Genomic DNA, 57240 nt, shown 5'->3' on the forward strand with positions numbered 1-57240 from the left:
TCTGATGATATTGATTTATATGTTGAGATGATTTCTGTCTTCTTAACAGAAAGTAAGAAGAAGATTACCACTCTAAAAAAAGCTAGTGATGAAGAAGATTTTACTTTAATTAAAGAAGTCGCTCATTTTTTAAAGTCCTCCTTTACCATTATGGGGCTAAAATCAAAAAAATTACTCATTGAAATTGAAGAATTAAGCTCCCAATCAAAAAACATTAAAAGAGTCAAATCACTCATAAATTCAGTTATAGATAATTACAACGAAAGTATTATTGAATACGAAAGAATGCTCTCTTGCTTTTCAAAAAACAATAATTAACCTACTTACAGAGTCCCTCACTACATGAAATCACAAAAACTTAAATACATAAGTTACTTGTTTACTTATTTAGTATTGTTCTTTAGCATTTTTACTATGCTTGAATGGATTTTTCACAAACAAATCATATTTACAATTAATGAAAATGGAGCTACAACCAAATTTAATACTGCCCTATTGTTTTTTCTATCTACAATAAGCTTAATAATTAGTAGAAAAAAGCAAAGAAAATATAGAAAACCTTTCTTTATCTTCACTTACACAGTACTACTTATCAGTACTCTAACCCTTATAGAATATATCTTTAGAGTAAACCTATATATAGATAACCTATTTATAAAAGATACCTTAACAATAGTTAACCCAGGTAGAATGTCTGAAGCCACAGCAGTGTGTTTTATCTTTTTTGCTATTGGGCTCACAGGTTTAAAATCAACTAATAGAGCTTATATAGCCACTACTCAACACGTTGCTCTTGTAACCTCAGTAATTTCATTAATTACTATTCTTTATTTTATTTTAAGATTTCCTATAGACTCTAAGATTGTTTTTTTCAAAACTATGTCTGTTCAAACAGCAATATCTTTTGTTTTCATTTCATCTTTATTAATATTCAAATCTTATAACATAGGTTTTAAAGAAACCATTTTAGGAAATAGTGACGGTAGTAAATCTCTTCAAAGACTATTACCTTTTATCATCCTTATTCCATTTTTTTTAAGCTTTTTCATGTTAACTCTAATAAATGAAAAAATTATTGGTGCTCAATCAGGTATTATTGTCTATACTTTAGTTTTAATTCTCTCTGGTTTTTTATACACTTACATCGTTTCTATTGGGTTAAATAAGTCTGATTATCTTAGAAAAGCCCTAGAAAAAAACTTAATTAATAAAAATTCAGAGTTATTACAGTTTAAAGAAGCTTTAGATAAAATAGCTATTGTTGCTATTACTGATGAGAACACTTTTATTAAATATGTAAACGATAAGTTTTGTGAAATTTCTAAATATTCAAGAGAAGAAATTATAGGAAGTACAAACGAGATTGTTCGTTCTGATTATCATCCGGATTCTTTTTTTACGGAAGCCTGGTTAACTGTATCTTCTGGTCAACCTTGGTTTGGCGAAGTAAAAAACAGAGCTAAAGATGGTTCTTTATACTGGACAGAAACCGCTATTGTACCTCTAAAGAAAAAAACCAATTATATTAGAGAATATATGGCTATTCAGCTAGACATTACAAAGCGTAAAGAGGCAGAAGAGTTACTTGCTTCTAAATATGTAAAAACCTTAGAGCAAAAAAACCAAGAGTTAGAGCAGTTTAGTTACATTACTTCTCACGATTTACAGGAACCTTTAAGAACTATTTCATCCTTTTCTGAAATACTTTATGATGAATATCATGATCAATTAGATAGCAATGCGAAACAACTTTTTCTTTTTATAAAAAAAGCTACCCATAGAATGAGTAGTTTGATTAAAAACTTATTAGATTATTCTCGATTAGGTCGCCAAAGAGAAATATCAAAGGTAAACTGCAATCTCTTAGTTAACGATATTATAGATGATTTAAACAGTACTATTAAACAAAGTAAAGCAACCATTAAACAAAGTAATTTACCTATTATAAATGCCTATCCTATTGAACTTAGGTTGTTGTTTCAAAACCTTATTAGTAATGCTATAAAATTCTCTAAAAAAGACGTTTCTCCTCAAATTTCTATTAAAGCAAAAAAGAAAGATCATGCTTGGAAGTTTTATGTAAAAGACAATGGCATTGGAATACCTGAGCAATTTCAGAAAAAGATTTTTTCAATCTTTCAACGTCTACATACAGAAAATGAATATGAAGGTACTGGAATTGGTCTTGCACATTGCCAAAAAATTGTAGGAATGCATGGAGGAGAAATTGGAGTTAAATCAAAACCTGGAAAAGGAAGTACCTTTTTCTTTACAATACCAAACCAATAATTATGAAAAAACTACACACTATTTTATTAATCGATGACGATCCCGCAACCAACTTTCTTCATAAATTAATTATAGAAAAAGAAAATTGTTCCGAGCACGTCGTATGCAAACAAAGTGCTGAAGAAGCTCTTGTGTATTTAAAATCTAAAATTGAAAACAATTCTCCTCATCCAGAACTTATCTTTTTGGATATTAATATGCCTAAAATGAATGGATGGGATTTCTTGGAAGAATATAAAAAGTTCGATAAAAATAGACAAGCTAAAAAGATTGTTATTATGCTTACTACATCATTAGATCCTAACGATAAAGAAAAAGCTAAATCTATTGGTCAAATAAATGAGTTTCAATCAAAACCTTTAACTTCAGAAAAACTAAAAAGCATATTAGTGTCTAATTTCCCTAATATTTTTAATCATTCCTAAAAGAAAAAATCCCAGAAAACTTAATGTTTACTGGGATTCTATAAAATTATTTCTAAAAACTATTGGTCAATCGAACCTAAAACACGTTTCATAAAGTTATTTAACGCTTCTTTTTTAGGTGTTCCGTCTTTAATCATTTTATCAACTTCAATTGCTCCGTACATATTAGAGATTAACTCTCCTATCACGTCTAATTCTTCGTCTTTTAACGATGGAACTTCCGTTAAGGCTTCAAGAGTTTCAATAGTTTCTAGTACGTAATCTCGATCGTTTTCTTCAATAAATGAAGTTAAGTGTTTAATTACAGGTAGTTTCATAATTAAGCTACTTCGTTTACTAAATCTTTCAACACATCAAACTTGTTAGTTTGAGTTTGATTTACAAATTTACCATCAATAAAAGTAGCAAAAGTAGGTAAGTTACTTACATCAGCAAGTTTTCTACTCTCTGGAAACTTCTCTGCATCTGCAATTACAAAAACCATATCTTCATTTTCAGAAGATAATTTTTTAAATTTAGGTTTCATTATACGACAGTTACCACACCATGTAGCTGAAAACTGTACCACTACTTTTTTATTACCTGCAACAACCTCTGATAAATTGTCTTGACTCAATTCTTGTACCATAGTCTTTTATATTATCTATTTCGAAAGGAGCTCGTGCTCGACCCCTTCACTTATCTCACACGAACTTGTTTCCTTTCTTAAATTATATTTTAGATTGCAGCTAAGTACTCTGCAGTAGCTTTAGCGTTTGCTTGCATTGCTTCTTTACCTTCTTCCCAGTTTGCTGGACAAACCTCACCTTTTTCTTGTACGTGAGTGTAAGCATCAACTAAACGTAAATATTCGTTTACGTTACGACCTACTGGCATGTGGTTGATTCCTTCATGGAATACAGTTCCTTCTTCATCAATTAAATATGTAGCTCTATACGTTACATTATCTCCTTCAACTTGTACAGTTCCTGTAGCTTCATCATAAGTTTCGTTAGAGATGTCTAAGATACCTAAAATAGATGACAAATTACGATTACTATCAGCTAATAATGGGTAAGTAATACCTTCAATACCTCCGTTGTCTTTTGATTGGCTTAACCAAGCAAAGTGTACTTCTGGAGTATCACAAGAAGCTCCGATTACAATAGTATTTCTTTTTTCAAATTCTGGTAATGCAGCTTGAAAAGCGTGTAATTCAGTTGGACAAACGAAAGTAAAGTCTTTCGGATACCAAAATAACAACACTTTTTTCTTGTTTTTAACTGCCTCTTCTAATACATTTAATTTAAACGTATCACCCATTTCATTCATTGCATCTACGTTTAAACTTGGGAATTTTTTTCCTACTGCTGTAGCCATTTTATAATTTTTTATTGATTAATAATTTTTTACGAGCACAAATGTATTTCGTTTCCTACCATTTAAAGAGTGAAACTAAAAATATTTTTTTATTACATTATAAGAATTATCAATACTACCAAAACAACAAAATCAATAAACAAAATACCATTTTAAAAACCAACAACTTACAAAACAAAAAAAACATACAATAAGAAAATATTATATCAAAATAAAAAATATAGATAAAAATTATCCGTAGTTTTATTGTAAATTTGAACGTATTCTAACCTAAAAAAAATATAAATATGAAAGATTTACACTCACACTCTTCTAGTAAAAATGGAAAGTGTCCTTTTTCTCAAGGTGCTAATACTGAAATACATGATAATGTTATGGAATGGTGGCCTAAATCATTGAATTTAGACATTCTACACCAACATGACACCAAAACCAATCCTTTAGGAGAAAATTTTAATTATGCTGAAGAATTTAAAAAATTAGATTTAGAAGCTGTTAAAAACGACCTTAAAGACTTAATGACGGATAGCCAAGATTGGTGGCCTGCCGACTGGGGACATTATGGAGGTTTAATGATTCGTATGGCGTGGCACGCTGCAGGTACTTATAGAGTTGCTGATGGTAGAGGTGGTAGTAATACAGGTAATCAACGGTTTGCTCCTTTAAATAGTTGGCCTGATAATGGTAATTTAGATAAAGCTAGACGTTTGTTATGGCCTATCAAGAAAAAATATGGTAACAAACTGTCTTGGGCAGACCTTATTATTTTAGCAGGAAACATGGCTTATGAATCTATGGGATTCAAAACATTTGGTTTTGCTGGAGGACGTGAAGATATTTGGCATCCTGAAAAAGATATTTATTGGGGTACTGAAAAAGAATGGTTAGCTCCTACCGAAAATCGATATGGTAGTGACCAAGATCGTGAATCACTTGAAAACCCACTTGCTGCCGTTCAAATGGGATTAATATATGTAAACCCTGAAGGTGTAGACGGAAAACCTGATCCGCTAAGAACTGCACAAGATGTAAGAGAGACCTTCAAGCGAATGGCAATGAACGATGAAGAAACCGTTGCTTTGACAGCTGGTGGGCACACCGTAGGAAAAGCTCATGGTAATGGTGATGCAGATGCTTTAGGTCAAAGTCCTGAAGGAGCTGAAATTCACAATCAAGGTTTTGGTTGGATGAACCCTAAAGGAAACGGGAATGCAGCAGATACTGTTACCAGTGGTTTGGAAGGTGCTTGGACAACTACCCCTGACAGATGGAATCATACCTATTTTCATTTATTATTAAATCATGAGTGGGAATTAAAAAAGAGTCCTGCTGGTGCTTGGCAATGGGAACCTGTTAACATGGATGATGCTGACAAACCTACCGACGCCCACAACCCGAATATCAAAAGAAATCCTATCATGACTGATGCGGATATGGCGATGAAAATGGATCCTGAATACAGAAAAATATCTGAAAAATTCTACAAAGATCCAGCCTATTTCGCTGACACTTTTGCTCGTGCTTGGTTTAAGTTAACACACCGTGATTTAGGACCTAACACGCGTTATTTAGGTACTGATGCTCCAACAGAAACTCTTATCTGGCAAGATCCTGTTCCTACTGTTGACTATACTTTAAGCGAAACTGAAATTGAAGAACTAAAAGAAAAACTATTAAATAGCGGACTTACTCGTACTGAATTAATCAATACTGCTTGGGATAGTGCTAGAACTTTTAGACATTCTGACTTTAGAGGTGGTGCTAATGGGGCACGTATTCGTTTAGCTCCTCAAAAAGACTGGGAAGGAAACGAACCTACAAGATTGAAGAAAGTATTAGATAAACTCGCTGAAATTCAATCAGGATTAAGCAAGAAAGTAAGTATGGCTGATTTGATTGTTTTAGGAGGTAGTGCTGCTATTGAAAAAGCCGCTCAAGAAGGTGGTGTCAACATTAAAGTTCCTTTTACTCCTGGAAGAGGTGATGCAACCGCTGAAATGACAGATGCTGAATCTTTTGATGTTTTAGAGCCTTTACATGACGGATATAGAAACTGGCAAAAGAAAGATTATGTGGTAAAACCTGAAGAATTATTATTAGACAGAACACAACTTATGGGCTTAACCGCTCCTGAAATGACTGTTTTAGTTGGAGGAATGCGTGTATTAGGAACCAACCACGGAGGAACTAAACATGGTGTATTTACAGAAAACGAAGGGGTATTAAGTAACGACTTCTTTGTAAACCTTACTGATATGAAATACTCTTGGAAACCTGCAGGAGAAAATCTATACAACATTATTGATCGTAAGACTGGAAATACTAAATGGACAGCAACTAGAGCTGATTTAATTTTTGGTTCAAATTCAATTTTACGTTCCTATTCTGAAGTGTACGCACAAGACGACAACAAAGAAAAGTTTGTTAAAGATTTCGTAGCTGCTTGGACTAAAGTAATGAATGCTGATAGATACGATTTAAATTAAAACAAGTATAATCAAAAAAAAGAAGAGCAAATTGCTCTTCTTTTTTTTATAAAGTATTTATACTATTTACTAGCAAATAGTTTTACATCATTTTTAGAGACTTCTTTTTCTCCTAAAATAAGTAATCGTTCAACTACATTTCGTAACTCTCTAATATTTCCTGTCCAATCATATTCTTGCAGTAACTTAATAGCATCATTAGAAAATCCTTTTTTAGGCATACCTTGCTCTTCAGAAATTTTCTTTGCAAAGAAATCTACTAATAACGGTATATCTTCTCTTCTTTCATTAAGCGCAGGAACTTTAATTAAAATCACTGCTAAACGATGATATAAATCTTCGCGGAAGCGTCCTTCTTCAATTTCCTTCTTTAAGTCTTTATTTGTTGCAGCAACTACACGTACATTTACTTTTATGTCTTTATCAGAACCTACTCGTTGAATACGATTTTCTTGTAAAGCACGTAATACTTTTGCTTGTGCCGACAAACTCATATCACCAATTTCATCCAAGAAAATAGTTCCTCCATTAGCCGCTTCAAACTTTCCTGCTCTATCTTTGTTAGCTCCTGTAAAACTTCCTTTTACATGCCCAAAAAGCTCACTTTCTATTAGTTCTGATGGAATAGCTGCACAATTTACCTCAACCATTGAAGCCTTAGAGCGCTCAGATTTTTCATGCAACCAATGCGCTACTAATTCTTTTCCTGTACCATTAGGCCCGGTAATTAAAACTCTAGCATCTGTAGCTGATACTTTTTCAATAATATCTTTAATACGAGTAATAGCATCACTTTCACCAATCATTTCATAATTCTTACTCACCTTCTTTTTTAAACGCTTGTTTTCTACCACTAACTCCTTTTTATCTAGAGCGTTTCTTACGGTATTCAATAAACGATTTAAATCTGGTGGTTTTGAAATATAATCAAAAGCTCCTAAACGCATAGTGTTTACTGCGGTATCTAAATCACCATGACCAGAAATCATCACCATTGGTATTTCAGGTTTTAACTTTCTGGCTTTTTCCAGCACCTCAACACCATCCATTTTAGGCATTTTAATATCACATAAAACTAAATCGTAATCTGTTTTCTTTATCATTTCAATTCCTTGCAAACCATCTTCAGCTTCTTCTACTTCATAGGAATCGTTTTCTTCAGAAATAATTTTTTTTAATACTCTGCGAATTGCAGCTTCATCTTCTATTATTAATATTTTACTCATATTTTTTTTAGACTTTTAGATGTTAGATCAAAAGAAAAAAGACTAGTTTAATGAATTCTTGAAATCAGAAATCATTTTTTGGAGCTCACCTACTTCGTTTTCTAAATCTATTAACGTTACTTTATTAACACACTCTTTACAACAAGAAAGAACCATTGGTGGTTACAACTCAAAAAGCAAGCCAAACGTTTTTCATCTTAATTATTTAATTCTTCTTTAGAATTTCCTTCCTCTTTACTTTTAATTTCTTTCTGATTGTTTTGAAGTACTTCTTTTTTAGGAGGTTCAAAACGTAACCCTTTGGCATCTACAATGTGTATATCTCTTTGAGGGAACGGAATACTGATATTATGCTCTCTAAACAGTTCGTCTATTCTAAATCGTATATCACTTTTTGGTATCGCTGCCTGAAAACTATCATTTAATGTAAAAATCAACTTAAAGTTTAAAGAGCTATCTCCAAAATTTTCAAAAAGCACTAACGGCGCTGGATGTTGATACACTTTCGGATGTTCATTAGCCGCTTGCGTCAATAGTTTTTTAACCAAAGCCACATCACTACCATATGCCACACCCACTGTTACACTTTCTCTAGTTGTAGTACCATTCTGTGTCCAGTTATATAAACTATTTGACAAATATTTATGATTTGGTATTACTAACACCTTATTATCAATAGTTACTGCTCTAGTAGTTCTTAATTTTATCTCTTCCACCCTACCTACTTTGCCATCTAACTCAATGATATCACCTACGTGAACACTTTTGTCTACAATAATAAAAACACCAGATATTATATCTTGAAAAAAAGTTTGCAACGCCAAACCAATACCAATTAATAAGGCTGAAGAAGCTACTAATATTGCACTTAAATTAACTCCTGCTGAACTTAAAGCTATTGAAAAAACGACTACATAAGCTAACCAACTTGTAAAAGAGAAAATAGTATCAAACTTATTCTTGTCTTCTTGTTCTAACTTGCTTTTTGCTAACTTCTTTAAGTACTTCAGTAAAATTTTAACAAGAATTAAACCTATTATTAAGAACAGAACTGTCTTTATTGTAAAGTCTACTTCTTTTCCTCCTACAGGAATTCTAAGATTTAGAAAATCGGTTATTTCTTTTATAATTTCTTTCATCTGTTAATTCTTATTGTTTTTTATTGATCAGATGTAATTCACTATCAAACACTTTTCAGATCATATATACGTTAATTACTGTAATTTATTTCATAAACGATAATTATCCATTATAACGAATCCACTTCCATAAATCTTTGTAAGTTGCCTTTTTACCGTACATTAAGATACCTACTCGATAAATTTTTGCTGCAATCCATACAATCACTATAAAAGTAAGAATTAATAGCAACATAGAAAGCGCTATTTCCCACCAAGCAACTCCAAACGGGATTCTCATTAACATCACTATTGGAGATGTAAAAGGTATATAAGAGAATATTACCGATACTGGTCCGTGAGGATCATTAATTACTGTTGCAAAACCTACATACACTGCCAAAATTAATGGTAACATAATAGGCATCATAAATTGTTGTGTGTCCGTTTCATTATCTACCGCTGCACCAACTGCTGCAAACAACGAACTATACAACATATACCCTCCTAAGAAATAGAAAATAAATAAGAAGAACATTTTTACTAAAGGCAACCTAAAAATTTCTTGCGCAATCATTTCACCTTTATTAGTTGCTGTTTGTTGAATAGCCTCCATTTGTTCTGGAGATATTTTTGCTGACTGCGCTTCCATCATATCAACACCAAAGAATGAAGAAGCTACTAGGCTAAACACTAAAAACAAAATTCCCCAGATAAAGAATTGCAACAAACCTGCTGATGCATTTCCTATAATTTTCCCTAACATTAATTGGAAAGGTTTTACAGAAGAAACTATCACCTCAATAATTCTACTCGTTTTTTCTTCAATAACGCTACGCATTACTGATGTTCCATAGATCATAACAAACATCATTAGCAAATATCCTGCAATAGCTCCTACACCAATCTTTAATCCGTTGATTAATTTTGAAGATTTTTCACCAGAAAAATTCAACATTTTTATTTCTGAAGCTATTTTTGATTCTTCAATATGTGCAATATCAATTCCGAAGCTTGTCAATTTTTTATGACGTAACTCCTTATCTATTTTATCCTCTAAACTTTCCATGATAGACATACTTGGTGAATCTTTAGAGAAAAACTCAATCGATTTTGCCAATACCTCTAAACTATCTTGTTTCGGAATGTATAAAGCCCCGTAATAATCACCATCTTCTACCTTCTTTTTAGAATCTTCAATTCCTAAAGCGGTAAAATCTTCATACTTTACTGTTTTTGAATCTACAAACACATCTTTAGAAAACATTCCCGACTCATCAACATATACTATTTTCTTAACCTTTTCATCATTCTTTTTCATTAAGAAAAATACCAAAGCTCCCATACCAATCATTAACAACGGACTTAAGAAAGTCATGACGATAAACGATTTATTTCTAACCTTAGCTATAAATTCGCGTTCTATAATTAATCGTAATCTTTTCATTGCTTAACTGTTTTTATGGATTGCTTGAATAAAAATATCATTGGCACTTGGCACTAACTCGACAAAATGCTGCACTTGTCCCTGAGTTGTTAAATACGATAACAAATCGTTTGGAGAACTTCCATTAGTCAATTTTACATTCAGTTTTAACCCGTCATTCAGTAATTTGAAATCAGCCGGTAACACTTCAAAGTTTTGCTTTAATTTATCTTCTACTTCTCTAGAATTAGAAGTTGCTACCCCTATTTGAAAAGTATTTGTTCTAAACTCCTTTTTAATATCTTCTAGCTTACCATCTAAAATTTTATTCGACTTATTAATCAAAGCTATATAATCACACATCTCCTCAACAGATTCCATTCTATGGGTAGAAAAAATAATGGTAGCTCCTTCATCACGCAACTGTAAAATTTCTTTCGCTATTAGTTGTGCATTGATAGGATCGAACCCAGAAAACGGCTCATCAAAAATTAATAATTTAGGTTGATGTAATACAGTTACTATAAACTGTACCTTTTGAGCCATTCCTTTTGAAAGCTCTTCTATCTTTTTATTCCACCAAGCACCTATATCAAATTTATCAAACCAATATTTCAATCGCTTTTTGGCTTCCGACTTACTCAACCCTTTTAATTGAGCAAGATATAATGCCTGCTCTCCTACCTTCATACTTTTATACAATCCTCTTTCTTCTGGTAAGTAACCTATATGTTCTATATGATTTGGAGCTAACTTTTCTCCATCTAAAATAATTTCACCAGCATCAGGCATTGTTATTTGATTGATAATTCTAATAAGCGAGGTCTTTCCTGCTCCATTAGGTCCTAACAAACCAAAAACACTTCCTTTAGGAATGTGCATCGAAACATTATTTAACGCAGTATAATCGCCATAACGCTTTACTACATTATTAATTTCTAATAAATTGTTCATAGATTTTATAGTTGATTAATTGCCGTTTATTTAAAAACAGCAGTGACAAACTTACATATTTTTATACTCAATTAGTATACGCTTCTCTCTAAACGTTACAAGATTAATTTTTTGTTAATTTTATTATGCATGCATAACTTTTTCGCAAAATACTATGCATGCATAATAAAATTTTATATATTTGGCATCCATGGACAAGGATAAATCAATAGATCACCAATTAAGAGCCACGTGGCAAGCCGTTGCAAAAATGTATAACGAGCAAGCTGCAAAGCATGATAGCACAATGGCCACGGCTTTTGCTTTATTGAATATAGATTTTGAAAACGGTACTCCTTCGACTGCTTTGGGACCGTTAATGGGAATGGAACCTACAAGTCTTTCTCGTTTATTAAAAACAATGGAAGACAAAGGAGTTATATGTCGCGAGAAAAATCCTAATGATGGTAGAAGCGTTATTTTAAAGCTTACTAAATATGGTAAAGAAATGCGTGAAGTTTCAAAAGGGCATGTATACCAATTCAATAATAAAGTAAGAGAACATATTACTGAAGAAGAGTTAGAAACCTTCTTTAAAGTAACAACAACAATAAACAAACTAATTACAGATAAGTTAATATACGAAGACGATATTGACAATAAAGCTGTATAAAACAAACCAACAAACAAATGGCAAGAAGAATTAAAAAAGTAGCAATTATCGGTTCTGGTATCATGGGATCAGGTATTGCATGTCATTTTGCTAACATTGGCGTTGAAGTATTGCTTTTGGACATTGTTCCAAGAGAGCTTAACGACAAAGAAAAAGCAAAAGGATTAACCTTAGAAGACAAAGTAGTTCGTAACCGTTTGGTAAATGATGCTTTGGCTGCTTCATTAAAGTCGAAACCATCACCTATCTACAATAAAAAATTTGCAGATAGAATTACTACTGGAAACCTTGAAGACGATTTACATAAAGTAAAAGATGTAGATTGGATTATGGAGGTAGTTGTTGAGCGCTTAGACATTAAACAAAGTGTTTTTGAGCAAGTTGAAAAATATCGTACTCCTGGTACTATTATTTCTACCAACACTTCAGGTATTCCTATTAAGTTTATGAACGAAGGACGTAGTGAAGATTTCCGTAAGCACTTTGCGGTTACACACTTTTTTAACCCTCCTCGTTATTTAAAATTATTTGAAGTTGTTCCAGGACCTGACTGTAAGCAAGAAGTCACAGACTTTTTAATGGATTACGGTTCTAAATTCTTAGGAAAAACTTCAGTATTAGCAAAAGATACTCCAGCGTTTATTGGAAACCGTATAGGTATCTTCGGAATCCAATCGTTATTCCACCAAGTAAAAGAATTAGGATTAACTGTTGAAGAAGTTGATAAATTAACAGGACCAGTTATTGGACGCCCTAAATCAGCTACTTTCCGTACAGTTGATGTTGTTGGATTAGACACTTTAGTACATGTTGCTAACGGAATCTATGAAAACTGTCCTAACGATGAAGCACACGACTTATTTAAGTTACCAGATTTCATCAACACAATGATGGAAAACAAATGGTTAGGTAACAAAACCAAGCAAGGTTTTTATAAAAAAACAACCAATGCTGAAGGAAAACGTGAAATTTTAGCCTTAGATTTAGATACGATGGAATACCGTCCGTCTAAAAAAGCAAAATTTGCTACGTTAGAATTAACAAAAACAATAGATAAGCCAATTGATCGATTCAAAGTTTTAGTTGGCGGAAAAGATAAAGCGGGAGAATTCTACCGTAAAAACTTCGCAGCAATGTTTGCGTACGTTCAAAATAGAATTCCAGAAATTTCTGACGAATTATACAGAATTGACGATGCCATGAAAGCTGGTTTCGGATGGGAAAATGGTCCTTTCGAAATTTGGGATGCTGTAGGAGTTGAAAAAGGTATCGAATTAATGGAAGCTGAAGGAAAAGAGCCTGCTGCTTGGGTAACTGAAATGTTAGCTAAAGGAGAGAAATCTTTCTATACAGTTAAAGACGGTGCAACATATTACTACGATGTACCTGCAAAAGCACAAGTTAAAAAACCAGGACAAGATTCATTTATCATCTTAGATAACATTCGTAAAACTACCGAAGTATTCAAAAACTCTGGTGTTGTGATTGAAGATTTAGGAGACGGAATCTTAAACTGTGAATTCCAATCTAAAATGAACACTATTGGTGGTGATGTTTTAGCTGGATTAAACAAAGCGGTTGATTTAGCTGAAAAAGACTTCCAAGGATTAGTAATTGGTAACCAAGCTGCAAACTTCTCAGTAGGTGCAAACATCGGAATGATTTTTATGATGGCTGTTGAGCAAGAGTACGATGAATTAAACATGGCTATCAAATATTTCCAAGATACCATGATGCGTATGCGTTACTCTGCAATTCCTACGATTGCTGCTCCTCACGGAATGGCGTTAGGTGGTGGATGTGAATTATCATTACACGCTGATAAAGTAGTTGCTGCTGCTGAAACCTACATCGGATTAGTAGAGTTTGGAGTTGGAGTAATTCCTGGTGGTGGTGGATCTAAAGAAATGGCTTTAAGAGCGCAAGACTTATTCCACACTGGTGATGTTCAATTAAATGTATTACAAGAGCACTTCTTAACTATTGGTATGGCAAAAGTGGCAACTTCAGCTTATGAAGCATACGACTTAAACCTACTACAAAAAGGAAAAGATGTTGTGGTTGTAAACAAAGACCGTCAAATAGCAGAAGCTAAAAAGCACGCTGTGTTATTAGCTGAAGCAGGTTATACACAACCTGTAAAACGTAAAGATGTTTTAGTATTAGGTAAGCAAGCCTTAGGAATGTTCTTAGTAGGAACAGACTCTATGGAAGCTTCTAAATATATTTCTGAACACGATCAGAAAATTGCAAATAAACTAGCCTATGTAATGGCTGGGGGAGATTTATCAGAACCAACAAAAGTTACTGAGCAGTATTTATTAGACCTTGAGCGTGAAGCTTTCTTAAGTTTAACTACTGAAAGAAAAACGTTAGAGCGTATTCAGCATATGTTAAAAACTGGTAAACCACTTCGCAACTAGTTGCGAATAGTATTGAGATATTAGTATTAAGTAGTTAGAAATGCATAAAGTAGAAGATTTAAAAATATGGCAAAAATCAATAGAGTTAGCAAAAGCTACCTATCTACTTGTTTCAGAATTACCATCGGATGAAAAGTTCGGACTAACATCTCAAATAAAGAGAAGTGCTATTTCGATTCCTTCAAATATAGCAGAAGGAGCTGGTAGAAATTCACAAAAAGAATTCAAACACTTTTTGAGTATTGCAAATGGTTCTACATACGAACTTCAAACGCAATTACTATTAGTTATTGAATTGAACCTAATACATAAAGATAAAGTACAACCCATTATTGAGTTGTGTATTGAAATTCAGAAAATGAATTATGTTTTTCAGCAAAAATTAAACGCCCAAACATTCACTCAATACTAAAACCTCAATACTCAATACTAAAAATAAAATGAAAACAGCATATATAGTAAAAGGATATAGAACCGCCGTAGGGAAATCTAAAAAAGGTGTGTTCAGATTTAAAAGAGCTGACGAATTAGCTGCTGAAACCATCAAATATATGATGGGTAAGTTGCCAGAATTCGACGTAAAGCGTATCGACGATGTTATTGTTGGTAACGCAATGCCAGAAGGTTCTCAAGGATTAAACATGGCAAGAATCATTTCATTAATCGGATTAGATTCTGTAGATGTTCCTGGAGTTACCGTAAACCGTTTCTGTTCATCAGGATTAGAAACTATTGGTATGGCAGTAGCAAAAATTCAATCTGGAATGGCAGAATGTATTATTGCTGGTGGAGCAGAAAGCATGAGTTCTGTACCAATGACAGGTTTTAAACCAGAATTAAACTACGATATCGTAAATGCAGGTCACGAAGATTATTATTGGGGAATGGGTAATACTGCAGAAGCAGTAGCTCAACAATACAATGTATCTCGTGCAGACCAAGATCAATTTGCTTACGAATCGCATATGAAAGCTTTAAAAGCGTTAGATAGTGATCGTTTTCAAGATCAAATAGCTCCAATTGATGTAGAAGAAACTTACATTGATGGAAACGGAAAACGTGCAACAAGAAATTACACAGTTACTAAAGACGAAGGTCCACGTCGTGGAACTAGCGTAGAAGCCTTAGCAAGATTACGTCCAGTATTTGCTGCTAATGGTTCTGTTACTGCTGGTAACTCATCACAAACAAGTGATGGAGCTGCCTTTGTTATGGTAATGAGTGAAGATATGGTAAAAGAGTTAGGTATTCAACCAGAAGCTCGTTTGGTAAGTTATGCAGCAGCAGGAGTACCACCTCGTATTATGGGAATTGGTCCTGTAGCAGCTATTCCAAAAGCATTAAAACAAGCAGGTTTACAACAAAGTGATATTGAATTAATTGAGCTAAACGAAGCGTTTGCTTCACAATCGTTAGCAGTTATTCGCGAATTAGGATTAAATCCGGATATCGTTAACGTAAATGGTGGAGCAATTGCTTTAGGTCACCCGTTAGGATGTACTGGTGGTAAATTATCTGTTCAGTTATTTGATGAAATGCGTAAGCGTAACATGAATAACAAATACGGAATGGTAACCATGTGTGTAGGTACTGGTCAAGGTGCTGCTGGTATTTTTGAATTCTTAAATTAGAATTAAGATATAAGTATTGAGTATTGAGAATTTTCTCATCTCTTTTAAAAAATAAGTAACAAAATTATAAAAGTAGTTAGTATCTCAATACTCACTACTAAATACTAAAATCTAAGATTATGTCAGAATTAACAAAAGATCTTTTACGCGGAGGGCAGTTCCTAGTAAAAGAAACAAAATGTGAAGATATATTTACTCCTGAAGATTTTTCAGAAGAGCAAACAATGATGCGTGATGCGGTTAAAGAATTTAACGACCGTGAAATCATTCCTCATAAAGAACGTTTCGAAAAGAAAGATTATGCACTTACCGAAGAAACTATGCGTAAAGCTGGTGAATTAGGATTCTTAGGTGTGGCTGTTCCTGAAGCTTATGGCGGATTAGGAATGGGATTCGTTTCTACCATGTTAACTTGTGATTACATTTCAAGTGGAACAGGATCTTTTAGTACAGCTTTTGGTGCGCATACAGGTATTGGTACGATGCCAATTACTTTATACGGTACTGAAGAGCAAAAGCAAAAATATGTTCCTGCATTAGCAATGGGTGAAAAATTCGGAGCTTACTGTTTAACAGAACCAGGAGCAGGATCTGACGCTAACTCTGGTAAAACTACTGCTGAGTTAACTGAAGACGGAAAGCACTATAAAATTAACGGACAAAAAATGTGGATTTCGAATGCAGGTTTTGCTGAAATCTTCATCGTTTTTGCTCGTATCGAAGATGATAAAAACATTACTGGTTTTATCTTAGAATATGATAAAAACAACCCTAATGGAGTAACTTTAGGAGAAGAAGAACACAAATTAGGTATTCGCGCATCTTCTACTCGTCAGGTATTTTTCAACGATACATTAATTCCTGTTGAAAATATGTTATCTGTTCGTGGTGGTGGATTCAAAATTGCAATGAACGCCTTAAACGTTGGTCGTATTAAATTAGCAGGAGCTTGTTTAGATTCTCAAAGAAGAATTGTAACACATGCTGTAAACTATGCTAACGAGCGTAAGCAATTTAAAACTCCTATTGCTGATTTTGGAGCTATTAAAATGAAATTAGCTGAAATGGCTACCAATGCATATGTTGGTGAGTCTGCATCATACAGAGCTGCTAAAAACATTGAAGACAGAATCGCGATTCGTGAATCAGAAGGAAACTCTCATCAAGAAGCAGAATTAAAAGGTGTTGAAGAATACGCTATTGAATGTTCTATCTTAAAAGTAGCGGTTTCTGAAGACGTACAAAACTGTGCTGACGAAGGAATCCAAATTTTTGGAGGTATGGGGTTCTCTGAAGAAACTCCAATGGAATCTGCTTGGAGAGATGCTCGTATTGCTCGTATTTATGAAGGAACTAACGAAATCAACCGTTTATTATCGGTAGGAATGCTAGTTAAAAAAGCCATGAAAGGTCATGTAGATTTATTAAATCCTGCAATGGCAGTTCAAAATGAATTAATGGGAATTCCTTCTTTTGATACTCCAGATTATTCTGAATTATTCTCAGAAGAAAAAGAGATTATCGCTAAATTAAAGAAAGTATTCTTAATGGTAGCTGGGGCTGCTTTACAAAAGTTTGGTCCTGAGTTAGAACAACACCAACAGTTATTAACTGCTGCTTCTAATATTTTAATTGAAATATACATGGCAGAATCTGGAATTTTAAGAACTGAAAAGAACGCAAAACGTTTTGGTGAAGATGCTCAAAAAGAACAGATTGCAATGGCTAAGTTATACTTATACAATGCTGTTGAAATTATTACTAGAAGCGCAAGAGAAGGAATTATTTCTTTCGCTGAAGGTGATGAGCAACGCATGATGTTAATGGGACTTAAGCGTTTTACAAAATACGCAAACTACCCTAACGTAGTTGAGTTACGTGATACTATCGCAGAAAAATTAAAAGCAGAAAATAAATACTGCTTCTAAAAAAATAGAAAAAATTTCTTCAACTTTTATAGGTTTTAGAATTTAGTTGTTTGTTTAAAAGATCGTCAAATTAATTTTTGGCGGTCTTTTTTTTATACCCTCAAAAAACGTTGTTCAGCCTATATTCTACAGTAGCAACCTACTAGAAAATCAAGGTTCTTAAGGTTTTCTTAAAACGTTTTTTCATATCTTTAATGGTATATTTATTGTTCTTGAGGAGCAAAACATAAAAATAGCATGATAAAACTTACTACCACAGCACTACTAGGAATGGCTTTCTTAGCCATAGTTAGCTGTAAAAAAGAAGCAAAAAAAGCAGACACACAAGAAACCACAAAACAAGAAACTGTAGCTACAACTACTGATGTTACAGGAAACTACGTTTCTTCAGAATACGAAAAGAGGAACGAAGGGTACGATTGGGTTTCAGTTGCTGTAAGACCAGCCGCAAATGACAATATAAAAATTGCTGTTCGCTCACGTGCTGACAAGAAAAAACCTACTTGTACTTTTGACACTCTTGCTAAAAAAACAAATGACAGCACGTATACAGCTGACGTAAATGGTAAAACTGTAGTTTTTTCTTTTAAAAACAAACAAATTTCTATTGCAACGGCAAACAAAGAAAATAACAGTTTATTAAACTTTTACTGTTCAGGTGGAGGAAGTCTCGCAGGTTCTTATCATAAAATTGAAGGAAATCTTGACCAAACACAGATAGACAAAACCATTTTTAGAAAAAATGTAACCTTACAAGGAGTTAGTTTTAGCATTGCTACTCAAAAAAATGGAATGGAAACTGAATTAACGGTTACTCCTTACGGATTAGAAATTGACAATTCTGCCGTTACTCAAACAATTGATGGTAATGTTGTTGATGCTGAAATTGAAGATTTAAACTCTGATGGTTCTCCTGAAGTATTAATTTATACAAAATCTGACGGAAGTGGAAGCTACGGAAATGTAATAGGTTTTTCAGTAAACAACAAAAAGTCAATGAATCAAATATACTTCCCTCCTATTACCGATAATAAAGAATTAAGTAAGGGATATATGGGGCACGATGAATTTACCATTATTGAAACAACCTTAGCACAACGTTTTCCTATTTATAAAGAAGACGATACTAATGCTAACCCTACTGGTGGTACCAGACAAATTACTTACAAATTGGTAGATGGAGAAGCATCAAGAAAATTTGTAGTAAAAAATTCTACTGAATTGAACACTAATAACTAAACTTAAATATTATGAAAAAACTATCATTCGTATTCGCAGCAATTCTATTGATCACAGTGTCTTGTGCTAAAAAAGATACTGCTGAACAATTATACGGAACTACTTGGGAACTAGAATACATTTCTGGACCTAAAATTGCCTTTGACGCATTATTTCACATGAAAAAACCACTACTTATGTTTGATAAAGAAACCATGAAAGTGATGGGTAATAATGGTTGTAACGGATATACTGCTGAATTTACTTTAGATAAAGAAAATGCTATTTCTTTTGGGGAAGCAGGACCAACTACAATGATGTACTGCGGACAAGGAGAACAAGAGTTTTTAAAAACCATTAAAAAAATAAACAAGTATAGTATTGACATAGAAGGAAAACTAAACTTATTAATGGACGATGTAACCATGATGCGCTTTAAAAAAGTAACTACTGAAGAATAATTCACGATAGTTGTTACTTTAAACGAATTAATAACTTAGGGGAAACCTCATACTATATAGCCTTTTTTGGGTTTGTTAGTATGAGGTTTATTTTTTACTACCAAAGGCAACGTCCGCTCATAAGTATACAGAGAATATTGGTTTGAATCTACACTGATGTAAAAGCAGAGAACATGCCGTGGTATCAGCGACCCTTGCCGCGGTGTCTGCGGAGCACGCCGTGATATCAGCGACCCGTGCCGTGGTATCTTCGGAGCATGCCGTGATATCAGCGACCTGTGCCGTAGTGTCTTCGGAGCATGCCGTAATATCAGCGACCCGTGCCGCGGTGTCTGCGGAGCATGCCGTGATATCAGCGACCCGTGCCGTGGTATCTGCGGAGCACGCCGTGATATCAGCGACCGCGCTACCTTTAATGACACTTAAAACACCTTTTATTCCCTAAATAGCTAAGCTTATGGGATTCCGTAAGAAGATTAAATTATTATTAGTAAGTTCGTTAAAGTATAAATAAACATAAAATACAATCATAAACCTACCAAAATGGTTGTATAACGATGTATTTTACATTTATATAGATAAGTTGGCAGTAAGCTTAAAATGCAACACCTTAACAAAAATTAAACAAAAAAACCTAAGTAAATTAAGTTTTTTATTGTTAATTTGTAAACAACTTACAAAATAGATATAAAAAATGATAATCAACTTTAGTTTGCAAAACTTCGGCTCTGTAAAAGATAAGCAGACATTAACTTTTGAAGCAGACAAATCTAAACACCTTAATGATTATTACATTGTAAATACAAATGGATTTAGATTACTTAAGTTAGCTCTTATATACGGAGCCAATGCATCAGGTAAAACCACAATACTTAATGGTTTAGAGTTTTTACGCGATTTAGTCCTAGAGCCCGAAGAAAAGAAAACTGATGAATTGGAATTCAACCCTTTTCTTTTTGACGAACAGACACCTAATCAGACTTCAATACTATCTATTAATTTTTTACAAAATGGAATACGATATGACTATGAAGTGGAATTTACTGAACAAGCAATCGTAAGTGAAAAATTAGATAATTATAATCCCAAAAAGGCAAATGTTTTCACAAGAAAAACAGATTTAAAACATCAATTTTCTGAAATAAAATTTGGCAGTAAAATAAAACAAGACAAAACGTTTAAAAAAACACTTGAATCCAATACTCTTTGGAACAATACTGTTTTAGGAGGTTACCTAAAAACTAACATTGATTTTATTGAACTCAATGAAACTGTTGACTGGTTTAGTAATTACCTTAAACCTTTAGTATATACCAAAACCAAATTAGAAGGTTTTGTTACATCAATTATTGAAAATAAAGAAATACAAAAAAAAGATGTAATAAGCATACTCAAAAAAGCTGATTTTCATATATCAGACATATTAATTCAAGAAGAAGATGAAGAACTACCAGAAGGATTTTTTGATTTCGTAGAAAAACTAGAGATCTCTAATGACAGAGTCAACAAACTTAAAGAAGAAGGAAAAATAACTTCAGTTAGCATAGATTTTGAACATACTGTAAATGGAAAGAAATATAGTTTGCCAATTGATTTAGAATCTCAAGGAACAAGGAGATACTATGGTTTTGCAGGTTTATTAGCCTTATTAATAAAAAACAATAACATAATTCCAATCGATGAACTAGAATCATCTCTACACCCAGATTTATATATACAATTCATATTGTCTTTTCTTGTTAATTCTCAAGATTCTCAAATATTGGCTACTACCCATAATAGAGAAATATTAGATAATAAGGATTTATTTAGAAATGATGCGATTTGGTTTACAAATAAATCTGAAAACTGTTCAACTCAGTTATATTCCTTAGCTGATTTTGACACTTCTGTAGTTAGAGACACTACTAATGTTTTAAATGCATACAAGAGTGGAAAACTAAAAGGTAAGCCTAATTTGGGTGATTACTATATTGACCTTGATTAATACTTATGAGAAAAAGGTCGAAATTTAAAATAACAGCTTCAAATGCATTTGCATTTGTAGTAGATGGGGATACTGAGGTTTGGTACTTGCAAATGTTAAAGCGTAACGAAAGAGAGCTAAACATAAACATAGAACCAAAACTTCCAAGTAAAAAAAGTATTCCTGAACAATTTAAAATGGTTAAGGATTTAGCTGAAGACTACACAAAAGTTTTTTGGATTGTAGATTATGATGTCATTGTAAAAGAGACACGCGAAGCCAGAAAAGGAGCTGAAACAAGCGAACAATTATTTATTAAACTAAAAGAAAAAGCTGAAAAGTTTGATAATGTTGTTGTAATTGTTAACAATCCCTGTATAGAATTTTGGTTTTTATTACATTTTGAAAAAACTAGTAAACTCTTTTCAGACTGTAATTCAGCGGAAAAACAACTAAAAAAACACTTAACTGATTACAAAAAAACAAGAAAATATTTCACAAAACAGGATAATGATATTTACTTAAAACTCAAACATAAGTTAAGTGATGCCAAAGTACATTCAAAAAACCTAAAATTTGATAAATACAATACGAGTAAAGCTATCTGTGAAATGAATTCTCTATTCGAAATTGAAGAAATTCAAAAGGTGACCGACAAAAAATAAAGCCTGCTGCCAACAATGGCTATAAATAATTGCTTGTTCTCACCTACTTCTGAAAAACAACTGTTTCCTTATTCAGTTCGTATTCATTAAATTAGAGCTTTAAAAACACAACTAATTTTATACGAATACGTCATGACATTTTCTAAACACAAAACATTAAAACACTATTTACGAGCGCTTTTTTTAATGCTAATTGTAACTTCTTGTAAAGGGCAATCGCAAACTAACACAGAAAGAAACGTAGGTGGGGCTTGCCAAGACTGTAAAGCTTTGTTGGATTATAAAATGCTCAATATAAATCCTAAGTCAGTTGGTACCTTACCTGGTTTTCATGAAAATGAACCAAAACTAAAAATAACGGGTACTGCATTTAAAAAAGACGGAAAAACACCTGCTGAAAATGTTATACTCTACATTTATCACACAGACAGAAATGGAATTTACCAACCTAGTGATAAACCTGTAGGTTCGGAAAAAAGACACGGACAGTATAGAGGCTGGCTAAAAACAGGTGAAGATGGAAAATTTACTTTTTATACATTCAGACCTGTATCTTATCCAAATACACAAGAGCCAGAGCACATCCATATTTATGTAAAAGAACCCAATACAGTACCTTATTATATTGACAGTTATCAATTTGAAAGTGACCCTGCTCTTACTGAAGAAAAAAAGCAATCAGAAAAAAACAGAGGTGGCTCTGGAATTATACAACTTAAAAAAGAAGATGGTATTTGGACTGCTCATAGGGATTTAATCTTAGGGTTGAATATTCCTGATTATGAGTAAAAGTTTTAGTTACGATTGCTACTCACCTACCCCTAAAGAACTCAGACTTCTATTCAATATGCATTTACTAAATTAGTTGTTTAAACTAGTTATATAAAAATGAAACTTTTCTTTAAAATAATAATACTCTCTTTTTTAACAATTTCAAGCTGTAAGTTGCAGCAAAATGAGAAGAATGAAATAAACACTAACCCTCCTAAAGCTGAATTTACCAAATTCGATTTAGGTGAAAGTGATTTACCCACACTAAAAAATGTAGTAAATGATTATGAATCTCTCTTCACCATTGAACAACTAGAAAAGTTAACATTGTTAATTCGAGAGTATGAGAAAAAGACTTCCAACCAAATAGCTATTGTTTCTATTAAATCAATCGGAAAATACACCGATTTTAGTCAATTCGCTATTGACTTATCAAATTATAATGGTGTAGGTCAAAAAGAAAAAAATAACGGCTTGACTATTGTTTTCAGTAAAACCTTAAGAAAAATAAGAATTTCTACAGGCATTGGAACAGAACAAATTTTAACAGACGAAATTTGTGAGGAAGTAATTGAAAAAACAATTATCCCTGAATTTAAAAAAGGAGAATATTACCTTGGTATTGAAAAAGGAATAACTGAGTTAATGACTAAGTGGGAATAGTACTATCTATCACATAACTATAAAAACAAACCATCCTACTTATTACTGATTCAAAAAGGAACTGAATGTATAAAACTATCTTTGAAATAACCAAAATGGATTGTCCTTCTGAGGAGAATTTAATTCGAATGAAGTTAGACGGAATTTCTGGTATAGCAAATTTAAAGTTTGATATTCCTAATAGAAAATTAACGGTTTTTCATAACGAAGAAGTTGATTTAATTGAAAAATCGGTAATTGAACTAAACTTAGGCGGAAAAAGGGTTTCCACAGAAAAAACCAGTCAAACTGATTTTGAAGAAAACACCAATCAGAAAAAGTTACTTTGGGCTGTTCTCGGAATTAATGCTGCTTTTTTTATTGTTGAAATGACAACGGGAATTATTTCTAAATCAATGGGACTTGTTGCTGATAGCTTAGATATGCTTGCTGATAGTTTTGTTTATGGAATTAGCCTTTTTGCCGTTGGTGGAACTTTAACAAGAAAGAAAAGAATTGCAAAACTTGCTGGATATTTTCAAATAACTCTTGCTTTACTTGGATTTATTGAAGTTTTAAGAAGGTTTTTTGGAGCTGAAAAACTTCCTAATTTTTCAACAATGATAATCGTTTCTGTTTTAGCACTTATCGCAAATGGAATTTGTCTTTATATTTTACAAAAATCAAAAAGCAAAGAAGAAGCACATATGAAAGCGAGTATGATTTTTACTTCAAATGACATCATTATTAATTTAGGAGTAATAACAGCAGGAGTTTTAGTGCATTGGTTAAATTCTAACAAACCTGATTTGATTATCGGAACTATTGTTTTTGTTTTAGTAATTCAAGGAGCTTTTCGAATTTTAAAACTAAGTAAGTAAAGACAAAGCTACATTTATAGAATTAGATAACTCTTTGTTAGTAGGATCTACTTTAGAAACAACTCGAATACCATTATAAAGTGTATAAAGAAGAGTAGCAATGGCTCTTAAATTTTCACTATTTTTTAATTGTCCTCTTTCCTTACCCTCCTTCAAATATTCATAAAATAAGTTTTCAAAATCACGCTTATTTTCTATCAAGACTTTTTGTAAACTTTCGTCATTTGGAATAAGTTCTGTTGTAGCATTTACCACAAAACATCCTTTTTTATCTTCATCAAGAATAGCTTCTTGTATTGCTTTATTAAAAAGCTCAGCAAAGCCTTCTTTTACATCTGGATGACTTTGAAAAAATTCTATTAACCCTTTTTTTGTAGTAGTTCTATAAAGTTCGAAAGATTTTTTAAAGAGCTGCTCTTTATCTCCAAAGGTATCATATAAACTTGCCCTGTTTATTCCTAATTGACTTACCAAATCTTGCACGGAAGTAGCAGAATATCCTTGCTTCCAAAACAAACACATTGCTTTGGCTAGTACTTCTTTTTCGTCAAATGATTTAACTCTTGGCATATAAAAAATGTGGAAGTTATTTACACTTCCACAAAATTACCATATTGGAACTTTCATTCCAAATATATTCAAAAAAAATTAACTCAATAATGGATTGATGTTTGTTCCTCCATCAATATTATACTCACTTCCAGTTATAAAAGTAGCATTATCAGATGCTAAAAACGAAACTAGTTTAGCTACTTCTTCTGGTCGTCCAAATCGTTTTAAAGGAATACGGTTTTCTATTGTTTGAGCAAAACCTTGTAATTGTTCTTCTTCCATTCCTATTTTTCCAAAAATTGGTGTAGATATTGGTCCTGGATTTACAGAGTTAATTCTTATTTTTCTTGGGGCTAATTCTGTAGCTGCTGTTCGTGTATAAGAATTAAGCGCTGCTTTTGATGCTGCATATACAGCTGTATTTGGCATTCCGGTATAAGCATTTATAGATGATAAATTTATAACGGATGCTCCTTCATTTAAAATTGGTAAGAATTTTTCGGTAGTAAATACAGCTCCTTTAAAGTTAATAGCCATTTGATGGTCAAACATTTCTTCGCTAATATCTCCTACTGGAGCAGGTTGAAAAATACCAGCATTTACAAACAACACATCAATTTTTTCAAAATCTTTCTTAACCTCTTCTACTAAATTCTCAATAGCAGTAATATCTTTAACATCAGCAACTATTCCTTTAACTCCTAACTTTTGTGATGCTTCTTTAACTTTTTCGGAATTTCTTCCTGTGATAATAACTGTTGCTCCTTGGTCTTTTAATTCTTTGGCAGATGCAAAGCCAATTCCACTATTTCCACCGGTTACAACAGCTATTTTACCTTTTAATGTACTCATTTTATTTGTTTTTTAGTTAATATTTAATTCTGGAACAATCATTCCATTTACAAACATACACATAATAGAACGATTGTTCCAAATAAAAATTCATCTTATTTATTGGATTAAAAAATGTTAAAACACCGAACAGACTTGTCTGTTCTTTAAAATTCATATAACTTTGACAAAAATTAAGAGTATGAGTAGTCCTAGAGAACGTATATTAGAAACTGTAGCGCATTTATTTCATCAACAAGGTTATAACAGTACGGGTATTAACCAAGTTATTAAAGAAGCTAAAGTTGCCAAAGCAAGTTTTTATCAGCACTTTAAATCAAAAGATGCTTTGTGTATTGACTTTTTAAATAACAGACACGAGCTCTGGTTTAAAGAACTATTTAAGTTTACTTCGAAAAGTAAAAATTCAAAAGATAGGATATTACTAGCATTCGATTTTATAGCTTATATGAATACAAAAGAAAATTTTAGGGGTTGTAGCTTTCTAAATATTCTATCAGAAATATCTAAAGAACAGGAAGGTATTTTAACCGTAATTCAATTACATAAAAAAGAATTGAACAACTTTTTTCAAGAGTTAATTGACAACGAATTACTTGCTACACATATTTATCTACTTTTTGAAAGCGCTATCATAGAAAGTCAACTCTTTAAATCGAATGAAATAGTATATAAATCAAAAAAAATAATACAAAACTTACTATAAATATTATGGAACAGAAACATCCACTCCCTCCTTTTAGTCTTGAAACAGCTAAACAAAAAATTCAACTAGCAGAAGATGCTTGGAATTCTCAAAATCCTGAAAAAATAGCATTAGCTTACACTATTGATAGTGAATGGAGAAATAGAGACACCTTTGTTAACGGTAGAGAAGAAATTATTAACTTCTTGAGTAAAAAGTGGCAAAATGAGCTTAATTATAAACTAAAAAAAGAGTATTGGGCACATAGTGAAAATAGAATTGCTGTACGCTTTGAATATGAATATCAGAACAAAGAAGGCAAATGGTTTAGGGCTTACGGTAATGAAAACTGGGAGTTTGATGATAACGGACAAATGAGAAAAAGATATGCGAGTATTAATGATCTTGAAATAGAAGAAGTTGATAGGTGTCTTTAAAATAATTAACTTTTTTTAGTAAAAAATAATAGCGGCTTTGATAAAACATCAAAGTCGCTTTTGTATTTTTAGTGCTTACATAAAACTTGAAAAAGTGAATTACAAAATAGATGAAATAAATAGTACCGAATATAAAGAAGTAGTTGACTTATGGGAAGCTTCCGTTAGGGCTACGCATCATTTTTTAAAAGAAGAAGACATTGCTTATTTTAAACCTCTTATTCTAAATACGTATTTAGATGCAGTAGAGTTAAAGTGTATTAAAATCAATAATAAAATAGTAGGTTTTTTAGGTGTTGCTGAACAAAGTTTAGAAATGCTTTTTATCCACCCTGAATATCGAGGTAAAAAGGTAGGTAAAACCCTATTAGAATATTCAATTGACAAATTGAATGTGGATAAGGTAGATGTAAATGAGCAGAATGAACAAGCTGTCGGTTTTTACAATCATTTTGGTTTTGAGACTATCAAACGTTCTGAACTGGACGCTACAGGAAAACCATACCCTATTTTACACATGCAGTTAAGTAAATAAGACTTAAGAGCTGCTACCAATAACTCAAGTTCTAAAAATTGGCACAAAAGGGTTAACTTTATCAAACTGTAATCTTTATGAAAAAGAATTAATCTTTTGTAGTTTTACATAATACTAACCTAAACTTTATACAACTACATATGCAAACATCTGATACTACTATATCTACAAAAAATACGTTTAATGATCGTATTAAGCTACCCTTTAATTTTGAAGTAGCTAAAATGCTTGAAGAAGCCAAAGCTTTGCAGTTAGATAACTTTGAATATTATGATGTAATTCCTTTACGTTCACCTGCACATTTAGTGGATACATCATTACCTTTCCCACCTCCTGCTGAGGATTATGCAGATGGTTCGTGGACAGATTGGTTGGATACTAATGCTTTAAAAAAGTCTCCGTATTTAACTAGTGTTATTGATTTTTTTAAAGAAAATACCACTGTAAACTTAGTTAGGTTACTTCGACTGGCTCCACACTCAACAGTAAAGGAACATACCGATCCTACTTTAGGTTTGGAGATTGAAAAATCAGTAATACGACTTACTATTCCTATTCTTAACAATGAAAATGTAACTTTTTATTTGAATAACACTCCTGTGTTGATGAAACCTGGAGAATGCTGGTATATGCGACTTACCGATCCTCATAAAGTTATTAATAATGGTGATGAAGAACGCATAAACCTTACTATTGATATGATTCCTAATGATTGGATTCGACAGGTTATTCGTGAAAGTGGACAAAATTCTAATTAAAACAAAAAGGGTACGCTAGCGTACCCTTTTTGTTTTATATAACTTTTTATTTTAATCTAACGCACCTAAGTAACGTTCAGCATCTAAAGCTGCCATACAACCTGTACCTGCTGCTGTTACTGCTTGACGATATTCTTTATCTTGAATATCTCCTGCGGCAAAAATTCCTGGTAAATTTGTTTTGGTAGATTTTCCTTTAGTAATTAAATACCCCGTATCATCCATATCTAAAACACCTTTAAACAGATCAGAGTTTGGCTTGTGTCCTATTGCAATAAATACACCTGTTACTGGAATCTCAGTTTTCTCTCCAGTTTGATTGTTTACAGCACGAACTCCTTCAACAACATTCTCTCCTAACACCTCATCAATTTCAGTGTTATACATAACAGTAATATTTTCTGTTTTGTTTACACGGTGTTGCATTGCTTTAGAAGCACGCATGTAATCTTTACGAACTAACATAGTAACTTTACTACAAATATTGGCTAAATATGTTGCTTCTTCAGCAGCAGTATCTCCTGCTCCAACTACCACAACATCTTGTCCTTTGTAAAAGAAACCATCACAAGTAGCACAAGCTGATACTCCACCACCTATTAAACGTTGTTCGCTTTCTAAACCTAAATATTTAGCAGTTGCTCCTGTAGAAATAATAACAGTTTGTGCTTCAATCTCTGTTGAATCATCTACAGTTACTTTATGAATTCCTCCTTCTTTATCAGAAAACTCTACTTTTGTAACCATTCCAAAACGTACATCTGTTCCGAAACGCTCTGCTTGACTTTTTAAATCTTCCATCATTGCTGTACCATCAGTACCTTTTGGATATCCTGGGAAATTATCTACCTCAGTTGTTGTAGTTAATTGTCCTCCCATTTGCATTCCTGTATACATAACTGGTTTCATGTCTGCTCTCGCTGCATATATAGCTGCGGTGTAACCTGCTGGACCAGACCCAATAATCAAACATTTAATTTTTTCTGCCATTATCTTGAATTTTTGAAGTTACAAATGTAATTTTTTTTTATTTCTAGTTATCCGCTTTTAAATATATTTTAACTATTGTCTTATAAAGTCAAATTATTTAATAATTATTTCATTTTTTTATTTGTCGTTTACTTTTTTTTTCTACATTTGCAGTCCCAATTATTCGGGGTGTAGCCTCTCGTTTAACTCGAGATAAACTACACTACGAATTTTACACTTTTCGGGGTGTAGCGTAGCCCGGTCATCGCGCCTGCTTTGGGAGCAGGAGGTCGCAGGTTCGAATCCTGCCACCCCGACTAAAAAGTCCTAAAATCATCTGATTTATAGGACTTTTTTATTTTTTAGAATTACTTATTATTCCTTGCTCTTTTTCTACTTAAATTTGTATTGCTTTAGTTTGATTCTAACCTCATGAAAACCATTCCTGTAAGACATTTAAAAGCTTCTATTAAAGAACCTAATTTATCTGGTAACTTTACGATTAAAAGCCTTCAGGAGCTTCTTAGTGGGAAAGATATGGTTCATGAACTTCACAGGCACGATTTCTACTTCTTTTTAGTATTAAAAAAAGGCACAGGAAATCACGAAATAGATTTTGTAGATTATAATGTAGCTAATTATACTGTTTTTATAATTCGCCCTGGTCAAGTACACAAACTAAAATTAGGAAGTAATAGCGAAGGTTTTATGATTCAGTTTAACACTGATTTTTATTACCCTATTGATAAAAGAATGAATTTTTTATTACAAAAGGTAAGTGCTTCAAATCATTATCTATTAGAAGAAGACCTTTTTTCAAGAATTAACCTTTTATTGGCATCTATTTTTTCAGAATACAAAGATAAAGCTGAAGCATATAAAGAAGTTATAAAATCTAATCTTCATATTCTTTTTATAGAGTTACTAAGGTTAAAAAGCACCAACAATAAAGACTCTAATACAAAGGATCTATATATTCAAGAATCTCTTGAGAAATTTCTACATTTATTAGAAACAAACATTACTAGGGTAAAACAAGTTTCAAAATATGCTAGTATGTTAAATCTATCTAACTACCAGTTAAATACCATAACAAAACAGACTTTAGGTAAAACAGCTTCAGAAGTTATTAATGAACAAATTATACTAGAATCTAAAAGGTATCTTTTAGCATCTTCCAATCAAATAAACCAAATAGCATATTATTTAGGATATGAAGATGTTTCATATTTTATTAGATTTTTTAAAAAACACACTGGCTACTCTCCTGAAGCTTTCAGAAAAAAACTAACATAAGTACAATACTACTTTACAATTATCCTATAGTAGAGACTTAGACTCAATATACTTTTACATCATATAAATTAAATTAAAAATATGATGATAAAAGATGATTTAAAGTATAAGGAATTTTGGAATGAAAAATATCAAAACACCAACTTTGCCTATGGCAAAGAACCCAACTTATTTTTTAAAGAAGAGCTTCAAAAAATAAAAACTGGAAAAATCTTATTACCTGCTGATGGAGAAGGTAGAAATGGTGTATATGCTTCCAAATTAGGATGGGATGTTACTTCTACCGATTTAAGTATTGAGGGAAAAAGTAAAGCTCTAAAACTAGCCTCTGAGTTTAATGTAAATCTAAAGTATGTTGTAGGCGACATACAAGATCTTGAACTTCCAAAAGAATCTTTTGATGTTATTGGTTTAATCTACGCACATTTTTCTGCTTGGAAAATTTCTATTATTCATCAAAAATTGACTACACTTCTTAAACCAAAAGGATATATAATTTTAGAAGCGTTTAGTAAAAATCATCTGAATTATCAGAAGGATAATCCCAAAATAGGTGGTCCAAAAGACATAAATATGCTTTTTTCTATAGAGCAAATACAACAAGATTTTACTGGTTTTGAAATTCAAGTTTTAGAAGAAAAAGAAGTCTTTTTAAATGAAGGAAATTCCCACAACGGTAAAGGAAGTATAATTCGTTTTATAGGTAAAAAACTCTAGTTGAGAATGAGAAAAATACTAATTGTAGTATTGGTATTTACATTAATGGTAAGTTTATTATACAAAGTTGATTTTTAGAAAGAAAAAGATAAGGAGTACTATATGAAATTGATTCTTGATTATATGGAAACAAAAAAACCTTGGAACTACATGATTCCAAGGTTTTACAACTAACTCTACAAATCTAACATACTTGCTTTACAAGAATGCTATTCTTTTAGTAAAACTTCATCAAAAAACTTGTCTTTAAGTTTTTGATAAACTTCCAAATTTTTGTGATAACTCTCACGTAACCTATCGTACTCTCCTAAATATGCCATGTCACATTGTATATCATCACACTCTGCTACATTAACATACGTATTTGAGTATGATAAGACAGTTTTATAAAGCTCATTATTCAATTTTTTCCTTTCAGAAAAAAGTTCCAATGTTTCTTCAGGTATAGCTTTATTTATTAAACAGTGTTTACATAAACTTAAAAGATTCTCAATTTCTCTATTAATATATTTCAATTGATTTACCCATCCTTTCAGTTCTACATGGTTGTATTTATGTACTACATCTATATCGCTGCCGTGATTATTAAGTGTCATTTTTTTGTCTTTAAATTAAGGTACTAAAACTCTCTTTCCCTTCCTTTTGAGTTACTTTTAAAATTTTAACTTCTTTCTTTCCACCTGGTAAATCCCAGTGAACTACATCGTTTAAAGCATAACCAAATAAAGCTATACCTATAGGCGTTAAAATAGAAACTTTGTTGTTTTTCAAATCCTTTTCAGTTGGTTTTACGATCTGAATAGTTTTTTCCCAAACATCTCCAGAAGCTATAGTTACAACAGTATTTAAGCGTATAACATCATCTAGCATTTCTTCTTCATCTAAAATTTTAGCCAATTTTAACTCTTCAGCAAACTTATCTAATGATGTTTGTACTTTACCTTCTTCAGTATGCTCTGAAACATTTAGTAAACTCTTAATGTACACATACTCTTTTTTCTCTAAAACTAAACTTCCGTGTTTCATTTTACTGCTTTTTATGGAAAAATACCTCGTTGAACATATGCCTTTTCAATACGTTGTATCGCTATACAATAAGCTGCCTTTCGCATATCTACTCCTTCTAACTTTGCATAATCTGAAACTCTGGTATATGAATCTTTTAGTTTCTTATCTAATCGTACAATAACCTCTTCCATATTCCATAACTCACCGTTACGATTTTGAAGCCATTCAAAGTAACTAGTAATTACACCTCCTGAATTACATAATATATCTGGGATTATTGTTACACCTTTTTCTAAAAGGATTTTTTCTCCTTCAACATTTATTGGTCCATTTGCTCCTTCAGCTATTAAATTAGCTTTGATTAAATGTGCATTATCTTCAGTAATTTGATTTCCTAATGCTGCAGGAATACAAATATCACAGTCAGTAGCAAAGAAGTCTTCTTTTTCTATCTCTGTTGACTCTGGATATCCAACTAAACTTCCATTATTAGCTTTTGTATAGTTAAAAAGGTCTTCTACCTTGATTCCATTTGTATTTTGAATGCTTCCATAAGCATCTTGAACTCCTATCATTTTAGCTCCTTCTTGTTCTAAAAAATAAGCTGCCCAATACCCTACATTTCCAAAACCTTGAACGATAAAAGTTTTACCTTCTAAGGTTTGGTTATTTTCTTCTACCCAAAACTTAATAGTTAAGAAAACTCCGTAACCTGTAGCTCTATCTCTTCCTTCAAGACCTCCACTACCTATTGGTTTTCCTGTAACTACATGTTGATTCATAGAACGCTCTGCTGGTGCTTTTGTACTCATATAGGTATCAGCCATCCATGCCATTGTTTGAGCATTTGTATTAACATCTGGAGCAGGAATATCATGCTCTGGCCCAATATTATCTCCTAATGCAAACGTAAAACGTCTAGTGATACGTTCTAATTCATCTTTTGAGTATTTAGTAGGATCTATTTGTATCCCCCCTTTACCTCCACCGTATGGCAAACCTGCAAGAGATGTCTTCCATGTCATCCACATAGCTAAAGCTCTAGCTGCATCTATATCTACTGTTGGGTGGTAACGTAACCCTCCTTTATATGGCCCCAAAGCATTGTTATGCTGTACACGATATCCTTGAAAAATTTCAACATCTCCATTATCCATTTTTACTGGAAAATTAACAATGATTTCATTATTCGTAATACTTAATATCTTACGAATATTAGGGTGCAAACCAATTTGATCTGATGCACTATTAAACTGTTCTAGTACATTATCAACCATTCCTCTAGCATTCTTTCGCTTCGCTGGTTTTTTTAATTCTTTGGTTAATGTCATCTCACTTATGTTTGAATTTATTTTACTTCCTAAAGTTTCACTTTTTGTATTATTCATACGTTATTTATTATACAGCTTGCATTTCTTGTTTCATAGCAGTTACGTCATCTTCTTTTGCTTTTTCTGCACTCACCTCATTATACTCACTACACGACCATACCTTTTCTTTAGATTTGGTTAACACACATATATTTACTTCTGTACATGATGGACAAATATTAAAAGGATTAGTGTTCATAAATTATATTCATTTTATTCTTTCCTATAAAGGCAAATGACATGCCGCTAAACATGCCAAAAAAACAAAAACTTCTAAATCCCTTTATTTATGAAGGACTCAGAAGTTTTTATAAATTTTTATTTAAAATAAAAGTGGGTAATTTCTCCTCGGGTGGAGAAAAAACACTCAGAAAAAGTGTTGTTATTCTTTTAGTTTTTCTCGTAATGTCTTACGATCTATTTGAAGAATTTTTGCTGCTTTTGTTTTATTGTTATTAGTTGCGTTTAATACATATTGTATATGACGTTTTTCCATATCTTTTAAGGAGATTAATCTTTCCTCAGAAAAATCAACATTATACTTTAATGAATCAGGTAAATGCTCTACTTCTACTATGCGATCACACATAATTACCGCACGCTGTATTATATTCTCTAACTCTCTAATATTCCCTGGCCAATTATATCTTTGTAGTATAGCTAAAGCTTTAGGACTTATTTTTACAAACCTATCTTTATATTCCACCCCATATTTAAACAGAAACTTTTCTACTAACATAGAAATATCTTCTTTCCTTTCTCTCAAAGGTGGCACCTCTATTTCAACTACTGTCAACCTATAAAACAGATCTTCTCGAAATGTTCCTTTTTGAATCATCTCTTTTAAATTATTGTTTGTTGCTGCAATAATTCTAACATCTATTTTCTCTGCTTTTTGAGCTCCAACCTTCACCACTTCTTTTTCTTGTAAAGCTCTTAATAACTTTGATTGTACATTTAATGAAGCATTGCCTATTTCATCTAAAAAAATAGTTCCTCCATTAGCCGCTTGAAAAAAACCATTCCTGTTACTATCTGCTCCTGTAAAAGCTCCTTTTATATAACCAAACAACTCAGACTCTAATAAATTCTCAGGAATTGCTCCACAGTTTACCGCTATGTATGGACCTTTAGCAAATTTTCCTTCATAATGTATTGCACGTGCCACTAACTCTTTACCTGTTCCACTTTCTCCTCTAATAGAAACTGTTGCCTTATTGTTTTTTACTCGATCTATTATTTGAAAAATTTCATTAATCTTTTCTGAAGAGCCTATCATATCTCCATAAAAATATTTTTTCTCTTTTTCTTGAGTAGTTTTTTTCTGGCTTATTGCTGCTTTTTTTAAAGCATCATCCATTGCCGTTTTCAACTCTTCTTTTGTAAACGGCTTCGTTAGATATGCTACTACTCCTGACTTAATGGCTTCTAGTGAATCTTGAACAGATGGATATCCTGTTACTATAAGTTTAGGTAGCTTTGGATAGTGTTCTGAAACAAATTTAACAAGCTCAAAACCATCCACTTCTGGCATTTTTAAATCGGTTATTAACAAATCAATTGGGGTATCTCTTAAAATTGTAACCGCTTCTTTAACCGATACTGCCTTGTAGGTATGATAATTCCAGGATTGTAAATGCCTATGTAACAATTCTAAGATATGAACATCATCATCTACTATTAATATATTTTCTTTTTTTAACGGCATTTCTTTTATTTTGGTAACCTAACCTCAAAGATAGCACCTTTTTCAATGCCATTTTTAGCAGTTATTGTTCCTTTATGACTCGATACAATACCATGCACAACACTTAATCCTAATCCTGTTCCTTCTCCTGTTGGCTTCGTTGTAAAGAAAGGTTGAAATACTTTTTCAAGAGCTTCTTCACTTAATCCTATTCCTTCATCAGAAATTCTTAATACCACTTCTTTATCTGTTTGAAATGTTTCAATAGTCACCAGTCCATCTTTAGGTGAAAAGTAAATAGCATTAATAATAAGATTGAAAATAATCTGAGTAAGTTGAACCGTATCTGCTCGCAACCACAATTCAGATTCTTCTACTTTGACTAAGTATTTTACAGATTGTCTTCTAAAAGTAGCATCCAGTAAATTTATAGCATCTTTTATACTTGGAATTATATTTACTTTTTTCATTTCTTGCGGCATTTCACAAGCAAAATACATGAGTTTTTTTACTACTTCTCTTGAAAATATAGCACTTTGAATAATTTTATTTACATCTGCCAACCCCTTTTCATTACTTGACATATCTGCCTTTAACAACTCTGAGTAACCTAATATATTAGCTAACGGAGTATTTAACTCATGGGCAATTCCTGCTGTTAGTTCTCCTAAGATTGACAAACGGTCGGCGTGTTCCATTTTACGCCTCATCGACAGCTCATTGTTCTTTATTTCAATACGCTCTAAAAGTCCTCCTATTTTTATAGCAACAGTATCAAATAATTCTTTTTCCTCTTTTAGATATAAGTTATCCTTAAGTTCCTTTCCTTTTATAAATGCTGATATTTTTCCTTTAGATATATTAAAAACAGAAATAGTACTTGAAATTATACAAAGCTCATCTTTTGTATTTTTTTCCTCTTCAGAATATTCTTCTATGTCGATAAAAACTCGAGTATTTTTTGGAAACTGTAATGCTCTTTTTAAACTTTTTGCAATTGCTTTTAAAGTTACATCAACTTGATCAAGGTTGGCATTTATTATTAAAGATGTTACCTCATAAAGACAGGTTAATTCTTTTATACGTTCTTTTAGTTCTTTTTCTGTTGTACTTGCTGACCTCATTGATTAGTTTTTATTAAGCTCTGATAAACTCTTGCTCTTTCTGGGAATAAAAATACAAAATAACTCTCCTTCGCTCACTTTGCCTTAAAAAACTCCTACATCATATATTCTCTTTTATGCTTTACCTATTTTATGTAAATTCGTAGTTATGGAATTACTTTTTATAGGTTTGGCAGGAGGTGCCATTATATCCTATTACATTTTTAAAAAATTCACCTCTGCAAAAAGAAAAAATTTAACCGAAAAACAATCGGTAGTTCTGCTAGATAAGATTAAAAAAGTATCTAAATTAATTACTGTTGAAGGGGAATTTGCCGAGATATACCATCATGAAAATACTAAAGAAAAATTTTTAGGACTTGTTACCAGTAAGAAAAAAGCTATTATTCTAATTAATGCTAAAGTGCATATTGGTTTTGATTTTAGGAAAATAAAAATGCATACTGACACAAAGAAAAAGGTATTGATTTTATCTGAATTCCCACAACCAGAAGTGTTTTCAATAGAACCTAATTTACGTTTCTACGATATTCAAAACGGATTACTTAACAAATTTAGCTCTGAAGATTTAACTGAAGTTAATAAAGAGGCTAAAGAACATATTCTTCAAAAGATACCTGAAAGTAACTTAATGCAAACCGCAAATAAAGAAGCTTTAGAAGCTGTTACCTTAATGCAAAATTTAGTGGAAACTATTGGTTGGAAGTTGGATTATTCAGCTTTGAAAATTCCTGAATCAACTCAAAACTTAATTGAATAATGAATATTGAAGAATTTCGCAACTATTGCATTACCAAAAAAGGAGTTACTGAACATTTTCCTTTTGATGATAATGTTTTAGTATTTAAAGTAATGAATAAAATGTTTTCGTTATCAGGTTTAGATAGCTGGGAGCAACATGAGCCTAAGGTTAATTTAAAATGTGATCCTGAACGTGCTTTAGAATTAAGAGCTGATTATGAAAGTATTAATCCAGGATTTCACATGAGTAAGAAACATTGGAATACAGTTACTTTAAACAATGATGTTTCTGATACTTTTGTTTTTGAATTGATTGATCACTCATACGAACTTATAGTAAAAGGATTAACAAAAAAGCTTAAAGAAGAATTAAAATCGTTGTAACCCAATGCTTAAATCTAACCTTAGAAAACTATACAAACAAAAGAGAAATTCTCTTACTCAAACAGAAAAAGAAAAACTACAAGAGAGTATATATCAACAAATATTCGAGTTACAAACTAATGATATTCGTACAGTACATTTGTTTTTATCCATGAGAAAGTTTAATGAAATAGACACGAAGCCTATCATTGATTTTTTTAGAGATAAAGAAAAAAGGGTTATTGTAAGCCGATGTAATTTTGAAGACGATACTCTTTCACATTTTTATTTTGAAAAAGATACTAAACTAGAACTTAACAAATTTGGTGTTCCGGAGCCTATAAATGCAGAACAAGCTAATGTAAAAGATATCGATTTAGTTTTTGTCCCTATGCTAATTTCTGATGAGCAAAAATACCGAGTTGGTTATGGTAAAGGATTTTATGATCGATTTTTATCAGAGTGTAGAGAAGATACGCTAACTGTAGGCCTTAATTTCTTTCCTCCTATTAAAAAAATAGAAGACACTCATGAGTTTGATGTTCCACTAGATTTTGTGATATACCCAAAATAAAAAATCCTGCTGAGAGCAGGATTTTTTATTTTATATAAACTAACGACTATCCGTTCATTGAAATCAAGAATTCCTCGTTATTTAATGATCTTTTAATTCTATCTTGAATAAACTCCATTGCTTCAATAGGGTTCATATCAGCTAAATACTTACGTAATACCCACATGCGTTGTACTGTTTTTTCATCTAATAATAGATCATCACGACGTGTACTCGACTTAATTAAGTCAATTGCAGGATAAATTCTACGGTTTGCAATATTACGCTCTAATTGTAACTCCATGTTACCTGTTCCTTTGAATTCTTCAAAGATAACCTCATCCATTTTCGAACCAGTTTCAGTAAGTGCAGTAGCAATAATAGTTAAAGAACCTCCATTTTCAATATTACGAGCTGCTCCAAAGAAACGTTTTGGTTTATGTAATGCATTTGCATCAATACCTCCAGATAAAATCTTACCAGATGCTGGTGCTACGGTGTTGTATGCTCTTGCTAAACGTGTAATAGAATCTAATAAAATTACTACATCATGTCCACATTCTACTAAACGTTTTGCTTTTTCTAACACAATATTAGCTACACGAACATGCTTATCAGCTGGTTCATCAAAAGTAGAAGCAACCACCTCACCACGTACACTACGTTGCATATCGGTAACCTCTTCAGGACGTTCATCAATTAATAAAACGATTTGATATACTTCAGGATGATTCGCTGCAATTGCTTTTGCTACATCTTTTAACAATACCGTTTTACCAGTTTTAGGCTGCGCTACAATCATACCACGTTGTCCTTTCCCTATTGGAGAAAACAAATCGATAATTCTAGTAGATAATGTGCTCCCTTTTTCTGCTAAATTGAATTTTTCATCAGCAAATAATGGAGTTAAATGCTCAAAAGAGACACGATCACGTACAATATTTGGATTTAATCCATTAATTTTTGAAACTCTAATTAAAGGGAAGTACTTCTCACCTTCTTTTGGAGGACGTACATTACCTCTAACCGTATCACCTGTTTTTAATCCAAATAATTTAATTTGAGATTGAGAAACATAAATATCATCTGGAGATGACAAATAGTTATAATCAGAAGAACGTAAAAACCCATATCCATCAGGCATCATTTCTAATACACCTTCACTCTCTATAATACCATCAAATTCAAAATCAGGATCACGGTACTTATTACCGCTTTTATGATGTTGTTTATTAGTATTCTGATTTTTATTGTGCTTATTACCTCTATCTCTGTTGCTATGATTTTTATTATGCTGCTGCTTTTGTTGTTGAGGTTGTTGTTGCTTTTTATCTTCAACAGCTTTAGGAGGCTGTTTCTTATCTTCTACCCTCTTTTTAGGCTTGGCAACCGGCTCCTTTTTTTCTGGAGCTTCTTTTACCTCAGGCTTAACAACAACTTTATCTTCTTGTTTTTCAACAGTATTAGTTGTGGTATTAGCTTCTGTTTTAGATATTCTTTTTCTTTTTGGCTTCTCTGCTTTAGGAGCAGGTTTTGGTTTAGCCTCATTAGCACTTGCTTCTGCTTGCGCATCTAAAATTTTGTATACTAAGTCTAACTTCTTAAGTTGACTAATTTTCGTTAATCCTATTGATTTCGCAATAACTTGTAAGTCAGCTAATTTTTTAGTTTTTAATTCCGAAATATCGAACATTCGTTAAATAGTTAAGTTACTAAAATCCTTTATGTATAAAGAATTATTTTGTATTAAGTTTTGTTTTGAGTGCTAATTATATAGGGGCTATATAATAATTTTGTGCGGTTACATACAAGGCAAATATATACAAATATTTTAACTTCTAATATTTCTTTTTAAAAAAAGAAGTATTACATTTGCTACCCGATAAAAAATTATGATACAAAGAATACAATCTATATACTTATTAGTAGCAGGAATTATCTCTGGAGGATTGACTTTTTTATTTAGTCTTTGGAGTAACTCTCAAACTAACGCTATCTATATTTTAGATTTATTTTCTGGGAACTCAATCTTAGAAAAAAGTATTCCTGTTTTATTTTTTATTTCAGCTTTAGTTTCATTTGTAACAATATTTTTATTTAAAAATCGTCAGTTACAATTTGTACTAAACCGCTTAAACATTTTGATAAACCTTTTTTTATTAGGAGTATTGATTTATTTATCACAAACATTATCTGGAGAAGCTTTGGTTTCTGAGAAAGGTATTGGGATGTTCTTTCCTATCATTGTTATTTTGCTGTTAGTTTTAGCAAATAGAGCCATTAAGAAGGATGAAGATCTTGTAAAATCTGTAGATAGATTACGATAAGCCTAACATCTTAGTATATTTAGTGCGAAAAAAACCGAGATTTAAATCTCGGTTTTTTATTTTTGTTTCCTAGGCTATTCAAGGCCTATAACCTTAAATGTTAAAGAAATGTTAAAAAAAACTCAGGGTTTTCCCTGAGTCATTGATGAAACAATTAGGGATACTGTGTATTGTACACACTCTTTTAACCTCATAAATTTGTAACTGTAATAACAACTATGAATTACAACAAGATAAAAGTTCACATAGCAGATGACCATAAAATATTAATAGACGGAGTCATTGCTTTATTAAATACTGAAGATGACATTGAAGTTGAGGGTTTTTCTTTAACAGGTAGACAAGTAGTAAACTGGTCTTCTAAAAATACAGCAGATGTATTAGTTTTAGATATAAACATGCCTGAGATGGATGGTATAGAAGTTTTAAAAACGTTTAAAAAACGTAACACAAACATTAAAACAATAATACTATCAAGCTTAAGCGACCCAAAACTAGTTCAAGAAATGATAGCACTAGGCGCTAATGGTTTTGTTGATAAAAGTCGAGCTAATGAGCAAATAATTGATGCCATAAAAGTTGTTCACAACGGCATACAATATATTAGTGAAGATATTAAAGTAAAATTATTAGACTTATATGCTTCAGATGCAAAAGACGAAGATGAACCAGAATTTTTGCATGGGGATTTAACTGAGAGGGAAATTGCTGTATTAAAGTTAATTGCTAAAGAGAAAAGCTCCAATGAAATTGCAGAAAAACTCAATGTCAGTATAAAAACAGTAGAAACATATAGAAGTAATTTATATAAAAAATTAAAAGTAAAAAATGTAGTAGGTTTAGCGATGTATGCAGTGAGAAACAAAATAGTGTAAAGACATAATCAACCCTTCAAATTTTCTTTAGTCCCCCAGATTAAGAAGAAGCCCCCCGAGTCTATACACATAATGCATCGCTAATCAACTACTGCTATTAACAATAAACCCAATAGCGATGTACGCGTTATTTAACATAGTATAGAAAACCCCTTCATTTTGTTTTCTTTTATCCCCTAAGAGATATCGTCCCCCGTCTCTTAACATCTATCCTAAGTACATCGCTATTTTTTAAAAAAATCTAATCTCAATAAACACCAATAAGTCATGAAAAAATTTACTCCTTATTTCCTAGCTTTGAGCCTTAGTGTTATTTTTGCTTCTTGTTCTTCTAACGAAGCGGAAGTTATAGAGAATAACCCAGACAACTTACTACAATCATATACACTAAAAAGAGATGCAACTGGTGCTTATTCTATTGATTTTAACACAACAGATAACACAGATGTGACAACAGTAACTAATGTAGACAACTCTAAAGAAATAATTTTAGCTGAAACCCCACAAAAAACAGCGACCAAACACTCTAATGATTTTTCTATTGAAAACGATCATTTAAAAATTGGTTTCTTAGAAGCAACCAATGGGAAACGAAAGAGTATATATGTCGAGGATGAAAATATTACCTTTGCTAAAGGAATTACAGAATTTTTAAATTCGTACAGTATAACAGCAAATGAAGACGGAACATATCAATTAAATTTTGTAGTTAACAGTAACGTAGCCACAGATTTTATATATAATGAAAAGATTGAAGCTTATGAAGTTCATCTGTCAAGTGGAGATGCTTCACAAAAATCATTTTCTAGACAGTTAGAAGTGGGGGCAAATGAAACATTAAAGATTAATTTTGTTAACCACAAAAACACTTCTGGTAAATCAGATTCAGAAACTTACGTCTCTATTGAAGAAAAACCCGTTATTGTAATATCATAAATATCAACATTGTTTTATTTAAGGAGAACATATATTTTATTTTATTTTTTATTAATGAGTTTTGCAATTTGTGCTAATAATAGATTGAAGCAAGAACGAAAAAAAAACTCTATTTTTAATAAAGAAACTACTTCTCTGTATAAAGGTCAAACTTTTTCACAGAGAGATAGCTCTTTGTTAAAAAAAATAAAAGAATCAAAAGATCTTTTTCAAAAAAAAAATTATTCTCAAAGCTTAACCAAAGCTCTATTTCTTTTAAAAAAGAGTAAAGAAATTAAAGACTTAGATTCTGAAATAGAATTATATTTTTTAATAGGGGATATTTTTACTGAAACTAACAATTACTCTAAAGCTTTATCGTATTACAAGAAAGCTAATCAAAAACTTAGACATGAAATTCATTCAAATTATAACAATGAATTTGAAAACCCCAAGCCTAACCTTACCTTTATAGAAGATTGGTATGCCAAAAGCTTACTTGACATTGGTAGTTCTTTTCTAAGACAAGAAGAACAAGATAGTTCTCTCGTATATTTTCAAAAGTTAATAAAAATTAAATCTAAATCAAAAGATTTATTATCATACAAGGCAAGGGCGTATAGTAACTTATCTGGTATTTATTTTAAAAGAAAAGAATATAACAAGGCAAAAGAAAATGCAAACTTCGCTATAGAAATACATAAAAAACAAAATAATAAAATATTCTTATCAGCTGCAATAACTAATTTAGCTAGTATTTATCTTCTTGAAAAAAAATACAATAAAGCAAGAGAAAAATACTATGAAAGCCTTGAACTTATAGAAAATGATACTAGTATAAAAGCTGTTAAATTTAAAGAAAGATTATACCTAAACCTATCTTTTGCACTATATAAACTTAAAGACTATACAGCCTACGACTATCAAGAGAAGTCTTACAATATTAAAGATGATTTAAGAGACAAGGAAATAAGAAGAATGATTGAAGAGATTTATGCTCAACAAGAGGTAAATTTAGAAAAAGAGAAAACAGCTTTAGTTGAAGAGCAGCGAAAATTAGAAGAAGCCCAAGAAGCTAAAACATCTATGCTCTTTGGTGCTTTAAGCTTTTTAGTATTAATTGTTTCAGGAGTAATCATATACAACTATAAACTTCGCCAGAAAAATCTACGTCTTAAATTATCTGAAAGTAAACTTATCCAACAACAAAACCTTGAAAAAGTACGATCGGAAGCACAAGTTAAAATTCTTAACGCTACGATTGACGGAAAAGAAACTGAACGAAAACTCATCGCAGAAATATTACACGATAATGTTAGTGCATTACTTTCATCTGCTAACATGCATTTAACAGCTACAAAAAAACAATTTAATGGTGATATGCCTCAAGAAATAGAAAAAACACAAGCTATTATTTCTGAAGCCTCACAAAAAGTAAGAGACTTATCTCACAACCTAGTTTCTTCAATTTTATTAAAATTTGGGCTAGAATATGCTATTAAAGATGTTGTTAAAAAGTATTCTAACAGCCAGTTAAAACTTGAAGTTTCAGCAAAAAACATCAACAGATACAATCAAGAGTTTGAAATAAAAATATTTAATGTGATTCAAGAACTAATCAACAATATCTTGAAACATAGTAAAGCCAAACATGCACAAATAGATTTAAAAGAAGAGAGAAATCAACTAACCGTTCTCGTTAAGGATGATGGGGTAGGATTTTCTACCTCGTCTTCTTCTTTTTCTGATGGCATAGGCCTTAACCAAGTTGAAGCTAGAATTCACATGATGGATGGTAAGCTAACTATAAAATCTGTAGTAAATGTAGGCACCTCTATACTCATTAAGGTCCCTATACTAAAAAAAGAAAAAAATCTTAGCAAGCTAACCTCTGTTAGCTAGTTCGATAACTTCCATATTCTTTACATTACCATTATCTATTTCAAAACGCAGCATGGTTCTAACTTTATGAAACCCATGATTCCCTGCTGCTCCAGGATTCAAATGCAATAAGTTTAATTTTTTATCGTATTGAACTTTTAAAATATGCGAATGCCCGCAAATAAATAATTGTGGTGTGTTCTTTTTCAGTTCTTCTCTAACTCTTTGATTATACTTATTCGGGTATCCACCAATATGAGTTATCCATACAGAAACACCTTCAACAGTAAATTTATTGTCTAATGGAAACTCTACCCTAGCATCTTTATCATCAATGTTTCCATAAACAGCTCTAAGTGGTTTCAGTTTTTTTATTGTATCAGTTACATTTAAATCACCTATATCACCTGCATGCCAAACCTCATCAGCTTGCTTTACAAACTTTAAAATTTGCTCATCAATAAAACTATGTGTATCGGAAAGGAGTAAAATCTTCTTCATCAGGACAAAACTAATGAATTAAAAAGTAAAAATCCACGACATTACATCATGGATTTCTTTATACTAAGGGGATATTAATGAAAGGGGAATTCACTATCGTATTCTAAAAGGTGACAAAAATAACATAAACATTCAGTTAATCTGTTAACATATGTTAATAAAACTCAAAAACATTATTTTACTTCCTTCTCTAGTACTTTTCAAATTAGAATTTTATAATTTAGCTCTTTAAAATTTTACACTTCTTGAGGTATTTTATTGAATTAGCATACAACGGAAAAAATTATCATGGATGGCAAATACAGCCACATGCAATTTCAGTTCAAGAAAAAATAAATAAGGCAATAAGCACAATTTTAAGAAAAGAGATAAACATTGTAGGAGCAGGAAGAACTGACGCTGGTGTTCATGCATCTCAAATGTTTGCTCATTTTGATGTAGAAACTCCATTAAATGATAATTTCACTTATAAATTGAATGCTATTTTGCCAGACGATATTGTTATATTCAAAACACTGTTAGTACACAACGATGCTCATACTCGTTTCGATGCACTTAGCAGAAGTTATGAGTACAAAATTTGGTTAGGGAGAAATCCCTTTTTATTAGATACCACTTGGCAATTACACCATCAGCAGTTAAATATAGAATTGATGAATAAAGCAGCAGCAATTTTATATGATTATGAAGATTTTGAATGTTTTTCAAAAGTAAAAACAGATGTACACACATTTAACTGTACTGTTACCAATGCAAAATGGATCAAAAATGAAAACGAATTAACATTTCATATTAGTGCCAATCGTTTTTTAAGAAACATGGTTCGTGCTATTGTAGGAACTTTAATTGATGTTGGTTTAGAAAAAATAACTGTAAATGATTTTAAAAAAATCATAGAAAGTAAAAATCGGAGTAAAGCGGGGGTGTCAGTTCCTGCAAAAGGTTTATTTTTAACAAAAGTAATATACGATTATATATAGTGAGCAAAACAACAGGAAAAGCATTTGATATTAAAATTTTTGCAAGACTTATGAGTTTTGCAAAAAAATACCGTGTACGATTTACAGTTGCAGCACTATCTACCATTTTACTTGCAGGATTTGCTGTACTAACACCTGTCATTTTAATGACGGCTATAGATGACTTTATAGCAACAAAAAACTTTACTAGGCTATTGTATTTCACAATTGCCATGATAGTAGTACTACTTATCCAAGTATTTTTTCAATTTAGTTTTATTTATTATGCTAACTGGGTAGGACAACATATTATTAGAGACATAAGAGCTAAAACTTTTAGAAAAATACTTCAATTTAAAATGGGGTATTTTGATAAATCTTCAGTTGGAAAATTGGTAACTCGTGTTGTTTCAGATATAGAAACTATCGCCAATTTTTTCACGCAAGGTGTTTTTATGATTGTTAGTGACGTTTTAAAAATGATTGTAGTAATCATTGTAATGTTCTATACAAACTGGAAGTTAGCATTAATTGCACTTGCAACATTACCTGTATTAATTTACGCTACTAAACTATTTCAAATAGCTATAAAGTCTACCTTTCAAGATGTACGTAATCAAGTAGCAAATCTAAATAGCTTTGTGCAAGAAAGAGTTACAGGAATGAAAATTGTTCAACTATTTAATAGAGAACGAATTGAGTATAAAAACTTTATTGAAATTAACAATAAACATAAAAAAGCACATGTTAAAACCGTTTGGTATTACTCCATTTTCTTCCCTATTGCTGAAATTCTTTCTTCTATTGCAATAGGACTTATTGTATGGTATGGTGGTTTACAGGTCGTTGAAGACAAAGCCGTGAGTGTCGGTGCTATCATTGGCTTTATCAAAATGGCTCAAATGCTTTTCAGACCATTACGACAAATAGCAGATAAGTTTAATCAACTACAAATGGGAATAGTTGCAGGTGAACGTGTATTTAATATAATTGATACTGAAAGCTCTATAGATAAAAGCGGAACTATTACTGCTGATAACATACAAGGAACTATTAGTTTTAAAGATGTACGATTTAGCTATATTAAAGATGAAGAAATTTTAAAAGGAATAAGTTTTAATGTTGAAAAAGGGCAAACTGTTGCAATTGTAGGTGCTACAGGAGCTGGTAAATCGACCATTATTAACCTTATAAACCGTTTTTATGAAATAGATAATGGTGAAATTTCTATTGATAATATTCCTGTTCAGGATTATAAAATAGCTTCACTGCGTCAAAAAGTAGCCGTTGTACTACAAGATGTGTTTTTATTTTCAGATAGTATTTTAAATAATATCACCCTTAACGACGAAAACATTTCTCTTGAAGAAGTTAAAATTGCCGCGAAACAAATTGGAATTCATGAATTTATAATGAGCCTTCCTAACAATTATCATTACAACGTAAAAGAACGTGGGGGTATGCTTTCCTCTGGTCAACGACAACTAATTGCCTTCTTACGTGCCTATGTAAGTAAACCTAGTATTTTAATTTTAGACGAAGCTACCTCATCAGTTGATACACATTCAGAACAAATGATTCAATATGCTACTGATGAAATCACAAAAAATAGAACTTCTATTGTAATTGCTCATCGTTTAGCAACCATTAAAAAGGCTGATATGATTATAGTTATGGACAAAGGCCGTATAGTTGAAAAAGGAAATCATACAGAATTGTTAAAAAAACATGAGGGCTATTATAAGAATTTGTATGAAAAACAGTTTAATAGTGAAACGGTGATGTAAATAAATTTGTTTACGTCAATCAAAATAGTACATTTGTTATTCAATCTTAAAAACTAAAAATCAATTAACGATGAAAAAAGTAATTTTATCAGTATTTGTTGTTGGTGCTTTATTAGCAACATCATGTAAGAACACTAAAGAAGAGGCTAAAGACGCTACCAAAGATGCTGTTGAGGCTGTAGAAAAAGCTACTGAAGAAGCTAAAGAAGCTGCTGCTGATGCAACAGAAGAAGTTAAAGAGGCTACTGAAGAAGCTGTTGAAGCTGTAGAATCTGCAATCGAAGGTATCGAAATTCCAGAATTTGAAGACCCTAAAGTAGGAGAATACTTACAGTCTTACTCTCAATATGCTAAAGATTATATCGAAGCAAAAGGAGATGTAGTAAAGAACTCTGAATTAGCTAAAAAAGGTGTTGAATTAGCTACACAAGCTAAAGACATCGTTGCTAACTTAGACGAAGAAGCTGCTAAAAAATTCAATAGCGTTATGACTGCTATTCAATCTAAAATGGCTCCTGCTCAATAATCTTTTTTGGACAGAACATAAAAAAAGCTCGCAAGTTGCGAGCTTTTTTTTATGCCATTACATCTTTTTCTAATTTCCTATGGAGCTCTTCCAACGATTTGTATAATACAAACTCTCCATCTTTTATGTATGAAATTTCTCCCGTTTCTTCTGAAACCAATAAACAAATTGCATCTGTTTTTTCGCTAACACCAATGGCTGCTCTGTGACGTAATCCAAACCTAGAAGGTATTTTAGCACTATTAGAAACCGGTAATATTACTCGAGTTGCCACAATGTAGTTATCTCGAATAACTGTTGCACCATCATGCAACGGGCTATTTTTATAAAAAATACTTTCAATAATTGCTTCATTAACCAACGCATTCATTTTATCACCAGTATTGATTAAAAAATCAAGGTTATTTGTTTTTTCAATCACTAATAATGCTCCAGTTTTTGTCTTAGATAAATTAACACAAGCCGTCAAAATAGTTTCAACATCAGTTTCAGTATGAATTTCTGTCTTCAAAAACTTTAATTGATTTAAAAAACCCTTTTTAGTAGAAAAATTTGTGGTTCCTATCATTAACAAAAACTTTCTAATTTCTTGTTGAAACACAATAATTAACGCAATAACTCCTCCAGAAAGCAAGTATCCTAGAATTCCACTTAACATTTCCATACGTAAGGCTTGTGTAACTTTCCATATTAAAAATATAAATGCTATTCCAATTACAATGTTAATCGCTACAGTTCCTTTTAACAACTTATAAATATAGAAAAGTAACACAGCTACTAAAAAAATATCTAATACGTCAAGAAACGAAAAATCGATAAAATCTAAATTCATTAATTTTTTGAAGTTTTTTTACTTTAAAACAAGCTTTTAGGTATTTTACCTTTACCTGATAAGTAAATGTAAGGATTTTATTACAACTGTTCCACAATTTTAACCGCCTCAACTGCTTCTTTTACATCATGTACCCTTAAAATATGTGTTCCGTTTAACAAAGCAATTGTATTGGCTACAGTAGTAGCATTTAGAGCTTCTTTAGGTGTTATTCCTAACAATTTGTACAACATAGATTTTCTAGAAACCCCTGTTAAAATAGGAGCATCTAAACTTTTAAACAATGATATTTTTTTAAGTAGCTCATAGTTTTGATTAAGTGTTTTCCCAAAACCAAAACCAACATCTATAATGACATCATTTACCTTTAACTGACGCAATTTAAAAAGCTGTTCTGCAAAAAAAGAAACCACTTCGGTAACCACATTTTCATACTGTGGATTTTCTTGCATATTTTGTGGTGTCCCTTGCATATGCATCATAATATATGGAACTTGTAATTTTGCTACTGTCTCAAACATTTGTTCATCCATCTTTCCACCAGAAATATCATTTATAATTGCAGCACCTGCTTTTATTGACTCTTCCACTACTCTACTTCTAAATGAGTCTACCGAAATAATAATTTCAGGAAAGTTTTTAACCAACAACTCCACTACAGGAAGCATTCTTTGTAACTCCTCTTCTTCCGAAATATGTTTTGCTCCTGGTCTTGAAGAATACGCTCCAACATCAATAAATGTAGCCTCTTCTTTCAGCATCTTTTCTGCTTGCGCAAGAATATCTCCTTCATTTTTGTACTTTCCTCCATCAAAAAAAGAATCAGGAGTAACATTTAAAATCCCCATAACCTTAGGCTTAGTTAAATCCACCAAGGTTCCTTTACAATTAATTGTCATCATGCTAAATTTCCAAGTAAAAATAAATGAAAAGCTTGTAATATTTACTATTTTTGGTCGAATACTTTTAAATAAGAAAGATGCAGAACACCTCTAAACAGTATGATACTGTAGTTGAAGAATGTAGAAATTTGTTTGTAAAAAAAATGAGTGATTATGGTAGTGCTTGGAGAATATTAAGACTTCCTTCATTAACCGATCAAATATTTATAAAAGCTCAACGCATACGTCAATTACAAGAAAATACTGAGCGAAAAGTTGATGAAGGGGAGAAATCAGAATTTATTGGCATTATAAATTATTCTATAATGGCATTAATTCAAATTGAGCTAGGTATTGTTGAACAACCTGATTTAACTACCGAAGAGGCTACTACTTTATACAATAAACACATAAAAATCACCAAAGAGTTAATGGAAAACAAAAACCATGATTATGGTGAGGCTTGGAGAGATATGAGAGTTTCTTCGTTAACCGATTTAATTCTGCAAAAACTACTTCGTGTAAAACAAATTGAAAACAATCAAGGTAAAACTTTAGTTTCTGAAGGAATTGACGCTAATTATCAAGATATGATTAATTATGCTATTTTTGCCATGATTCACCTTTCTGAATCAGATAATTAACCTAAAAACATCCCTATATGATTTTAAAAATGTTAACTCATATTTCAAGAGTACTTGTAGGACTTCTTTTTATTTACTCTGGATTTGTAAAATTAGTAGACCCAATTGGGTCTCAATATAAATTTGAAGAGTACTTTGGTGCCGATGTATTAAATTTAGAATTCTTAATTCCTTACGCTTTACCTTTCTCAATCCTTTTAATTGTTACCGAATTGGTTTTAGGTATCATGCTTTTAGTGGGCTACAAACCTAGACTTACCGTTTGGAGCTTATTTGGACTAAACCTAGTTTTCTTATTTTTAACTTGGTACTCTTACACCTACAATAAAGTTACAGATTGTGGTTGTTTTGGTGACGCTTTAAAACTTACTCCTAAAGAAACATTTTACAAGAATGTTATTTTTATGGTTTTTATTGTGATTCTTATTTTAGGAGTTAAACATATTAAACCTTTAGTTTCAAATAAGTTTTCTTCTTTAACAACCTTTAGCTCTCTTTTTTTAGCGCTAATTGTAACTTATTATGTTTTACAACATTTACCAATTATTGATTTTAGAGCCTATTCTATAGGAACAGATATTGCTAAAGGAATGGAATACCCAGAAGATAGTGACGAACTTCCTCCTATACATGATTTTATGATAGAAACAGATGAAGGTGACAAATTAGATGAAATGTTAGCAAAAGAAAAAGCAATGCTTATTATTATGTCTAATTTAAAGAAAACCGAAAAAGATGGTATTGCTGATGTTTCTAAGGTAGCAAAACAAGCTAGTGAACAAGGTTATGAAATTTATGTCTTAACCGCTTCTTATATTGAAGACTTAGCTACAACCCAAAAAGAGTACGGACTGCCCTACACCTTTGGATTTTGTGATGAAACAGCTTTAAAAACTGTAATTAGAGCTAATCCTGGTATTGTTACCGTAAAAAACGGAATAATTAGTGGAAAATGGAACTGGACAGACGCCGATGATATAGAACTATAAACAGTTATACTATATATACACAAAGAAAACCTCACAAATTTGTGAGGTTTTCTTATTTTCGCAATGATATGAAAAGCTCTTGTAGAGATTCTTACAACATCTCGTTCAACAAAAGAGCAAAATCTAGCTATTAACTTAGAAGTACTTTTGTGAAACATTTATTATTAGTTTTTATAGGTGGTGGAGCAGGAAGCGTTTTACGATACATTATTGGAAAAGCTCTAAATAGCCCTCAAACAGGAATTCCATACGGAACTTTTGCCGCCAACATTCTTGGTAGTTTACTTATTGGAATTATTTTAGGTCTTGCTGCTAAAAATGAAACCATAACACAAAACCACACTTTATTATTAGCTACTGGCTTCTGTGGTGGATTTACCACTTTCTCAACCTTTGCCTATGAAAATCATATCTTTCTAAAATCTGGAGATTTCGCCTCTTTCGCACTATACACTGTTGCTAGCTTTATCATCGGATTTTTAGCTGTTTTCGCAGGAATTTACTTAGTAAATTATTTTTGGACAAACACACAATCGATTTAAACAGTATTCTAACCCCAAAACAAATCTCACTTTGTGAGTAAATTTATATAACAAATGAGTGAACTTATACAATACAAATCAGAAGATAATCACGTAATTATCACTATTACGAATGGAAAAGCTAACGCAATTTCTCATGAAGTGATTGATGCTTTAAACCTTTCTTTTGACAAAGCTGAAAAAGAAGAAAAACCAGTGATACTAACAGGACAATCAGGAATATTCTCTGCTGGTTACGACTTAAAAAGCATGACACAATCTCCTGAATCAGCCTTAAAATTGGTTACCAAAGGATCTAATTTATCACATAGAATGTTGTCTTTTCCTTTTCCTATAATTGCAGCTTGTTCTGGGCACGCAGTAGCTAAAGGAGCTTTCTTACTTTTATCTGTTGATTACAGACTTGGAATTGAAGGTGATTTTAAAATAGGATTAAATGAAGTTTTAATAGGTATGACAATGCACAATGCTGGTATTGAAATAGCTAAAGCACGTTTAACTCCTGTTTATTTTGAAAGAAGTGTTAGTTGCTCAGAAATTTATAATCCAAAAGATGCTATTACCGCTGGCTTTTTAGACAAAGTTGTCCCACAAGAGCATTTATTACCTACCGCAATTAAAGTAGCTTCAATGTTTTTTAAACTAAACAAGAAAGCACATAAAGAAACTAAACTCAAGGTAAGAAAACCATATTTAGATTCGTTAATAAAAGCAATTAAACAAGACACTGAAGAAGGTTTAACACCTCCTTCAAAATAAAAAAAGTCCTGCAATTGCAGGACTTTTTTTTATTCTGGTTTCTTATAAGCCATCACTCCCGCTCTAATTTCTGTATCTAAATAATTATCTTTTGGAGTAATTGGACAAGAATAGCGATCACTATACGCACAATAAGGATTATAAGCTTCATTAAAATCTATTACAACAGTTCCATCACTCTGTATATCTGTCGTATAAACATCAATAAAACGACCACCTTTGTATGATGTATTTCCGTTTGTATTATCTAAAAACGGTAAAAACAAATGATTCGCATATTCAGGTTTAGGGTTTACATCTTGGTAAATAGCAAGATTAAAATCTTCTCCATTAATAGAAAAAGATAAAATTCCATATTTTTTATACATTGCTACCCTATCCGTTGTAGTTGGAAAATCAAAAATAAGCGCATCTGGTGTTTTTACTAATTCTGCTTTTACAGTATACTTTTTATCAATAGGAAAAAAATCTAATCCTTTAAAGTTCTTTAATCCTTTTTTGGTAAGAGGTGACCTAGAAGCATCTTTAAACTTAGTATTCATTTCCTTTTGAAAATCAGATTCTCCCAAGACAGTTCTCTTTCCTTGGCTGTTACAAGACAGTATTGAAACAGTAAAAATTAATAATAGTAATTTTTTCATATTGGTATTTATATATCTCTAAACACAAAAATACTGTATTACAACCAAAACACCTCTATTTCTTAAAAAATCGCTAAATAAAGAGGTGAAAACTGTTAATTTTCTATTAATAATTTGAAATAGCAAAATAAAATCGTTATATTTATATTTATAGATAATACTTATGACTGATATAAGATAACGTAAAAAGGATTTTTTTACCTTATAAGAAAAACTTATTAAATAATAAAACAAATTGATGAGCTTGTTTCTTTGCAAACAGAAAGTTTCCCATATATTTGCCGCCCCAGTTATTTTAGGCATATATCTTTTATCAGACAAAACCTAATAAAGAAATTTTAAATTAAATTGGTAAATTTTATGAATTCAGAATTAATCAATAAGGCAGAAGAATTTGAAAACAGAAAATTCAAATTTGTTACTACTAGTGATAGAATACTAGCCTCTAGAGAAGCAAAAGCTCTGATTCTAGAGATTAATGAGGTATATAAACAGACAAAAGACAGTACGTTAATGGACTTAATGAAGCGTTTAACAGCTGTAAAACAACGTATTGAAAAACGTTTAAAAGGAAAACCTTTAACAGCTTAAACAATAAACAACCTTTAAGCTCGTTTATGATATATACATAAGAATAGTAGTTTCATCAACTACCACTCTCATTATAATATTTATTCTTGATAAAGTTCTAAGTAAATTTACTTAGAACTTTTCTTTTTTAAATATATTTGTAACATCGGGATGTAGCTTAGTCCGGTTAAAGTGCTGGTCTGGGGGACCAGAGATCGGTGGTTCGAATCCACTCATCCCGACTTCTTTTATTTTTTCCAAAAAAAAACACCTCACTAAAAAAGTTAAAACAAACTCAAATTCAACAACTTAAAAAGCATCTAAAATCATTACAAAAAACACCCTTCAAAAATTTTTAAAAAAAGTTTTTTCAGTTTCAAAAAACATTATATATTTGCCACGCTTTTGAGGCAAACGCCGATGTAGCTCAGCTGGCTAGAGCAGCTGATTTGTAATCAGCAGGTCGTGGGTTCGAGTCCCTCCATCGGCTCAAAACTAAAAGCGCTAACAAAAAGTTAGCGCTTTTTTTATGCGCTTATTTTGCTAAATTTGTCATAACTCTATTTTTACAAAAACTTAATGAAAAATATATTTGTTATTGGTATTGCTGGAGGTACAGGGAGTGGAAAAACCACGGTAGTAAACCAAATTATTAACGAACTTCCTGCAGATGAAGTTTGCGTTATTTCTCAAGATTCTTACTACAAACAAACAGATAACCTAACTTACGAAGAACGTACTAAGATAAACTTTGATCACCCAAGAGCAATCGACTTTGATTTAATGGTGGATCACCTATCTGAATTAAAAAACGGATGTATTATTGAACAACCGGTATATTCTTTCGTTGCCCACAACAGAACCAAAGACACCATAAAAACACACCCTAGAAAAGTTATTATAATTGAAGGTATTTTGATTTTTAATAGCAAAGAACTTCGTAACTTGTGTGACATAAAAGTTTTTGTTCATGCCGATGCTGACGAACGCTTGATTAGACGTGTAAGAAGAGACATTAAAGAACGAGGTAGAGATGTTGATGAAGTTTTAAACCGCTATCAAAGCACCTTAAAACCTATGCATCAGCAATTTATTGAACCCACAAAAAATTACGCTGATATTATTATACCTAACGATAGATATAATACTGTAGCTATAGACATTGTAAGAACTGTAATTAACGACCGTTTATAACATGAGTTTTAAATCAATAAAAAACAAACCTTCCTTTAAAATAGCCACTAATATTTACGTGATTATACTCACTGTATTTGTGGTTTGGATGCTTTTTTTTGATGAAAATTCTTACCTTACCCATAGAGAGTTTAATAAAGAAATTAATGAATTAAAGAGCTGGATTGATTATCATGAAAAAAAAATCAAAAAAGACAAAAAAACGATTCAACAACTACAAGACTCTCTTCAACTAGAACGCTATGCTAGAGAAAAATACTTAATGAAGAAAGAAGATGAAGATATTTATATTATTGAATTTGATACCATAAAAAAGTAATGAGTAACTATTTATTTGACGAATTTCAAGGTGTTACCCCTGCAGAATGGAAACAAAAAATACAAGTAGACCTTAAAGGTGCCGATTATAACGATACACTTTTATGGAAAACTGAAGAAGGCATTACCGTAAAACCTTTTTACACTAAAGAAGACAGAACCAATATTAAGATTAACACTCCCAATAAAGGTTTTGCTATTTGTCAATCTATTAAGATTGAGAACGAAGAAGAAGCAAATGCATTTGCTATCGACTCAATTCAAAGAGGAGCAAACGCCATCCAATTCAACGCAAAAAAAGAGTTTGACTACAAAACCTTATTAAAAGGAATTGACACTCAAAAAACTTTACTTTACTTTACTTTTAATTTTTTATCATCAGAATTTGTTAAAAAACTAGCTGATTTCACAAACTCGGACAAGTGTTACTTCAATATAGACATTATAGGAAACTTAGCTAGCTCAGGAAACTGGTATTCTAATCTTAAAAACGATCATACACAATTAGAAGAAATAGCAAAAGCTACTCAAAATGCTATTTGTGTTAATGCTTCCATTTATCAAAATGCAGGAGCAACTATCGTTCAACAATTAGCATATACTCTTGCGCAGGCAAATGAATACCTGAACCACTTCGGAGGTTCAGCTGCAAAAAATATTCATTTTATTTTTTCTGTAGGAAGTAATTACTTTTTTGAAATTGCCAAACTACGAGCTTTTAGAATTTTATGGAATGCTCTTTTAAAAGAATACAATACCGAAGCAACTGCTCATATTTTTACACAACCAAGTTCACGTAACAAAACTATATACGACTACAATGTAAACATGCTACGTACTACTTCTGAATGTATGAGTGCTATTTTAGGAGGAACAAATACTGTAGCTAATAGTCCTTATGATAAGATTTTCCATCAACCAAATGAGTTTGGAGAACGTATATCAAGAAATCAACTATTAATTTTACAACAAGAAAGTGAATTAGCAGAAGCCCAAAATATTGCTGACGGTGCATACTACATTGAAACAATCACTCAACAACTTACCCAAAAAGCGCTAGAAGTTTTTAAATTAATAGAGAAAGGTGGTGGCTTATTAAAACAATTAAAAGAAGGAGTCATTCAACGAAAAATAAAAGAATCTGCAAATAAAGAACAACAATTATTTGATTCAGGAGAATTAGTATTACTTGGAACAAACAAAATTCAAAACGAAAATGACAAGATGAAAAACGACTTAGAGGTTTCTCCTTTCTTGAAAATTCGTAACGAAAAAACACTAATTCAACCTATTATTCAAAAACGATTAGCTGAAAAGCTAGAACAAGAACGTTTAGAAAATGAGTAGAAAAGATATATCAAACATACAAATAGATAAAAGCCAAGAACAGCAAAACAAAAACTTTAAACACGAAGATTTTGTTGCAGGTATTGCACCTAACTTACGTGGACCTTATTCTACCATGTATGTTCGTAGGCCTTGGACAATTCGTCAATATGCAGGTTTTTCTACTGCTGAAGAAAGTAATGCCTTTTACCGTAGAAATTTAGCTGCTGGTCAAAAAGGATTATCAGTTGCTTTCGATTTAGCTACACACCGTGGTTACGATTCAGACCATGAGCGTGTACAAGGTGATGTTGGAAAAGCAGGTGTTGCTATAGATTCTGTGGAAGACATGAAGGTTTTGTTCGACCAGATACCATTAGATAAAATGTCCGTTTCCATGACAATGAACGGAGCTGTATTACCTATTTTGGCATTTTATATTGTAGCAGCTGAAGAACAAGGTGTAGCTCCTGAACTATTATCAGGAACTATTCAAAACGATATTTTAAAAGAGTTTATGGTGCGTAACACTTACATTTACCCACCTACTCCATCAATGAAAATTATTGCTGATATTTTTAGATATACTTCTGAAAATATGCCAA

General features: G+C 31.8%; 62 protein-coding genes and 3 tRNA genes (2 of these 65 only partly in view). 44 read left to right on the forward strand and 21 right to left on the reverse strand.

Annotated features, from left to right (window positions below):
* The 3 genes in view from ACKTTR_RS12265 to ACKTTR_RS12275 are tightly spaced (at most 24 nt apart) and all read left to right on the forward strand, a layout consistent with a single transcriptional unit that may run on beyond the window.
* On the forward strand, window positions 1-318 hold the 3' portion of the coding sequence (locus ACKTTR_RS12265) for an Hpt domain-containing protein (protein ID WP_408028124.1). The gene continues 63 nt to the left of window position 1, outside the view; 318 of the gene's 381 nt are visible here — the last part of the coding sequence; its start codon lies beyond the left edge, outside the window; it ends in the stop codon at window positions 316-318.
* A gap of 24 nt (window positions 319-342) precedes the next feature.
* Window positions 343-2289, forward strand: coding sequence for a sensor histidine kinase (locus ACKTTR_RS12270; protein ID WP_408028125.1), 1947 nt, complete (start codon window positions 343-345; stop codon window positions 2287-2289).
* A 2-nt stretch (window positions 2290-2291) separates the two neighbouring features.
* Window positions 2292-2714 carry a response regulator gene (locus tag ACKTTR_RS12275; RefSeq protein WP_408028126.1) on the forward strand — a complete coding sequence of 141 codons (423 nt, stop codon included), beginning with the start codon at window positions 2292-2294 and terminating at the stop codon, window positions 2712-2714.
* A gap of 59 nt (window positions 2715-2773) precedes the next feature.
* Here the strand turns inward: ACKTTR_RS12275 and ACKTTR_RS12280 are convergent, their stop codons facing one another.
* From ACKTTR_RS12280 to ACKTTR_RS12290, 3 genes are all read right to left on the reverse strand, one after another.
* The gene (locus tag ACKTTR_RS12280) at window positions 2774-3031 is read right to left on the reverse strand and encodes a DUF6952 family protein (RefSeq protein WP_408028127.1); all 258 of its coding nucleotides are present in this window, start codon (window positions 3029-3031) and stop codon (window positions 2774-2776) included.
* A 2-nt stretch (window positions 3032-3033) separates the two neighbouring features.
* The gene (locus tag ACKTTR_RS12285; RefSeq protein WP_099214027.1) at window positions 3034-3342 is read right to left on the reverse strand and encodes a thioredoxin family protein; all 309 of its coding nucleotides are present in this window, start codon (window positions 3340-3342) and stop codon (window positions 3034-3036) included.
* Window positions 3343-3431: 89 nt separating this feature from the next.
* Entirely contained in the window at window positions 3432-4073 is a 642-nt protein-coding gene (locus tag ACKTTR_RS12290; RefSeq protein ID WP_121148250.1) for a peroxiredoxin, read from the reverse strand.
* A gap of 287 nt (window positions 4074-4360) precedes the next feature.
* Here ACKTTR_RS12290 and katG point away from each other — a divergent pair, with 287 nt between their 5' ends.
* A complete protein-coding gene (gene katG / locus ACKTTR_RS12295) occupies window positions 4361-6559 on the forward strand; it encodes a catalase/peroxidase HPI (protein ID WP_408028128.1) in 2199 nt (732 codons plus the stop codon).
* A 62-nt stretch (window positions 6560-6621) separates the two neighbouring features.
* On the opposite strand, the gene ACKTTR_RS12300 is transcribed toward katG, so the two are convergent.
* The 4 genes from ACKTTR_RS12300 to ACKTTR_RS12315 form a co-directional block, all read right to left on the reverse strand.
* Entirely contained in the window at window positions 6622-7785 is a 1164-nt protein-coding gene (locus ACKTTR_RS12300) for a sigma-54-dependent transcriptional regulator (RefSeq protein WP_408028129.1), read from the reverse strand.
* Window positions 7786-7982: 197 nt separating this feature from the next.
* Window positions 7983-8924, reverse strand: coding sequence for a mechanosensitive ion channel family protein (locus tag ACKTTR_RS12305; protein WP_408028130.1), 942 nt, complete (start codon window positions 8922-8924; stop codon window positions 7983-7985).
* Window positions 8925-9027: 103 nt separating this feature from the next.
* The gene (locus ACKTTR_RS12310) at window positions 9028-10350 is read right to left on the reverse strand and encodes an ABC transporter permease (protein WP_408028131.1); all 1323 of its coding nucleotides are present in this window, start codon (window positions 10348-10350) and stop codon (window positions 9028-9030) included.
* Window positions 10351-10353: 3 nt separating this feature from the next.
* Complete coding sequence (locus ACKTTR_RS12315; RefSeq protein ID WP_408028132.1) at window positions 10354-11283, reverse strand: ABC transporter ATP-binding protein; 930 nt, start codon at window positions 11281-11283, stop codon at window positions 10354-10356.
* A gap of 190 nt (window positions 11284-11473) precedes the next feature.
* On the opposite strand from ACKTTR_RS12315, the gene ACKTTR_RS12320 reads away from it, so the two are divergent.
* The 12 genes from ACKTTR_RS12320 to ACKTTR_RS12375 all read left to right on the forward strand — a co-directional run bounded on the left by ACKTTR_RS12320 (window position 11474) and on the right by ACKTTR_RS12375 (window position 24521).
* Window positions 11474-11935 (forward strand): MarR family winged helix-turn-helix transcriptional regulator, encoded by a 462-nt coding sequence (locus ACKTTR_RS12320; protein ID WP_408028133.1) that lies wholly within the window; start codon window positions 11474-11476, stop codon window positions 11933-11935.
* A gap of 17 nt (window positions 11936-11952) precedes the next feature.
* Entirely contained in the window at window positions 11953-14358 is a 2406-nt protein-coding gene (locus tag ACKTTR_RS12325) for a 3-hydroxyacyl-CoA dehydrogenase/enoyl-CoA hydratase family protein (protein ID WP_408028134.1), read from the forward strand.
* A gap of 40 nt (window positions 14359-14398) precedes the next feature.
* A complete protein-coding gene (locus tag ACKTTR_RS12330; RefSeq protein WP_408028135.1) occupies window positions 14399-14770 on the forward strand; it encodes a four helix bundle protein in 372 nt (123 codons plus the stop codon).
* Window positions 14771-14798: 28 nt separating this feature from the next.
* Window positions 14799-15989, forward strand: coding sequence for an acetyl-CoA C-acyltransferase (locus ACKTTR_RS12335; RefSeq protein ID WP_408028136.1), 1191 nt, complete (start codon window positions 14799-14801; stop codon window positions 15987-15989).
* A 119-nt stretch (window positions 15990-16108) separates the two neighbouring features.
* Window positions 16109-17917 (forward strand): acyl-CoA dehydrogenase family protein, encoded by a 1809-nt coding sequence (locus tag ACKTTR_RS12340; protein WP_408028137.1) that lies wholly within the window; start codon window positions 16109-16111, stop codon window positions 17915-17917.
* 237 nt (window positions 17918-18154) lie between these two features.
* Window positions 18155-19156, forward strand: a complete 1002-nt coding sequence (locus ACKTTR_RS12345) for a PliI family lysozyme inhibitor of I-type lysozyme (protein ID WP_408028138.1) — start codon at window positions 18155-18157, stop codon at window positions 19154-19156.
* Between the two features lie 11 nt (window positions 19157-19167).
* Window positions 19168-19596: an META domain-containing protein gene (locus tag ACKTTR_RS12350; protein WP_408028139.1), complete on the forward strand. Its 429-nt coding sequence runs from the start codon at window positions 19168-19170 to the stop codon at window positions 19594-19596.
* 694 nt (window positions 19597-20290) lie between these two features.
* Window positions 20291-21583, forward strand: a complete 1293-nt coding sequence (locus ACKTTR_RS12355) for an AAA family ATPase (protein WP_408028140.1) — start codon at window positions 20291-20293, stop codon at window positions 21581-21583.
* 5 nt (window positions 21584-21588) lie between these two features.
* Complete coding sequence (locus ACKTTR_RS12360; protein WP_408028141.1) at window positions 21589-22227, forward strand: RloB family protein; 639 nt, start codon at window positions 21589-21591, stop codon at window positions 22225-22227.
* Window positions 22228-22359: 132 nt separating this feature from the next.
* Entirely contained in the window at window positions 22360-23016 is a 657-nt protein-coding gene (locus ACKTTR_RS12365) for an intradiol ring-cleavage dioxygenase (RefSeq protein WP_408028142.1), read from the forward strand.
* A gap of 99 nt (window positions 23017-23115) precedes the next feature.
* On the forward strand, window positions 23116-23661 hold the full coding sequence (locus tag ACKTTR_RS12370) for a TPM domain-containing protein (RefSeq protein WP_408028143.1): 546 nt from the start codon (window positions 23116-23118) through the stop codon (window positions 23659-23661).
* 65 nt (window positions 23662-23726) lie between these two features.
* Entirely contained in the window at window positions 23727-24521 is a 795-nt protein-coding gene (locus ACKTTR_RS12375; RefSeq protein WP_408028144.1) for a cation transporter, read from the forward strand.
* Here ACKTTR_RS12375 and ACKTTR_RS12380 read toward each other — a convergent pair.
* Both ACKTTR_RS12380 and ACKTTR_RS12385 read right to left on the reverse strand, forming a co-directional pair.
* Entirely contained in the window at window positions 24510-25091 is a 582-nt protein-coding gene (locus tag ACKTTR_RS12380) for a TetR/AcrR family transcriptional regulator (RefSeq protein WP_408028145.1), read from the reverse strand. The genes ACKTTR_RS12375 and ACKTTR_RS12380 overlap by 12 nt on opposite strands.
* Window positions 25092-25169: 78 nt before the next feature.
* A complete protein-coding gene (locus tag ACKTTR_RS12385) occupies window positions 25170-25925 on the reverse strand; it encodes an SDR family oxidoreductase (RefSeq protein WP_408028146.1) in 756 nt (251 codons plus the stop codon).
* 181 nt (window positions 25926-26106) lie between these two features.
* Between ACKTTR_RS12385 and ACKTTR_RS12390 the strand changes: the two genes are divergently transcribed.
* The 4 genes from ACKTTR_RS12390 (at window position 26107) to ACKTTR_RS12405 (ending at window position 28340) form a co-directional block, all read left to right on the forward strand.
* A complete protein-coding gene (locus ACKTTR_RS12390; RefSeq protein WP_408028147.1) occupies window positions 26107-26631 on the forward strand; it encodes a TetR/AcrR family transcriptional regulator in 525 nt (174 codons plus the stop codon).
* 5 nt (window positions 26632-26636) lie between these two features.
* Window positions 26637-27047: a DUF1348 family protein gene (locus tag ACKTTR_RS12395; protein WP_408028148.1), complete on the forward strand. Its 411-nt coding sequence runs from the start codon at window positions 26637-26639 to the stop codon at window positions 27045-27047.
* A gap of 94 nt (window positions 27048-27141) precedes the next feature.
* Window positions 27142-27582 (forward strand): GNAT family N-acetyltransferase, encoded by a 441-nt coding sequence (locus ACKTTR_RS12400; RefSeq protein WP_408028149.1) that lies wholly within the window; start codon window positions 27142-27144, stop codon window positions 27580-27582.
* 140 nt (window positions 27583-27722) lie between these two features.
* Window positions 27723-28340 (forward strand): aspartyl/asparaginyl beta-hydroxylase domain-containing protein, encoded by a 618-nt coding sequence (locus tag ACKTTR_RS12405; protein ID WP_408028150.1) that lies wholly within the window; start codon window positions 27723-27725, stop codon window positions 28338-28340.
* A gap of 51 nt (window positions 28341-28391) precedes the next feature.
* Here the strand turns inward: ACKTTR_RS12405 and trxB are convergent, their stop codons facing one another.
* Window positions 28392-29330: a thioredoxin-disulfide reductase gene (trxB, locus tag ACKTTR_RS12410; RefSeq protein WP_408028151.1), complete on the reverse strand. Its 939-nt coding sequence runs from the start codon at window positions 29328-29330 to the stop codon at window positions 28392-28394.
* A 221-nt stretch (window positions 29331-29551) separates the two neighbouring features.
* On the opposite strand from trxB, the gene ACKTTR_RS12415 reads away from it, so the two are divergent.
* From ACKTTR_RS12415 to ACKTTR_RS12425, 3 genes are all read left to right on the forward strand, one after another.
* A tRNA-Pro gene (locus ACKTTR_RS12415) sits at window positions 29552-29626 on the forward strand.
* A 115-nt stretch (window positions 29627-29741) separates the two neighbouring features.
* Window positions 29742-30605 carry a helix-turn-helix domain-containing protein gene (locus ACKTTR_RS12420; protein WP_408028152.1) on the forward strand — a complete coding sequence of 288 codons (864 nt, stop codon included), beginning with the start codon at window positions 29742-29744 and terminating at the stop codon, window positions 30603-30605.
* An 81-nt stretch (window positions 30606-30686) separates the two neighbouring features.
* The gene (locus ACKTTR_RS12425) at window positions 30687-31322 is read left to right on the forward strand and encodes a class I SAM-dependent methyltransferase (RefSeq protein ID WP_408028153.1); all 636 of its coding nucleotides are present in this window, start codon (window positions 30687-30689) and stop codon (window positions 31320-31322) included.
* A 209-nt stretch (window positions 31323-31531) separates the two neighbouring features.
* On the opposite strand, the gene ACKTTR_RS12430 is transcribed toward ACKTTR_RS12425, so the two are convergent.
* The 6 genes from ACKTTR_RS12430 to ACKTTR_RS12455 all read right to left on the reverse strand — a co-directional run bounded on the left by ACKTTR_RS12430 (window position 31532) and on the right by ACKTTR_RS12455 (window position 36511).
* Window positions 31532-31918 carry a hypothetical protein gene (locus ACKTTR_RS12430; protein WP_408028154.1) on the reverse strand — a complete coding sequence of 129 codons (387 nt, stop codon included), beginning with the start codon at window positions 31916-31918 and terminating at the stop codon, window positions 31532-31534.
* 10 nt (window positions 31919-31928) lie between these two features.
* Window positions 31929-32348 (reverse strand): GreA/GreB family elongation factor, encoded by a 420-nt coding sequence (locus ACKTTR_RS12435; RefSeq protein ID WP_408028155.1) that lies wholly within the window; start codon window positions 32346-32348, stop codon window positions 31929-31931.
* Window positions 32349-32359: 11 nt separating this feature from the next.
* On the reverse strand, window positions 32360-33661 hold the full coding sequence (locus ACKTTR_RS12440; RefSeq protein WP_408028735.1) for a Glu/Leu/Phe/Val family dehydrogenase: 1302 nt from the start codon (window positions 33659-33661) through the stop codon (window positions 32360-32362).
* 67 nt (window positions 33662-33728) lie between these two features.
* Entirely contained in the window at window positions 33729-33899 is a 171-nt protein-coding gene (locus ACKTTR_RS12445; protein WP_408028156.1) for a hypothetical protein, read from the reverse strand.
* A 183-nt stretch (window positions 33900-34082) separates the two neighbouring features.
* Window positions 34083-35408, reverse strand: coding sequence for a sigma-54-dependent transcriptional regulator (locus tag ACKTTR_RS12450; protein ID WP_408028157.1), 1326 nt, complete (start codon window positions 35406-35408; stop codon window positions 34083-34085).
* Between the two features lie 5 nt (window positions 35409-35413).
* Entirely contained in the window at window positions 35414-36511 is a 1098-nt protein-coding gene (locus ACKTTR_RS12455) for a sensor histidine kinase (RefSeq protein ID WP_408028158.1), read from the reverse strand.
* Between the two features lie 148 nt (window positions 36512-36659).
* Here ACKTTR_RS12455 and ACKTTR_RS12460 point away from each other — a divergent pair, with 148 nt between their 5' ends.
* From ACKTTR_RS12460 to ACKTTR_RS12470, 3 genes are read left to right on the forward strand one after another with little or no spacing between them, the layout of a single operon-like run.
* On the forward strand, window positions 36660-37271 hold the full coding sequence (locus ACKTTR_RS12460; RefSeq protein WP_408028159.1) for a DUF4230 domain-containing protein: 612 nt from the start codon (window positions 36660-36662) through the stop codon (window positions 37269-37271).
* Entirely contained in the window at window positions 37271-37636 is a 366-nt protein-coding gene (locus ACKTTR_RS12465; protein ID WP_408028160.1) for an MmcQ/YjbR family DNA-binding protein, read from the forward strand. The genes ACKTTR_RS12460 and ACKTTR_RS12465 overlap by 1 nt, the downstream gene beginning before the upstream one ends.
* 4 nt (window positions 37637-37640) lie before the next feature.
* Window positions 37641-38189: a 5-formyltetrahydrofolate cyclo-ligase gene (locus tag ACKTTR_RS12470; RefSeq protein WP_408028161.1), complete on the forward strand. Its 549-nt coding sequence runs from the start codon at window positions 37641-37643 to the stop codon at window positions 38187-38189.
* A gap of 46 nt (window positions 38190-38235) precedes the next feature.
* Here the strand turns inward: ACKTTR_RS12470 and rho are convergent, their stop codons facing one another.
* Window positions 38236-39861 (reverse strand): transcription termination factor Rho, encoded by a 1626-nt coding sequence (gene rho / locus ACKTTR_RS12475; RefSeq protein WP_408028162.1) that lies wholly within the window; start codon window positions 39859-39861, stop codon window positions 38236-38238.
* Window positions 39862-40060: 199 nt separating this feature from the next.
* Between rho and ACKTTR_RS12480 the strand changes: the two genes are divergently transcribed.
* The 4 genes from ACKTTR_RS12480 (at window position 40061) to ACKTTR_RS12495 (ending at window position 44187) form a co-directional block, all read left to right on the forward strand.
* Window positions 40061-40495 carry a DUF4293 domain-containing protein gene (locus ACKTTR_RS12480; protein WP_408028163.1) on the forward strand — a complete coding sequence of 145 codons (435 nt, stop codon included), beginning with the start codon at window positions 40061-40063 and terminating at the stop codon, window positions 40493-40495.
* A 218-nt stretch (window positions 40496-40713) separates the two neighbouring features.
* On the forward strand, window positions 40714-41370 hold the full coding sequence (locus ACKTTR_RS12485; protein ID WP_125344720.1) for a response regulator: 657 nt from the start codon (window positions 40714-40716) through the stop codon (window positions 41368-41370).
* 267 nt (window positions 41371-41637) lie between these two features.
* Window positions 41638-42306: a hypothetical protein gene (locus ACKTTR_RS12490; protein ID WP_408028164.1), complete on the forward strand. Its 669-nt coding sequence runs from the start codon at window positions 41638-41640 to the stop codon at window positions 42304-42306.
* Between the two features lie 54 nt (window positions 42307-42360).
* On the forward strand, window positions 42361-44187 hold the full coding sequence (locus tag ACKTTR_RS12495; protein WP_408028165.1) for a tetratricopeptide repeat-containing sensor histidine kinase: 1827 nt from the start codon (window positions 42361-42363) through the stop codon (window positions 44185-44187).
* Here the strand turns inward: ACKTTR_RS12495 and ACKTTR_RS12500 are convergent.
* Window positions 44170-44667 carry a metallophosphoesterase family protein gene (locus ACKTTR_RS12500; RefSeq protein ID WP_408028166.1) on the reverse strand — a complete coding sequence of 166 codons (498 nt, stop codon included), beginning with the start codon at window positions 44665-44667 and terminating at the stop codon, window positions 44170-44172. The genes ACKTTR_RS12495 and ACKTTR_RS12500 overlap by 18 nt on opposite strands.
* A 245-nt stretch (window positions 44668-44912) precedes the next feature.
* Here ACKTTR_RS12500 and truA point away from each other — a divergent pair, with 245 nt between their 5' ends.
* The 3 genes from truA to ACKTTR_RS12515 all read left to right on the forward strand — a co-directional run bounded on the left by truA (window position 44913) and on the right by ACKTTR_RS12515 (window position 47939).
* The gene (truA, locus tag ACKTTR_RS12505) at window positions 44913-45647 is read left to right on the forward strand and encodes a tRNA pseudouridine(38-40) synthase TruA (protein WP_408028167.1); all 735 of its coding nucleotides are present in this window, start codon (window positions 44913-44915) and stop codon (window positions 45645-45647) included.
* On the forward strand, window positions 45647-47413 hold the full coding sequence (locus ACKTTR_RS12510; protein ID WP_408028168.1) for an ABC transporter ATP-binding protein: 1767 nt from the start codon (window positions 45647-45649) through the stop codon (window positions 47411-47413). Before truA ends, ACKTTR_RS12510 begins: the two co-directional genes overlap by 1 nt.
* Window positions 47414-47483: 70 nt before the next feature.
* The gene (locus ACKTTR_RS12515; protein ID WP_408028169.1) at window positions 47484-47939 is read left to right on the forward strand and encodes a hypothetical protein; all 456 of its coding nucleotides are present in this window, start codon (window positions 47484-47486) and stop codon (window positions 47937-47939) included.
* Window positions 47940-47988: 49 nt separating this feature from the next.
* Here the strand turns inward: ACKTTR_RS12515 and cdaA are convergent, their stop codons facing one another.
* On the reverse strand, window positions 47989-48771 hold the full coding sequence (gene cdaA, locus ACKTTR_RS12520; protein WP_408028170.1) for a diadenylate cyclase CdaA: 783 nt from the start codon (window positions 48769-48771) through the stop codon (window positions 47989-47991).
* 80 nt (window positions 48772-48851) lie between these two features.
* Complete coding sequence (gene folP / locus ACKTTR_RS12525) at window positions 48852-49670, reverse strand: dihydropteroate synthase (protein WP_408028736.1); 819 nt, start codon at window positions 49668-49670, stop codon at window positions 48852-48854.
* A gap of 80 nt (window positions 49671-49750) precedes the next feature.
* On the opposite strand from folP, the gene ACKTTR_RS12530 reads away from it, so the two are divergent.
* From ACKTTR_RS12530 to ACKTTR_RS12545, 4 genes are all read left to right on the forward strand, one after another.
* The gene (locus ACKTTR_RS12530) at window positions 49751-50296 is read left to right on the forward strand and encodes a DUF1599 domain-containing protein (protein WP_408028171.1); all 546 of its coding nucleotides are present in this window, start codon (window positions 49751-49753) and stop codon (window positions 50294-50296) included.
* Window positions 50297-50325: 29 nt separating this feature from the next.
* Complete coding sequence (locus tag ACKTTR_RS12535) at window positions 50326-51285, forward strand: BT_3928 family protein (RefSeq protein ID WP_408028172.1); 960 nt, start codon at window positions 50326-50328, stop codon at window positions 51283-51285.
* Between the two features lie 149 nt (window positions 51286-51434).
* Entirely contained in the window at window positions 51435-51827 is a 393-nt protein-coding gene (gene crcB, locus ACKTTR_RS12540) for a fluoride efflux transporter CrcB (protein ID WP_408028173.1), read from the forward strand.
* 54 nt (window positions 51828-51881) lie between these two features.
* Entirely contained in the window at window positions 51882-52586 is a 705-nt protein-coding gene (locus ACKTTR_RS12545; RefSeq protein ID WP_408028174.1) for a crotonase/enoyl-CoA hydratase family protein, read from the forward strand.
* Between the two features lie 29 nt (window positions 52587-52615).
* Here the strand turns inward: ACKTTR_RS12545 and ACKTTR_RS12550 are convergent, their stop codons facing one another.
* A complete protein-coding gene (locus tag ACKTTR_RS12550; RefSeq protein ID WP_408028175.1) occupies window positions 52616-53227 on the reverse strand; it encodes a DUF1684 domain-containing protein in 612 nt (203 codons plus the stop codon).
* Window positions 53228-53587: 360 nt separating this feature from the next.
* Between ACKTTR_RS12550 and ACKTTR_RS12555 the strand changes: the two genes are divergently transcribed.
* The 7 genes from ACKTTR_RS12555 to scpA form a co-directional block, all read left to right on the forward strand.
* Window positions 53588-53818: a hypothetical protein gene (locus ACKTTR_RS12555; protein WP_125066875.1), complete on the forward strand. Its 231-nt coding sequence runs from the start codon at window positions 53588-53590 to the stop codon at window positions 53816-53818.
* A gap of 146 nt (window positions 53819-53964) precedes the next feature.
* A tRNA-Pro gene (locus tag ACKTTR_RS12560) sits at window positions 53965-54039 on the forward strand.
* A gap of 174 nt (window positions 54040-54213) precedes the next feature.
* Window positions 54214-54287 (forward strand) — tRNA-Thr (locus tag ACKTTR_RS12565).
* A gap of 98 nt (window positions 54288-54385) precedes the next feature.
* Complete coding sequence (gene udk / locus ACKTTR_RS12570) at window positions 54386-54991, forward strand: uridine kinase (protein ID WP_047790269.1); 606 nt, start codon at window positions 54386-54388, stop codon at window positions 54989-54991.
* A gap of 1 nt (window position 54992) precedes the next feature.
* Complete coding sequence (locus tag ACKTTR_RS12575; RefSeq protein WP_121148165.1) at window positions 54993-55310, forward strand: FtsB family cell division protein; 318 nt, start codon at window positions 54993-54995, stop codon at window positions 55308-55310.
* Window positions 55310-56656, forward strand: coding sequence for a methylmalonyl-CoA mutase subunit beta (locus tag ACKTTR_RS12580; protein ID WP_408028176.1), 1347 nt, complete (start codon window positions 55310-55312; stop codon window positions 56654-56656). The genes ACKTTR_RS12575 and ACKTTR_RS12580 overlap by 1 nt, the downstream gene beginning before the upstream one ends.
* On the forward strand, window positions 56649-57240 hold the beginning of the coding sequence (scpA, locus tag ACKTTR_RS12585; RefSeq protein WP_408028177.1) for a methylmalonyl-CoA mutase. It continues 1472 nt past the right edge of the window; the window shows 592 of its 2064 coding nt (coding positions 1-592); the start codon lies at window positions 56649-56651; the stop codon falls past the right edge of the window. Before ACKTTR_RS12580 ends, scpA begins: the two co-directional genes overlap by 8 nt.

It is taken from the genome of Tenacibaculum litoreum (assembly GCF_964513915.1).
GTDB lineage: Bacteria > Bacteroidota > Bacteroidia > Flavobacteriales > Flavobacteriaceae > Polaribacter > Polaribacter litoreum.

Bases quoted from the DNA above. Each gene is read 5' to 3' on its own strand.
- cdaA (WP_408028170.1), bottom strand. From the start codon at position 48,771: ATGAATTTAGATTTTATCGATTTTTCGTTTCTTGACGTATTAGATATT.
- ACKTTR_RS12485 (WP_125344720.1), top strand. From the start codon at position 40,714: ATGAATTACAACAAGATAAAAGTTCACATAGCAGATGACCATAAAATA.
- ACKTTR_RS12360 (WP_408028141.1), top strand. From the start codon at position 21,589: ATGAGAAAAAGGTCGAAATTTAAAATAACAGCTTCAAATGCATTTGCA.
- ACKTTR_RS12480 (WP_408028163.1), top strand. From the start codon at position 40,061: ATGATACAAAGAATACAATCTATATACTTATTAGTAGCAGGAATTATC.
- ACKTTR_RS12500 (WP_408028166.1), bottom strand. From the start codon at position 44,667: ATGAAGAAGATTTTACTCCTTTCCGATACACATAGTTTTATTGATGAG.
- ACKTTR_RS12365 (WP_408028142.1), top strand. From the start codon at position 22,360: ATGACATTTTCTAAACACAAAACATTAAAACACTATTTACGAGCGCTT.
- ACKTTR_RS12330 (WP_408028135.1), top strand. From the start codon at position 14,399: ATGCATAAAGTAGAAGATTTAAAAATATGGCAAAAATCAATAGAGTTA.
- ACKTTR_RS12450 (WP_408028157.1), bottom strand. From the start codon at position 35,408: ATGCCGTTAAAAAAAGAAAATATATTAATAGTAGATGATGATGTTCAT.
- ACKTTR_RS12335 (WP_408028136.1), top strand. From the start codon at position 14,799: ATGAAAACAGCATATATAGTAAAAGGATATAGAACCGCCGTAGGGAAA.
- ACKTTR_RS12285 (WP_099214027.1), bottom strand. From the start codon at position 3,342: ATGGTACAAGAATTGAGTCAAGACAATTTATCAGAGGTTGTTGCAGGT.
- katG (WP_408028128.1), top strand. From the start codon at position 4,361: ATGAAAGATTTACACTCACACTCTTCTAGTAAAAATGGAAAGTGTCCT.
- ACKTTR_RS12325 (WP_408028134.1), top strand. From the start codon at position 11,953: ATGGCAAGAAGAATTAAAAAAGTAGCAATTATCGGTTCTGGTATCATG.
- ACKTTR_RS12375 (WP_408028144.1), top strand. From the start codon at position 23,727: ATGTATAAAACTATCTTTGAAATAACCAAAATGGATTGTCCTTCTGAG.
- ACKTTR_RS12390 (WP_408028147.1), top strand. From the start codon at position 26,107: ATGAGTAGTCCTAGAGAACGTATATTAGAAACTGTAGCGCATTTATTT.
- folP (WP_408028736.1), bottom strand. From the start codon at position 49,670: ATGACAATTAATTGTAAAGGAACCTTGGTGGATTTAACTAAGCCTAAG.
- ACKTTR_RS12395 (WP_408028148.1), top strand. From the start codon at position 26,637: ATGGAACAGAAACATCCACTCCCTCCTTTTAGTCTTGAAACAGCTAAA.
- ACKTTR_RS12315 (WP_408028132.1), bottom strand. From the start codon at position 11,283: ATGAACAATTTATTAGAAATTAATAATGTAGTAAAGCGTTATGGCGAT.
- ACKTTR_RS12465 (WP_408028160.1), top strand. From the start codon at position 37,271: ATGAATATTGAAGAATTTCGCAACTATTGCATTACCAAAAAAGGAGTT.
- ACKTTR_RS12555 (WP_125066875.1), top strand. From the start codon at position 53,588: ATGAATTCAGAATTAATCAATAAGGCAGAAGAATTTGAAAACAGAAAA.
- ACKTTR_RS12310 (WP_408028131.1), bottom strand. From the start codon at position 10,350: ATGAAAAGATTACGATTAATTATAGAACGCGAATTTATAGCTAAGGTT.
- ACKTTR_RS12385 (WP_408028146.1), bottom strand. From the start codon at position 25,925: ATGAGTACATTAAAAGGTAAAATAGCTGTTGTAACCGGTGGAAATAGT.
- ACKTTR_RS12380 (WP_408028145.1), bottom strand. From the start codon at position 25,091: ATGCCAAGAGTTAAATCATTTGACGAAAAAGAAGTACTAGCCAAAGCA.
- ACKTTR_RS12545 (WP_408028174.1), top strand. From the start codon at position 51,882: ATGAGTGAACTTATACAATACAAATCAGAAGATAATCACGTAATTATC.
- ACKTTR_RS12550 (WP_408028175.1), bottom strand. From the start codon at position 53,227: ATGAAAAAATTACTATTATTAATTTTTACTGTTTCAATACTGTCTTGT.
- ACKTTR_RS12355 (WP_408028140.1), top strand. From the start codon at position 20,291: ATGATAATCAACTTTAGTTTGCAAAACTTCGGCTCTGTAAAAGATAAG.
- ACKTTR_RS12470 (WP_408028161.1), top strand. From the start codon at position 37,641: ATGCTTAAATCTAACCTTAGAAAACTATACAAACAAAAGAGAAATTCT.
- ACKTTR_RS12535 (WP_408028172.1), top strand. From the start codon at position 50,326: ATGTTAACTCATATTTCAAGAGTACTTGTAGGACTTCTTTTTATTTAC.
- ACKTTR_RS12340 (WP_408028137.1), top strand. From the start codon at position 16,109: ATGTCAGAATTAACAAAAGATCTTTTACGCGGAGGGCAGTTCCTAGTA.
- ACKTTR_RS12430 (WP_408028154.1), bottom strand. From the start codon at position 31,918: ATGACACTTAATAATCACGGCAGCGATATAGATGTAGTACATAAATAC.
- ACKTTR_RS12290 (WP_121148250.1), bottom strand. From the start codon at position 4,073: ATGGCTACAGCAGTAGGAAAAAAATTCCCAAGTTTAAACGTAGATGCA.
- ACKTTR_RS12420 (WP_408028152.1), top strand. From the start codon at position 29,742: ATGAAAACCATTCCTGTAAGACATTTAAAAGCTTCTATTAAAGAACCT.
- trxB (WP_408028151.1), bottom strand. From the start codon at position 29,330: ATGGCAGAAAAAATTAAATGTTTGATTATTGGGTCTGGTCCAGCAGGT.
- ACKTTR_RS12370 (WP_408028143.1), top strand. From the start codon at position 23,116: ATGAAACTTTTCTTTAAAATAATAATACTCTCTTTTTTAACAATTTCA.
- ACKTTR_RS12460 (WP_408028159.1), top strand. From the start codon at position 36,660: ATGGAATTACTTTTTATAGGTTTGGCAGGAGGTGCCATTATATCCTAT.
- ACKTTR_RS12320 (WP_408028133.1), top strand. From the start codon at position 11,474: ATGGACAAGGATAAATCAATAGATCACCAATTAAGAGCCACGTGGCAA.
- ACKTTR_RS12305 (WP_408028130.1), bottom strand. From the start codon at position 8,924: ATGAAAGAAATTATAAAAGAAATAACCGATTTTCTAAATCTTAGAATT.
- ACKTTR_RS12575 (WP_121148165.1), top strand. From the start codon at position 54,993: ATGAGTTTTAAATCAATAAAAAACAAACCTTCCTTTAAAATAGCCACT.
- ACKTTR_RS12275 (WP_408028126.1), top strand. From the start codon at position 2,292: ATGAAAAAACTACACACTATTTTATTAATCGATGACGATCCCGCAACC.
- ACKTTR_RS12300 (WP_408028129.1), bottom strand. From the start codon at position 7,785: ATGAGTAAAATATTAATAATAGAAGATGAAGCTGCAATTCGCAGAGTA.
- ACKTTR_RS12405 (WP_408028150.1), top strand. From the start codon at position 27,723: ATGCAAACATCTGATACTACTATATCTACAAAAAATACGTTTAATGAT.
- ACKTTR_RS12445 (WP_408028156.1), bottom strand. From the start codon at position 33,899: ATGAACACTAATCCTTTTAATATTTGTCCATCATGTACAGAAGTAAAT.
- ACKTTR_RS12280 (WP_408028127.1), bottom strand. From the start codon at position 3,031: ATGAAACTACCTGTAATTAAACACTTAACTTCATTTATTGAAGAAAAC.
- ACKTTR_RS12425 (WP_408028153.1), top strand. From the start codon at position 30,687: ATGATGATAAAAGATGATTTAAAGTATAAGGAATTTTGGAATGAAAAA.
- ACKTTR_RS12455 (WP_408028158.1), bottom strand. From the start codon at position 36,511: ATGAGGTCAGCAAGTACAACAGAAAAAGAACTAAAAGAACGTATAAAA.
- ACKTTR_RS12495 (WP_408028165.1), top strand. From the start codon at position 42,361: ATGAGTTTTGCAATTTGTGCTAATAATAGATTGAAGCAAGAACGAAAA.
- ACKTTR_RS12530 (WP_408028171.1), top strand. From the start codon at position 49,751: ATGCAGAACACCTCTAAACAGTATGATACTGTAGTTGAAGAATGTAGA.
- ACKTTR_RS12490 (WP_408028164.1), top strand. From the start codon at position 41,638: ATGAAAAAATTTACTCCTTATTTCCTAGCTTTGAGCCTTAGTGTTATT.
- rho (WP_408028162.1), bottom strand. From the start codon at position 39,861: ATGTTCGATATTTCGGAATTAAAAACTAAAAAATTAGCTGACTTACAA.
- ACKTTR_RS12345 (WP_408028138.1), top strand. From the start codon at position 18,155: ATGATAAAACTTACTACCACAGCACTACTAGGAATGGCTTTCTTAGCC.
- ACKTTR_RS12580 (WP_408028176.1), top strand. From the start codon at position 55,310: ATGAGTAACTATTTATTTGACGAATTTCAAGGTGTTACCCCTGCAGAA.
- ACKTTR_RS12435 (WP_408028155.1), bottom strand. From the start codon at position 32,348: ATGAAACACGGAAGTTTAGTTTTAGAGAAAAAAGAGTATGTGTACATT.
- ACKTTR_RS12270 (WP_408028125.1), top strand. From the start codon at position 343: ATGAAATCACAAAAACTTAAATACATAAGTTACTTGTTTACTTATTTA.
- ACKTTR_RS12440 (WP_408028735.1), bottom strand. From the start codon at position 33,661: ATGACATTAACCAAAGAATTAAAAAAACCAGCGAAGCGAAAGAATGCT.
- ACKTTR_RS12350 (WP_408028139.1), top strand. From the start codon at position 19,168: ATGAAAAAACTATCATTCGTATTCGCAGCAATTCTATTGATCACAGTG.
- ACKTTR_RS12515 (WP_408028169.1), top strand. From the start codon at position 47,484: ATGAAAAAAGTAATTTTATCAGTATTTGTTGTTGGTGCTTTATTAGCA.